The sequence below is a fragment of the Bacteroides sp. MSK.20.82 genome, from assembly GCF_019052485.1.
GTDB lineage: Bacteria > Bacteroidota > Bacteroidia > Bacteroidales > Bacteroidaceae > Bacteroides > Bacteroides thetaiotaomicron.
This window is the reverse complement of the sequence record NZ_JAHQUN010000010.1, coordinates 57,672-115,342: the sequence shown is the minus strand read 5'-3', so window position 1 is coordinate 115,342 and position 57,671 is coordinate 57,672. Positions and strand designations below refer to the sequence as shown.

Annotated in this window: 39 protein-coding genes and 1 pseudogene (2 of these 40 cut by a window edge); 15 read left to right on the top strand and 25 right to left on the bottom strand. The window is 45.9% G+C overall.

From position 1 onward, the window contains the following. Both KTR07_RS11635 and KTR07_RS11630 read right to left on the bottom strand, forming a co-directional pair. Positions 1 to 2,504: the 5' portion of a calcium-translocating P-type ATPase, PMCA-type gene (locus KTR07_RS11635; protein ID WP_062695751.1), read on the bottom strand. Its footprint begins 187 nt before the window's first position; only the first 2,504 of its 2,691 coding nucleotides appear in the window; it begins with the start codon at positions 2,502 to 2,504; its stop codon lies beyond the left edge, outside the window. Between the two features lie 86 nt (positions 2,505 to 2,590). Further along, positions 2,591 to 3,766, bottom strand: a complete 1,176-nt coding sequence (locus KTR07_RS11630) for a cell wall metabolism sensor histidine kinase WalK (RefSeq protein WP_011108344.1) — start codon at positions 3,764 to 3,766, stop codon at positions 2,591 to 2,593. Positions 3,767 to 3,987: 221 nt separating this feature from the next. Between KTR07_RS11630 and rd the strand changes: the two genes are divergently transcribed. Continuing rightward, the gene (gene rd / locus KTR07_RS11625; protein ID WP_008763586.1) at positions 3,988 to 4,152 is read left to right on the top strand and encodes a rubredoxin; all 165 of its coding nucleotides are present in this window, start codon (positions 3,988 to 3,990) and stop codon (positions 4,150 to 4,152) included. A 103-nt stretch (positions 4,153 to 4,255) separates the two neighbouring features. Here rd and KTR07_RS11620 read toward each other — a convergent pair whose 3' ends face one another. After that, entirely contained in the window at positions 4,256 to 4,738 is a 483-nt protein-coding gene (locus KTR07_RS11620; RefSeq protein ID WP_008765180.1) for an HU family DNA-binding protein, read from the bottom strand. Positions 4,739 to 5,074: 336 nt separating this feature from the next. Here KTR07_RS11620 and KTR07_RS11615 point away from each other — a divergent pair, with 336 nt between their 5' ends. Further along, a complete protein-coding gene (locus KTR07_RS11615) occupies positions 5,075 to 5,461 on the top strand; it encodes a hypothetical protein (RefSeq protein ID WP_008765179.1) in 387 nt (128 codons plus the stop codon). Between the two features lie 105 nt (positions 5,462 to 5,566). Here KTR07_RS11615 and KTR07_RS11610 read toward each other — a convergent pair whose 3' ends face one another. The 9 genes from KTR07_RS11610 to KTR07_RS11570 all read right to left on the bottom strand — a co-directional run bounded on the left by KTR07_RS11610 (position 5,567) and on the right by KTR07_RS11570 (position 18,114). Beyond that, on the bottom strand, positions 5,567 to 6,055 hold the full coding sequence (locus KTR07_RS11610) for a hypothetical protein (protein WP_008765178.1): 489 nt from the start codon (positions 6,053 to 6,055) through the stop codon (positions 5,567 to 5,569). Positions 6,056 to 6,110: 55 nt separating this feature from the next. Then, positions 6,111 to 6,446, bottom strand: coding sequence for a hypothetical protein (locus KTR07_RS11605; RefSeq protein WP_008765177.1), 336 nt, complete (start codon positions 6,444 to 6,446; stop codon positions 6,111 to 6,113). Between the two features lie 179 nt (positions 6,447 to 6,625). Beyond that, positions 6,626 to 7,234: a DsbA family protein gene (locus tag KTR07_RS11600; RefSeq protein WP_008765176.1), complete on the bottom strand. Its 609-nt coding sequence runs from the start codon at positions 7,232 to 7,234 to the stop codon at positions 6,626 to 6,628. A 226-nt stretch (positions 7,235 to 7,460) separates the two neighbouring features. After that, positions 7,461 to 8,363, bottom strand: coding sequence for a BT_3044 domain-containing protein (locus KTR07_RS11595; protein ID WP_008765175.1), 903 nt, complete (start codon positions 8,361 to 8,363; stop codon positions 7,461 to 7,463). A 20-nt stretch (positions 8,364 to 8,383) separates the two neighbouring features. Further along, positions 8,384 to 10,411 (bottom strand): RagB/SusD family nutrient uptake outer membrane protein, encoded by a 2,028-nt coding sequence (locus KTR07_RS11590; protein WP_008765174.1) that lies wholly within the window; start codon positions 10,409 to 10,411, stop codon positions 8,384 to 8,386. Between the two features lie 20 nt (positions 10,412 to 10,431). Continuing rightward, positions 10,432 to 13,560, bottom strand: coding sequence for a TonB-dependent receptor (locus KTR07_RS11585; protein ID WP_008765173.1), 3,129 nt, complete (start codon positions 13,558 to 13,560; stop codon positions 10,432 to 10,434). Between the two features lie 15 nt (positions 13,561 to 13,575). Continuing rightward, the gene (locus KTR07_RS11580) at positions 13,576 to 14,901 is read right to left on the bottom strand and encodes an IPT/TIG domain-containing protein (RefSeq protein ID WP_008765172.1); all 1,326 of its coding nucleotides are present in this window, start codon (positions 14,899 to 14,901) and stop codon (positions 13,576 to 13,578) included. An 83-nt stretch (positions 14,902 to 14,984) separates the two neighbouring features. Further along, positions 14,985 to 16,076, bottom strand: a complete 1,092-nt coding sequence (locus tag KTR07_RS11575) for an Sb-PDE family phosphodiesterase (protein WP_032840764.1) — start codon at positions 16,074 to 16,076, stop codon at positions 14,985 to 14,987. Between the two features lie 340 nt (positions 16,077 to 16,416). Further along, positions 16,417 to 18,114: a Na/Pi cotransporter family protein gene (locus KTR07_RS11570; RefSeq protein ID WP_008765170.1), complete on the bottom strand. Its 1,698-nt coding sequence runs from the start codon at positions 18,112 to 18,114 to the stop codon at positions 16,417 to 16,419. 87 nt (positions 18,115 to 18,201) lie between these two features. Here KTR07_RS11570 and KTR07_RS11565 point away from each other — a divergent pair, with 87 nt between their 5' ends. Together KTR07_RS11565 and KTR07_RS11560 are read left to right on the top strand one after the other, a co-directional pair. Beyond that, entirely contained in the window at positions 18,202 to 19,875 is a 1,674-nt protein-coding gene (locus KTR07_RS11565) for a nucleoside kinase (RefSeq protein ID WP_008763594.1), read from the top strand. Between the two features lie 201 nt (positions 19,876 to 20,076). Then, a complete protein-coding gene (locus tag KTR07_RS11560) occupies positions 20,077 to 20,475 on the top strand; it encodes a hypothetical protein (protein WP_008763595.1) in 399 nt (132 codons plus the stop codon). A 169-nt stretch (positions 20,476 to 20,644) separates the two neighbouring features. Here KTR07_RS11560 and KTR07_RS11555 read toward each other — a convergent pair whose 3' ends face one another. The 4 genes from KTR07_RS11555 to KTR07_RS11540 form a co-directional block, all read right to left on the bottom strand. Continuing rightward, positions 20,645 to 21,949, bottom strand: coding sequence for an acetylxylan esterase (locus KTR07_RS11555; RefSeq protein ID WP_032840778.1), 1,305 nt, complete (start codon positions 21,947 to 21,949; stop codon positions 20,645 to 20,647). Between the two features lie 136 nt (positions 21,950 to 22,085). Further along, the gene (locus KTR07_RS11550; protein WP_117981412.1) at positions 22,086 to 24,731 is read right to left on the bottom strand and encodes a glycoside hydrolase family 78 protein; all 2,646 of its coding nucleotides are present in this window, start codon (positions 24,729 to 24,731) and stop codon (positions 22,086 to 22,088) included. Between the two features lie 5 nt (positions 24,732 to 24,736). Next, positions 24,737 to 28,195, bottom strand: coding sequence for a glycoside hydrolase family 78 protein (locus KTR07_RS11545; protein ID WP_117981413.1), 3,459 nt, complete (start codon positions 28,193 to 28,195; stop codon positions 24,737 to 24,739). A 201-nt stretch (positions 28,196 to 28,396) separates the two neighbouring features. Then, positions 28,397 to 29,770: an aminopeptidase P family protein gene (locus KTR07_RS11540; protein ID WP_008765166.1), complete on the bottom strand. Its 1,374-nt coding sequence runs from the start codon at positions 29,768 to 29,770 to the stop codon at positions 28,397 to 28,399. Between the two features lie 138 nt (positions 29,771 to 29,908). On the opposite strand from KTR07_RS11540, the gene rpoN reads away from it, so the two are divergent. From rpoN to KTR07_RS11515, 5 genes are all read left to right on the top strand, one after another. Continuing rightward, entirely contained in the window at positions 29,909 to 31,393 is a 1,485-nt protein-coding gene (gene rpoN, locus KTR07_RS11535) for an RNA polymerase factor sigma-54 (RefSeq protein WP_008763601.1), read from the top strand. A 40-nt stretch (positions 31,394 to 31,433) separates the two neighbouring features. Beyond that, on the top strand, positions 31,434 to 32,105 hold the full coding sequence (locus tag KTR07_RS11530) for a hypothetical protein (RefSeq protein ID WP_008763602.1): 672 nt from the start codon (positions 31,434 to 31,436) through the stop codon (positions 32,103 to 32,105). A 30-nt stretch (positions 32,106 to 32,135) separates the two neighbouring features. Then, a complete protein-coding gene (gene gcvH / locus KTR07_RS11525) occupies positions 32,136 to 32,516 on the top strand; it encodes a glycine cleavage system protein GcvH (RefSeq protein WP_008765165.1) in 381 nt (126 codons plus the stop codon). Between the two features lie 87 nt (positions 32,517 to 32,603). After that, a complete protein-coding gene (purE, locus tag KTR07_RS11520; protein WP_048691998.1) occupies positions 32,604 to 33,113 on the top strand; it encodes a 5-(carboxyamino)imidazole ribonucleotide mutase in 510 nt (169 codons plus the stop codon). Between the two features lie 118 nt (positions 33,114 to 33,231). After that, positions 33,232 to 35,073, top strand: coding sequence for a 4-hydroxy-3-methylbut-2-en-1-yl diphosphate synthase (locus KTR07_RS11515; protein ID WP_117981414.1), 1,842 nt, complete (start codon positions 33,232 to 33,234; stop codon positions 35,071 to 35,073). Positions 35,074 to 35,704: 631 nt separating this feature from the next. On the opposite strand, the gene KTR07_RS11510 is transcribed toward KTR07_RS11515, so the two are convergent. Then, positions 35,705 to 36,397, bottom strand: coding sequence for a hypothetical protein (locus tag KTR07_RS11510; RefSeq protein WP_062695990.1), 693 nt, complete (start codon positions 36,395 to 36,397; stop codon positions 35,705 to 35,707). A gap of 506 nt (positions 36,398 to 36,903) precedes the next feature. Between KTR07_RS11510 and KTR07_RS28410 the strand changes: the two are divergent. Further along, positions 36,904 to 36,993 (top strand): annotated as a pseudogene (locus tag KTR07_RS28410) (N-acetyltransferase); the annotation flags it as partial. On the opposite strand, the gene KTR07_RS11505 reads toward KTR07_RS28410, so the two are convergent. Then, on the bottom strand, positions 36,990 to 38,429 hold the full coding sequence (locus tag KTR07_RS11505; protein ID WP_117981415.1) for a Fic family protein: 1,440 nt from the start codon (positions 38,427 to 38,429) through the stop codon (positions 36,990 to 36,992). The pseudogene KTR07_RS28410 and the gene KTR07_RS11505 overlap by 4 nt on opposite strands. A gap of 176 nt (positions 38,430 to 38,605) precedes the next feature. On the opposite strand from KTR07_RS11505, the gene KTR07_RS11500 reads away from it, so the two are divergent. Next, positions 38,606 to 40,558, top strand: coding sequence for a heavy metal translocating P-type ATPase (locus tag KTR07_RS11500; RefSeq protein WP_032850776.1), 1,953 nt, complete (start codon positions 38,606 to 38,608; stop codon positions 40,556 to 40,558). A 6-nt stretch (positions 40,559 to 40,564) separates the two neighbouring features. Next, a complete protein-coding gene (locus KTR07_RS11495; protein ID WP_008763608.1) occupies positions 40,565 to 40,984 on the top strand; it encodes a Fur family transcriptional regulator in 420 nt (139 codons plus the stop codon). 99 nt (positions 40,985 to 41,083) lie between these two features. On the opposite strand, the gene KTR07_RS11490 is transcribed toward KTR07_RS11495, so the two are convergent. The 7 genes from KTR07_RS11490 to KTR07_RS11460 all read right to left on the bottom strand — a co-directional run bounded on the left by KTR07_RS11490 (position 41,084) and on the right by KTR07_RS11460 (position 54,932). Next, entirely contained in the window at positions 41,084 to 42,085 is a 1,002-nt protein-coding gene (locus KTR07_RS11490; RefSeq protein ID WP_008763609.1) for a malate dehydrogenase, read from the bottom strand. A gap of 190 nt (positions 42,086 to 42,275) precedes the next feature. Beyond that, entirely contained in the window at positions 42,276 to 44,525 is a 2,250-nt protein-coding gene (bglX, locus tag KTR07_RS11485) for a beta-glucosidase BglX (RefSeq protein ID WP_055230009.1), read from the bottom strand. Between the two features lie 12 nt (positions 44,526 to 44,537). Further along, complete coding sequence (locus tag KTR07_RS11480; RefSeq protein ID WP_371737209.1) at positions 44,538 to 45,632, bottom strand: family 16 glycosylhydrolase; 1,095 nt, start codon at positions 45,630 to 45,632, stop codon at positions 44,538 to 44,540. Positions 45,633 to 45,653: 21 nt separating this feature from the next. Then, positions 45,654 to 47,033: a hypothetical protein gene (locus KTR07_RS11475; protein ID WP_117981418.1), complete on the bottom strand. Its 1,380-nt coding sequence runs from the start codon at positions 47,031 to 47,033 to the stop codon at positions 45,654 to 45,656. 20 nt (positions 47,034 to 47,053) lie between these two features. Beyond that, the gene (locus tag KTR07_RS11470; protein ID WP_055230006.1) at positions 47,054 to 48,601 is read right to left on the bottom strand and encodes a RagB/SusD family nutrient uptake outer membrane protein; all 1,548 of its coding nucleotides are present in this window, start codon (positions 48,599 to 48,601) and stop codon (positions 47,054 to 47,056) included. Between the two features lie 28 nt (positions 48,602 to 48,629). After that, on the bottom strand, positions 48,630 to 51,785 hold the full coding sequence (locus KTR07_RS11465; protein WP_061473120.1) for a TonB-dependent receptor: 3,156 nt from the start codon (positions 51,783 to 51,785) through the stop codon (positions 48,630 to 48,632). Positions 51,786 to 52,046: 261 nt separating this feature from the next. Then, positions 52,047 to 54,932: a triple tyrosine motif-containing protein gene (locus KTR07_RS11460; RefSeq protein WP_061473121.1), complete on the bottom strand. Its 2,886-nt coding sequence runs from the start codon at positions 54,930 to 54,932 to the stop codon at positions 52,047 to 52,049. Positions 54,933 to 55,097: 165 nt separating this feature from the next. Between KTR07_RS11460 and KTR07_RS11455 the strand changes: the two genes are divergently transcribed. The 3 genes from KTR07_RS11455 to KTR07_RS11445 all read left to right on the top strand — a co-directional run. Further along, a complete protein-coding gene (locus KTR07_RS11455) occupies positions 55,098 to 55,937 on the top strand; it encodes a S1 RNA-binding domain-containing protein (RefSeq protein ID WP_008765158.1) in 840 nt (279 codons plus the stop codon). A gap of 113 nt (positions 55,938 to 56,050) precedes the next feature. Continuing rightward, on the top strand, positions 56,051 to 56,731 hold the full coding sequence (locus tag KTR07_RS11450) for a DUF4476 domain-containing protein (RefSeq protein WP_022470787.1): 681 nt from the start codon (positions 56,051 to 56,053) through the stop codon (positions 56,729 to 56,731). Between the two features lie 32 nt (positions 56,732 to 56,763). After that, positions 56,764 to 57,671 carry the 5' portion of a DUF4476 domain-containing protein gene (locus tag KTR07_RS11445; protein ID WP_011108320.1) on the top strand. 109 nt of this gene lie beyond the right edge of the window, so the window shows 908 of its 1,017 coding nt (coding positions 1–908); its start codon is at positions 56,764 to 56,766; its stop codon lies off the right edge, out of view.

Here is a 57,671-nt window from a genome sequence, read left to right as displayed (position 1 = left end):
GATTTGGAAAGTCCCTTGAATGCCGAGTCGGTAGTGCCGAATACACGGGCATTGAACAGGTTCCAGAATTGCAGCATGACAAAGAAAGTGAAGAAAATGGTGAGGTTATGTACATCCATACCTTGTGCGCTGTGGTCGAAATAATAAATCATTCCGAGCAATACGGCGAGGAAGATCGTACCTACACCTAATATATTGTTACGCATCGCTTTGCTGATGATAAAGTCAGTGCTGCGGCGCGGCTTTTCCTGCATGACGGTTTCGCTGGGAGGGATGGAAGCGAGGGCCAAAGCGGCAAAAGTATCCATGATCAGGTTCACCCACAGCATTTGTGTCACTGTCAGCGGAAGTTCCGTTCCGATCATCGATCCCAATAACACGATCAGCAAGGCTACAAAGTTGATTGTCAGCTGGAATACGATGAAACGCTGGATATTCTTATAAAGAGAACGTCCCCACATGACAGCGGTGCCGATGCTGTTGAACGAGTCGTCGAGCAGCGTGATGTCACTGGCTTCTTTGGCTACGGACGTACCTGTACCCATTGACAAACCAACTTGGGCATGATTCAGGGCGGGTGCATCGTTCGTACCGTCTCCGGTTACGGCGACTACGGCTCCTTTTTGTTGAAGCAACTGCACAAGACGTTGTTTGTCCGTCGGGCGGGCGCGAGACATGATTTTGAGGTCCATCACACGGTCCAGCGCCTCTTCATCACTCAGTTCGGCAAAGGCAACACCGGTGATACGATTCCGGTCGGTATCTGTTTCCGGTTGCCACAGTCCGATCTGACGGGCAATTTCCGTCGCAGTTCCCGGTGTGTCACCGGTAACGATCTTGATACCGATACCAGCCGACTGGCATTTGGCCACGGCGGCGGGTACATCCGGACGAATCGGGTCTGAGATGGCTACGACTCCTAAGAAATTAAGGTCGTTGGCAGACACCAGTTCCGTACAGTCATTCGGTTCGTTTTCTCCTACTATTTTGAAGGCAAAGCCGAGTGTGCGCATTGCCATATTCTGATAATTCAGTAACTGAGCTTCTACTGTCGAACGATATTCGACGGCATCTACCCGTCGGCCGTCCAGCACGACTTCCTTACATTTGCCAAGCACGATTTCGGGTGCTCCTTTTATATAAAGTACTTTCTTTCCGATGATCGGAGACTCGACGAGAGTCGCCATAAATTTACGTTCGGTCGAGAAGGTGAGCTGGTCGAGGATGCGGGCGTGTTCACGGAGTTCGAGATAATTTCTTCCCTGACTGTTGAGCCATAATAACAGGGCGACTTCCGTAGGGTTACCGACACCTTTCGGTTTTTCGCCCGTTGCCGCTTCTTCGAGGAAAGCGGTTGAGTTGGCGCTGATCCCTTCTGCGACGAGAGCGCTGATATCATCATCGCCCAGGTTGCCGCCATTCTTGATTCCGTAGAAGTTGGGTTCGTGTACCTGCATCAGGTTTTGAGTCAGTGTACCCGTTTTGTCCGTACAGATCACGGTGATAGCTCCCATCGTTTCGCAGGCGTGCATCTTTCGTACCAGATTGTTGGTCGAGAGCATACGGCGCATATTCAAGGCCAGGCTGAGCGTTACGCTCATGGGCAACCCTTCGGGGACGGCTACTACAATCAAAGTAACAGCCATCATGAAATATTTGAGGGTCCGTTCGAAAACCGGAAGCCACTCGTGCCAGCCGTTCAGCGAACCGAAATCAAAGAACAACAGTACATCTTTTACAAAGAAGATAAGGAAGGCAAGTCCGGCAACGGTAAAACCGATTTTACCGATCAGGTTTGCGAGCTTGGTCAACTGTATATTCAGAGGGGTCGGTTCCAGATTTTCTTCGGTGCTTTGGCGTGCTACCTTGCCGATTTCTGTGGCATCTCCCACGTGCAGTACGCGCATGGTGCCGTGTCCGTCCACCACTGTCGTTCCGCGCATCACTAAGTTGGAGGCATAGGTTGCTTCTTCGTCAAAGTCCGCTTCGATTACAGTCTTGTTGATTACCGGTTCTCCGGTCAGGTTGGATTCGTTCACTTGCAGGGAGATCGCTTCCAGCAGTTGGCCGTCGGCAGGAATCTCTTCGCCTGTTTCCAGTATGATAATATCGTCTACAACGACGTCTTTACGTGGGATTTCCTGTACGTGTCCGTTGCGAATCACTTTTACGAGTGTTTCTTCATTGACGGCATTCAGTAAGTCGAATTTTTTATTGGCATCATATTCGAAAAAGAAGCCGATGCCTGTGGCCAACAAGATGGCTGCTATGATTCCGATAGTTTCGGCATATTCATTTTCGATGATGGAAATGATCAGTGAAAATACGGCGGCTACCAACAATACCCGCACAACCGGATCTTCAAACTTTTCGAGATAGAGCTTCCATAAGGAAGGACGCTTGGGGGGTGTTAACAGATTGACACCGTTCTTTTCTCTGCTTTGTAGGACTTCGTCATCCGTAAGGCCTACATGATAATAATCGTCTTTTTTTGTAGTACTCATGCAAATACATGCGTTTGATTAGGACCGCAAAAATACAACATAAAATTGTGATAAAATGTTTAATTAAAACTTTTTATGAAGTTACTTTATTCGGGACGTCCGCAAGTACGATAGGGAATGGTAAACCAGAACGTTGATCCCTTGCCTTCTACGGAGTCTGCGCCGATTTGCCCCTCCAATTTGTTTACGATGGTTTTAGAGATGGAAAGTCCCAGCCCCGTTCCTTTCTTGTCTTTGTTCAGTTTCACAAAGCGGCCGAAAACTTCCGGTAGTTTGTCGGCAGGGATTCCGGCTCCGGTGTCGGTGACATAAAAATAAAGTTCGGTATCTCTTGCCTCATAACCGATGCTGATCGTTCCCTCCTGCGTGAATTTAATGGCGTTGGTGGTAAAATTGGAGAGCACCTGCGCGACACGGTTCCGGTCGGTCTCTATGCTACAGGAGGGAAGGCTTGGTTCTGCTATTATTTGAATATTTCCTCCTGCATCGTTGACTTTCATTTGGAAAAGCTGTCGCAGGTCGGATAGTAACAGGTTGATATCTACCTTTGTATATACAAATTCCAGTGTGCCGGCTTCTATTTTCGACATATCCAGAATATCGTTTACCAGTTGCAGCAGCAGATCGGCATTCATTTTTATGATTTCCTGATATTGTGCCTTTTCTTCTTCCGTATTGGCGCTGGCAAGTATTTCTGCAAATCCCGTGATGGCGTTGAGAGGCGTGCGGATTTCGTGACTCATATTGGCGAGGAAGGTAGACTTCGAAAGGTCGGCATTTTCTGCTTTCTCCTTGGCAAGTGCCAGTTGCTTTTCTGCTTGTTTGAGTTGGGTGATATCGTGCACGGTGAGTACCATATTCTCTTCTTCGTTAAGGAGAAAATAGGAACCGGATATTACGGCGTCACATTCTACGGATTTCTTTTCGGAAGTAAGCACATTCAGAGTTGCATTAAGGTCTGTGAAGCCTCTTCTTTGTTCGAAAGCCTGACGGATGGCGCAACGTATGGGACAGGAACCGCAGTAAGCATGAGTACCGCAACCTCCTTCTGCCGATAATGCGTTGCGGCATTGCAATAAGTCGCCCACTCTCTTTTCTTCCAGACCTTTCTGAGTTCCGGTGAGTTGATAGTAGTTTGTTTTTAATACTTTGAAGTCATTATCTATTAATAAGATATAGGCATGGACATTTTTCAGAATGGCGCTGGCGATGTGGTTGGTATGTTCCAGTTTTCTGGACTCCCGGAATAGTCGCTTTTGCATCCGAAGACATTTTCTCCGTTCCAATAAGTAACTGAGGAGGAGAACTGCGCATAAAATTAGCAGAATAGAAAGCAATGCTATTAGCATGATGTAACTTGTTGGTTTTGTTCTACAAATATGTTGCAAAGATAACTTTTTTACTTGGGATAAGAAAGAAGTTTGAACAATTTGCATTTTATTTGCGTTATATTATTTAGTAAACCAATAAAAAAACGAACGTTATGAAAAAGTACATTTGCACAGTCTGTGAATACATTTACGACCCCGCACAAGGAGATCCCGAGAGCGGAATTGAACCGGGAACAGCATTTGAAGACATTCCGGATGATTGGACTTGTCCACTTTGCGGAGTCGGAAAAGAGGACTTTGAACCGTACGAAGGATAAAAAAATTAAGAGAGAGAAGAGATTATTAAAAAAATGACCGGAAAGCAGTGCTTCCGGTCATTTTTGCGTTTCAGCTCATGCAGAGCTTTTTTTGTTCCTGTTGTTATACTGTCGGGTCAGGTGCTTCCTCATCGCCGCCGTCACCACCGCCGTCGGGGTTGGGAGGAGTAGGAGTGTTTCCGTTGTCAACGATCTCGCTGCCGGTTACCAGTTTTTGAATACTTGCCTTTTTCAGCATATCCTTAAACTTGTATCTCGGAGTAAATACGATTTTCACCCGACGAATCGTGTCGGAATCCACTGCCGCTTCTGTCTCCTGGCTTTCGCTGCTGATGCCGGGACGGAATTGACCGAAATCACCCAGTTGTACGGAAATACCTTTGTTTAAGTTTATATTCAGCGTATCGATCAGTGCATCGAGTACAAACTTGACCGCTCCGCTGGGAACCATTCCCACTTTTGAAATCTCATCACACAAATCCTTGAAATTAACCGTATTGGTAATAAAATTCTGTGCTACATACTTTTCGGTTTTCTCTTTACCGAAACCAATCATTCTTTTTTTAACGACATACCTAAGTGCCATAATCTTTTTTGTTTTTTAATAGTTAGTAAATCTGTTTCTTTTGTTTTGTGATCACGATGCAAATGTATGTGTTTCCAAATGAACTGCCAAGCAAAAAACTCAAAGTGCGTTAATAAGTTTCTTCAACTAAAGAAATGGTCAGATGTTTTTTTGTTTTTCTCCTTTCATCTTTTTCCGATTGAAGATTGTCCTTTTCATATCATATCCATACCTTTGTAGATTCAAGAACCCAACGTGGCTCCGGTGACTCAGGAGCCGGGATGTCCGGAGAACGACCGGCTAGGCGATGGAAAGGGAATGAAGAATATGAATAAAGAATTAACGGATGTAGTATAAATGATGATTTCCTGTTTATTAAGAATACACAGTTTACGTTTTTTCGACGGAGGCTTGCATGAGGTTCCTGTGGAAGAAGTGATGACGGTTGCGCTTATTGCGATATTCATCTTTGTTCCGTGCCTGTGGCTTGTCCGGTATTTAAAAGATAAGAGGCTGGACTCGGACGAGAAAGACAAGTTTATACAAATACATATTATCTCGACCATTGTCCTGACTATTGCGGGCGGTGTTTTTGCACGGATGTCCGGACTTGTCAATAAATGGATAGACGAACAGCCGTTGATTATCGCTGTTTACATCGCTTTGGCGCTTAGTTCCTTCGGCATCATTGTCGGAAAAATGATCGACTTTTGGGTGTATTGTCTCCGAAAGAAGATGTTTTAAGTATCTGTATATAGATGCCTGTTGCCTCTGCCCGAAGAAGGTTGGAAACAGGCTTTGTCCGGTATTTATTGCTAAAGTATGGTTTTGAGGGTCGTTTCGATACCATCACAGGGCGACAATTGTCCCTATGATGGTAAGTGCCAAGTATGTACAGTTAATATAGAATGTTGCCATCAATATTCGGGGAATATATTCTGACTTTCTGAACAGGGATGAAGGTTCGTTGATTAATAAGGAGAGAAGGAGGAGTATGCTAAAAATGACCTGACACATCAGTAGCCATACGGGATATTCCGTAATGGAAGGTACAGCCCATGTTTGGAGCAGAGGAGTCATGTTTTGCAGAAGGAGATGGGCTGCAAAATAGCTCAAAAAGGAAACAGCTTCTTTTTTCTGCCGTAAGAGTGCATTTATGGTGTAAATCCCCATTCCTGCTTGCCCCAGCAATATAGAAATCTGGAAAAAATAGAATATCCAATATATTGCATTGGGGGTAATACCGTCGGTGGAAAAGTAATCATAGAAACAGAGTGAGGACACGCAGCTTATAGCAATCAGTCCTGCGCAGATAAATGAAATGATTCTTTTATTCATTGTTTTTATTTTAAAGCTAATGGGTTGTAGATAGCTGACCGTTAGGGCTGCTTATCTACTTGTTAGTAACTTTGTTTTGTTGTGAGTTATTGAGACGTTGAACTAACATTTCTCTGAACTCAACACTATTACATTCATTTATAAGTTCTTTGTATTTAATAAATTCTGTTTCCGGATACACAGACTCTATCAAATGTAACAATGTCCATTCTATCCCATATAAAGCAGTAGGTGGAAAGAGCTTGATTAAAATATGCGCTTCATCCAAAGTGATAGGCTTAGTTATCTTACCTAATAAGTCTGCATATTTATCAATCAATACATCTGTTGGTTCGTCTGTTTCATCGGGCATTGCACCCATTAAAGCTAATTGTTCAACTTCTTTTCTCATAATTCTATTGTTACTAACATTATACTAACAGCGGTCATTTAATATTCCGCTGTTATTTTCTCTAAGTGTACTGTTTAAAAGCCTTCCTATCCAATATACTTTTATAAATATTGGCTATCTATAAAACATATTCTCCTTATTCATCTAATGAGTTCAATTAGGGACATAAGCTATATGCATCAAATCATTTTCTTCGCATAAACCACCTGTTTTCCTGCTCCGTAGCGCATCAGTATCCCTTTTTCGATAAAAGCGTTCAGCTCTTTTAGTGCACGTTTTTTGTCGTGACCGGTCATATGGCAATAATCAGTGCGAGTCATGCAAGGATATTTTTCAAGGTGGGCGGTTATTAGTGCCAGACATTCCGCTTCGCTACGTCCGTTACCTTTGGGGCGGGTGAGGGATTCGGTACGTTCCAATCTCATGTCATACCCTACTTCCCGCTTGAATTGTTTGGTCGGTAGATAGTTGATGTTTTTTAGTTTGATTGATTGTGCACGCACATCTTTCTTGTGCATTACGGGTGGTCCTTGCAGCGATACGGAGAAATAGCCGATCTCGCCTAATTCTACAATCCAGCCGTTAGCCAGTAAATCTTTTAACTCATTTTGAAAAGACTGCATTGCTCCTGCCAGCAAACTACGGCTGATTCCCGTAAATTTGTGCACGCGGTCCAGAAATTCGTCCTGACCGATAGTCCCTTTGGGAACAATGCGGGGATGAAGGGGTTGTTTTTCTCCTGTCTGCTTGATATCGGGAGTCTCGTAAAGGTCATACTGTGCGCTCATAACTTAAGTTATTTTGTTGTGTTATTAATGTTTCCGTTCCTATAAACTAAGGAATCCGGCTTAAATATTAATTCGTTCTACTACAGTTCCCCGTGCGGACCACTATAGTGGGGCACAAGGGGAACTATAGTTCTTCTTTCGTGCCACTATAGTGGTACGAAAGAAGATTTGCATACAAAGTTATTAATATTAAAGAGAAAAGGGTTAACCTTATGAGGTTTTTGCGTTAATTATTTATTTCCAGCCGCAATTCCTCTTGCATCACCTTGCTTTTCCCATCCTTTGTATATCGGTACGACAGCAGAAATACATTATAAGTATGACCGAAAGATTCCTCTACCTTGAATGTATTGGGGTATTTGGAGTCACCGTCTATCTGAGTTACCTCAATATCCTTGTACGGCTTTATCGTGACATGATTGTTTTCCTCCACTTGCAGTATGATAGCGGTTTTGTTGATGTGATCCACATTGCTTTCAAAAGACTCCGTTCCGGCTATCATGCGTACGCTGTTGTGGGTGAGTGGAAACATCTTCTTGTTACCTGCGGTTGCCATCCCGTCTGCCAGACCGGTCATTGAATAGTAAACGTTTTCGCCCTGCGTTGCATAATCGTTCTTGATAAGTATTTGATATAGAATGGTGTTTTTGCTTTCATTAATCTCGACACCGGAGATATCCGTAGCTTTTAATCCTACGAAGTAGGTAGAATCCGGCGACAGTCCTTCGGGACGTATCTTGATCATGGTTCTGCCTGTCCGTTCGCCTGCATTGATCTGAATCTTGTAATCTACGATCTCGTATTTGTCACTGGACAGGAATTTGGCATAGCAGGCTTCATCGACGTCGTAAAGAGACCGATTGTAGAATTCCAGTGAAGTCAGGTCTTCTTCCAGCCCGATCACCATGTCTTGTTTCGGGGCATGGGTACCTCCGGTGCAGGCTGCGATATATCCTGTCGCCTCTTCTCCGGTAGGGGACAAGGTGACCACTTCTTCAAACGTGTTATAGTAGTCACTGCTGATCAGGGCCACTACATTCTTGTACATTTCTTTCTCAAACAGCGCATCGTCATTGCATGACGAAAGCGCTGTCATAAGTGCGAGTATCGTTATAAAATCTCGTTTCATTTTCTTTTTTGTTATTTAGATTAATAACCCGGATTCTGGTCGAGGGAAGGCAGTCTCCTCATTTCGTTGCGTGGTATGGGCACCCAGACAGACCTTTTGTCAACCACCCTCGTCAGGAATGAGGAAGAACTAGGGATGACACGCTGGTAGTAAGTCTCTTTGGTTGCGCCGTCGGGATTCATTCCACGGATAGGTTCCTGCTCTGTCTCTTCATAAATACCCCAGCGGCGGACATCATAGAAACGTCTGTTTTCCCATAAAAACTCTACCATACGTTCGCGTTCTATCTGTTTCTGTACTTCTGGCGTACTGTTGAGTTGATTGGCTGTCAGCCCCGGCAGTCCGGCTCTGTAGCGGACTTGATTGAATGCTTTTTTAATTTCCTCTTTATCTCTGCTCATGGTATAAGGCTGACCGTCCAGTTCTACGGTGTGGGGGCCGGTCAGGTTGTTGAGTGCCTCCGCATATGATAGCAGGATTTCCGCATAGCGGATGATGGGATAGGCTTTCTGGATATGGCGGGCTCCGGTGCCGGTCCAGGCATCCATCGGATTATTGTACTTTTTGATTACGTATCCGGTGATGGGATAGTTGGGCGAAGTGGCTGTAACACCGCCACGACCGTCTTCATCCTGATAGTAGTACTTGGCTGTGTGGTTGTTGAGAGTCGAACTGGACAATGCCTGCCATACTGCCTCATTGAATCCTACAGACGCGTAGAACCGCATTTCACGATTGGCGTACATCTTATATACACCGGCGTTGAGGGGATAGCCGGAAAAGTTGCGCGGTTCGGAAGTGAAGCCTGTCTCCGAGTAATATCCGTCGGCGGCGGCTTCTTCTTTCGTACGGCCGTCGTCCATCAGATAGGCGTCTACCACTTTCTGAGTGACGCAGAAACGTCCCCATCCACCCATCGAGGGAGGGAAAGAACCTTTGCTGATGGTTTCGTTGAGGTACGTCGTGTTTCTTCCCCATATCAATTCCGGATTGATGGAAGCTACGGCTTCGCCGGTAAAGATGTCCGAATAAGATTTGAAAGGGTCTATTCCGTCGGCTCCGTTCGGGTAGGCGTCATAGAAATTGGGGTCGGAAGTGACTCCGGCGGGAAGCTCCGGCGTGTTGTCGTCTTTTGCATACGTATAGAGCTTGTACGCTCCCATATCCATCACCCGTTTTGCGGCGGCGGCAGCTACTGCCCACCGGCTTTCGTCATATTGCTGGGAGACATAATGCACACCGTCGGTCTTGCGTTTCCAGTTGCCGAAATAGGAGCTGGCAACAGGCCCCCCGTTGAACAGCGGGCTGGCGTGTATCAGTCGCAGGCGGGCTACCAGGCCGAGTGCGGCTCCTTTGGTGGGGCGTCCGAAGTCCAGCGTGGAAACATCCTGAGGCGAGGGCAGCAGCCGTGCCGCTTTTTCGAACTCCTCACAAGTATAGTTCATTGTTTCGTCATAGGTGGCCCTGGGGCGGTCGTAGTATTCGATAGGTTCGTTGGTATTCACGACTTCGTCTCCCAGCAAGATTGCCGGACCGTAATCGACCAAAAGATTGTAGTAGGCGAAGGCACGGATAAAGCGTGTGTATCCTTCCAGTCTGAGCCGTTCCGAGTTTGTCAGGTCTTTCGGGCGGTCGAGGTTTTGCAGGATGCTGTTGCACTTACGGATGATTTTGTAGTATTTGCCCCATTGGTTCAGGTTGGGGGAGCCGTCTCCGAGGAAATCCTGTGTGATCTTTCCGTTGGCGAAATCCATGCCGTGATAGATATTGGCTGTTCCGCTTCCGGTCAGTCCGTTAAATCCTTCGTCGGTTGCCATCGGTCCCGGTGTGTACCCGTTACGGATGGTCTGTGCCTCATCCGGGAACATGGCTGCCGCTCCCCACATATACGCTTCCATATATCGGGCATTGGTGAAAACCGAGTCGATGTTGAATTCATCATCAAAGTAATTGTCTATGTTTAAGAAGTTGCTGCAGGACGTTACCAACATGACTGCCTGAACCAAGAAGAACGTTCTTGCTGTTTTTTTTATTAGGGATGTTTTCATTCTATCGGGTGATGTATTTATTAGAGATTGACATATAATTGCAGGGAATAGGTGGAAGGGATGGGATATACACGGCCGTTCCAGCGTGCCTGTTCCGGATCGAAGAGTTTCACTTTATCCCATACATAGAGGTTGTTACCTACGAATTGGATATCCAGTGAAGAAACACCTATGCGTCTCAGAAATGCTGCTGCAAGATGGTAATTCAGGGTGATTTCCTGCAGGCGTATGTAGCGTGAATCGCCCTGCCAAAAGGTGGATAACTGGCTGTTGTTGCTGTTATTTCCATATTGCAGGCGTGGGAAACGCGCGTCCTTGTTTTCGGCAAGGGATGGGTCGATCCCGTGTGCGATGGCATAATCTTTGGGAATCCATCGGTTGGCCGGATTGGCTGCCAGGGTGAGTACATTTCCGGTATTACCTTCGAAGAAAGGCATATATCCCATTCCGTTGAGGCGGGTTTCGTCGTTCACTGTCGTCTTTTGACCTACATAGAAAAAAGAGGTCTTGCCGGTTCCCTTGAACAATACACCCAGAGTCAGATTCTTGTAGCGGATTTCTGCCCCCAGGCCGTACATCAGCAGCGGATAAGTGCTGTGTGTCAACGGCACCATGTCCAGCTTGTCCACCATACCGTCTCCATTGATATCCTTATATTTGATGTCACCGGGCATTACTTCCCCGAAAGTCTGCTTGGGACCGTATTTGATGTCATCTTCGTCCTTAAACAGTCCGACTGCCTGATATCCGCGGATGGAATTGTACGGGAAATTATTGTATTCCAGGTAAGGGTACTCCAGATAAGCCTGCTCCCAGTTCTGTACTTTATTTTTGGAGTACGTGAAATTACCCCGTAAGGTGAAGCCGAAATCGGGAGTGAAATCCTGCGTGAAGCTGATGTTTCCGTCGGCACCGTAACTTTTCATTTTACCCACATTCGCGTATGGATTGGAGACCACTCCTACGAACTCGGGCACCTGTACCCGTTGCTGGAAAATACCGTTACGCTGATCATGGAAAATATCGACAACGAAATCGATCTTGTTATTAAACAACTTTCCTTCAATACCCACATTGGACTTGATGGCCTTTTCCCACGCCAGGTTATCGGCTCCGATACGTGTCTCGCCAATAATCTCGATGTCGGGAACGCCCCAAGCTGATCCGGTACCTTCGTTCACTTTAGTAAGGTAAGGGAAGCGGACGTCGGTAATCCGGTCGTTACCTACCGAACCATACGAAGCCCTTATTTTAAGATAGTCGAGCCAGGGGAGCGCCTCTTGTATAAATTTGTAGCCGGTAGGCACCCAGCCCAATGCGACGGACGGGAAGAAACCGTATTGTCTGCCGGGCTGGAAGTTTTCGGAACCGGTGTATCCGAAGTTGACGTCCAGCAGGTAAGTATCCTTGTAGCCATAAGTAAACCGGCTGGATACTCCCTGATAGCGCAAGGGAATGGCCGATAAGTTGCTTGTGGCGTCGTCCGTGTCTTTGGAATCGCTGATGTAATAATAGACCAGCGCGGATGTCCGGTGATCTGTACCGAAGAGCCGGTCATAATTGAGCGTAGCCTCAAAGTGGTATTTGCGGTACTGGCGGGTGGACTTGCTGTACGAGGCTTTTTTCTCCTGTACGGTTTCCTGCATGATGAGTGATCCGTCGCTTGCTCTGCCCAGTGCATTGTAGAGGGCCGGCTGCACGCTTCTCCGTTCATTGAAGTAGCTGTGGATATCGTACGCTCCCTGTACACGTAGTTTAAGCCCGTTGATCAATTCGGAAAAGTCCTGATTGATTGCCAAAGTCGATTTGCCCTTGTACACTTCGTTGGCAGCCTTTCCCGTATGGTTGATCATGACATAAGGCGATGACAGCTCTCCGGCACCGCGTCCGGGCAGCATACCATTGGAATATTGGGTGGGGATGGACAATGGAGTAAGCCGCGACTGTGCTCCCCATATATATTCGGTATTGGCTACGCCGGGTTGATTCAACTGGGAGAGGAATCCGTCCGAACCCAAATAAACTTTCGTTGATTTGGTCAGGTTCACGTCTAGATTGATACGGTAATTATAGGTGTTGTAGCTGACGTTCGAACTGTATATACTGTTCTTGTCTACCTTGTAGGCCGCACTTTCGTTTTTACCTCCCAGGCTCAGAAAATAACGTGCCACATCGCTTCCGCCACGTCCGCTTACATAATAAGTGTGCCGCCAGAATGTTTTGTTGAGTATCTCATCCTGCCAGTTTACGTTGGGATAGAGGTCGGGGTCGAGACCGTCGCGTATAATTCCCATTTCCGTATCGTCATACAAAGGTGTTTCGTTCCGTACTGCTCTGGCTTCGTTTGCTAACTGCGCATACTCATAAGCTCCCAGATATTTCGGCAGACGGTTGAGGACGGACAGCGTGGTGTTGAAACGTCCGGTAATCTGAATTTTGCCCGAAAGGCCTTTCTTGGTGTTGACCAATACGACTCCGTTGGCTCCCCTTACTCCGTACACGGCAGTTGCCGACGCGTCTTTCAGGATGGAGAAACTTTCGACATCGGCAGGGTCGATGGTGTTGAGGTCGCCTTCCAGACCGTCAATCAGTACAAGGGCACTGCTGTTGGCTCCGAACGTACCGATACCACGTACCCAGAAATCGGCGATATTCTGACCGGGCTCGCCACTGCTCTGCAAGGAAATGACACCGGCTGCCCTGCCTCCCAACAAGTTACTGATGGAAGGGGAGGGGGACTGGATATCTTTAGTGCTGACCGTCGTAATGGCACCTACCGAACTGATTTTCCGCTGAACGTTTCCCAGTGCGACGACAACCACTTCATCAAGGGAATTGTTGTCTTCAAGCAGTGTGACCGTTAAGTCGGTTTGGGGTTTGATGGCCACGTGCTCCGACGGTTTGAAGCCGATAAAAGAAAATATCATTTTGTCTCCATAAACCACTTTCAGCTTGAAATTACCGTCATTGTCGGTTGTGGTACCTTTGGAGGGCTTGTCTTTGATGTATACCGATACGCCGGGCATGGATAGCTTGTCCTTATCCACGACAGTTCCTGAAACGGTAAATTCCTGAACTTGCTGCGCGAAGGTTGTTGCCGAAAGCAATAAGCAGAACGACATTAAGTATAAAATCTGTTTGATTTTCATTGTGAGTTTACTTTGTTATTCGATAACCAATTTGCGAATGCGTGCATTACCCCAGTCTGCAATGTAAATGTCTCCCTGTTCATTGACAGCCACTCCCCAGGGATTCTTGAATAAGGACTCTACCGGTCCTCCGTCCTTGTATCCGGCGACGCCGGGCTGTCCGGCAACTGTCGTGACGATATTGTCGGCAGATATCATGCGGATGCAATGGTTGCCATAGTCGGCTACGAACATATTGCCGTCGTTGTCAAACTTGATATCCTTGGGATAATTGAAGAGGGCATCTTCAATCGGACCGTCACGGAAAGCGCTGCCGCCGGGAGCATTGAGACGCTTAAATCCGCCTGTTCCATCCGGATCGCGGAGGTCGAGCACCGAAATCCCTTGTCTGTATGCGGTAGGGGCGTTGGAGTGAAGCGTTATATACAGAAGCCAAGGCTTCGCAGGATTAATCGCCTGTCCGTATTGTGATCCGCTGGGACCTTGATGGATAATGTGTCCTTCGAATGTGTTGGGATCTATTTTAGCGATCTTTCCATCACGGTATCGTGTATATAGATAGCCGTCATAAGGGCAGAAGGTGACGAAATTCTTGTATCTGTCGGCATCTACGATTGAGTTCAGATCCGACTGTGAGTATTTTATGTTACGCTGGCGGGGATACCAGGCTTCACGCGGATCGAAGGTAAACGTCACTTCTTTGACCGACTCGTGTGCGGCGGTCAGCATTCCGGTGGCACGGTCCACCGTTAAGCCGTTGGCATATAAGATACGGTTGGCGGCATCTGCTTCAATGAGAGGAGTCACAATGTTCTGTTGTTCGTTTATCCGGGCGATTCCAAATGTACCGCCGTCACGCCATGACATGAAAAGATTGCCTTCGGCATCCAGATCAAGATATTTGCCATATACCTGAGCGGTGGAGAGTGTTCCGGCAAGGAAGCTCGTTTCACCGTTTCCGGTGACCGTGCTGACCAATGCCTGTGTATGATAAGCATATGTTTCTTCGTAAGCGACAGAATCGGTGTCGACCACTACGGAGATACGGGGATTATCGCCCGGAAGGCGCGGTACAATGGCATAAATACGGCTTCCGCTTGATGAAACGACGGAGGCCCTGGCATTGTTGAAATATACTTTGATTTTACTCACGTCGGTGCCGAAGTTTTTTCCGTCCAGAAGAATTTTGTCACGTGCTCCGCCTTCTTTGGGATAGAAGGAGGTCAGTACAATCGGTTGATCGGATTGGTGGGCTTTCTCGGTGGGCTCACTGTAGCTTTCGCAACTCGATAAATAGAAGAAAGCTACCAGCGAGCAGGCTAGGGATAAGTAACGATTCATAAAGTAATAATTTAAAATTAAACGATTATCCGCATGTAGTTCGTCGGATATCTTGATATTACATGGCTTTGATGGCTGGAACTTTATAGTTTGATGGTGTAATCCAAACCTTTATCGGGGGCTACGATGAAGTTGGTAACTTCAAAATTGCAGTCGCCTCCTTTGATACCGTTGTCAAACTTCACAGAGATTGTATGCTGCGTATGTGGTTTCAATGTCATTTCGCGGAAATAGACCAAAGAAGGATCATGTGCGGTCTTTTTCAGTTTCAGTACCAGATCGGTAGCGTTCATGACAGAAAATGTCACTTCTTTTTCGGTGCGTTTCACTTCTTTTATGTCTACGCATTTTTCAAAGAAGGGACGGAGGATTTCTTCACGCCCGATCACCAGTTCGCGGTAATAAACGGCGGTGCGGCGATTGTCGAGTGCTTCACGGATACCTTCCGGAGAACGTTCTTTGACAAAGACAAACGTCATCGTGCGGTGTTCGCCTTTTGAAAAATCATAGTCTGTCTGGATAGGCTGGTGGATATCGGAAGTTCCTATCATGGTCAGATTCTTGTCCAGACACCATTGAATGGCTTCGGGCATGAAAAGACCACCATTGGCTACTTCAATGCCGTGCATGCAGCCGTCATTGTAGAGTTGTGTATGCTCAGGCCACCACAGGGTGGAGTCCGGCTGCTGGCGTGCCCAGCCCGGATGATTCCAGAAGATAAAGGCTCCTTGTTTTTTTGCCTCATTGAAAGCGTCTTTATATGCCTTTTGTTCCAATGGATTGGAGTCGTTCAGGAAGATTGCATTAAAATGTCCCGGAGGCATGGAACGGGTGATTTCACTGCCTCTGATTAGAAGTATTCCTAACTTCTTCGCCTGCTTCTGAGACAGTTCATAAGAGCGGTTATGATCTGCTATAATGTCTTTTTTGTGTGGGCGGTACTCAATATGTTCTGTCAGAGAAATGGCATCCAGTCCTTCTCGATATGCTTCGTCTACACGTACGGTAGGCCATACCAGACCGTCCGAAAAAACACTGTGCATGTGAAAGTCACATTTTAAAGTAGTGTACCCGTTCAGATTGGGAACTTGAATCTCATTGCGGCGTTGCGCTTGTGCGCTCATTAAACACATTGCTGCCAGTGCAACTCCCATCAATACTTTTTTAATTTTCATTTCTTTTGCTTTAAATTAGAGATTTGGTTTTCTTTTGGAATGCCTCTGTCCGGTCATTGGAAAATGGTACTAAACATAGGCCCCTGTGTATTTTGGCGCAAATGTATATGCAAAAAAAAGACCTGCAATAGGCGCAGTAAAAGCTTAACGGGAACTTCACGGAAAAGAAATGTAATCGTTAACGTCTGTGAAAAATGTAATGCCTTTGTAAAGTGTGAGTGTCCTTGTAAACGGACATGAGTTGTTTTGTCTGTGTGGAAATAAAAAAGAAATGGATAGCCAATTTATGCGTTGCAGCATAAAATTGACTATCCATTTCTTTGATTGAGTTCCTCTTTATTTAAGAGGCTTTCTTCTCTTTTACATCACTGCTGGCTTCTACCACATTCACTACATAGTCGCCCAATTTCTCACATTCGGCGATAATATCCATATAATAGACTCCCATCTGATAATCATATTCCTTGTTGTTGACATCCAGAATATTCTGATTTTTCAGTTGGTTACGGTAGTTATTGATTTCGTTTTCGATGTTGAAAGACTTGTTGATATCAATGCTTTGGTGTTCCGGTTTCTCTACCACCACAATCATTTGTGCGAGGGCATCATCGGTCAGCTTCATCATGAAGTGGATGTGCTCGTATTGCTTTTCGGTAAAGTCCTGATTCGTCTGGCGTTTCCGGTTGATGGTGCGTGCCAGGTTGTAACAGCTGTCGCCGATACTTTCGATTTCCGTCACTTCGCGCAGCATGGCACGTATCTGCAACTTACTTTCAGAACTCAGACGCCCTTCGGATACCTGATTCAGATAATTGGCTATTTCAAGTTCCATGTTGTCGCTGATGTTCTCGTACTTTTCTACGCGGCTGAACAGCTTGTTAAAGTCATCGTCCTTTTCGGTGTGCATCAAGTCCTGCACCATTCCGAACATACGGTGGGTACGTTCTGCAAACAGGTGGATTTCCTTGCGTGCCTGCAGGATAGAAAGCTCCGCAGTAGAAAGCATACCGCCGGTGATAAACCGAAGGCGAGGTTCCTCGTCTTCCTCTTTCGGGTGGATTAATGCGCATACGGTGCGTTCGATCAGTTTCACTCCCCATATCAGGATACATACGTTACAGATATTAAAGATAGAGTGGAAAGCGGACAGTTTATAAGAAATGGCTACTTCCGGATTATTGCTCTGGAAGAAGGTATCCACTACCCAGTTGACCAGTTCCATGAAAGGATGGAAAATGATCAATACCCAGATCACACCGAACACATTAAAAACAAAATGGGCCAATGCTGCCCGCTTAGCCTGTGTGTTGGCTGTTAATGCGGCAAGATTGGCCGTGATGGTAGTTCCGATGTTTTCGCCCAGTACGAGCGCTGCTCCCAGTTCCAGACTGATCCAGCCGTTGGCGCACATAATTAATGTGATTGCCATCGTGGCGGCTGAGGCCTGTACGATCATAGTCAGTATGGTACCGATGAATAAGAACAGGAGAATGGAGAAGAATCCCATATCCGTGTAGTTCTGTACGAAGGCGAGCATTTCCGGATTGGCGTTCAGGTCGGGAGCATTTGCTTTCAGGTAAGAAAGTCCCATGAAGAGGAAGGAAAAACCGAAAATGAATTCACCGATGGACTTGCGGTTGCTCTTGCCGGAGAAGATGAGCGGAAGGGCGATGGCCAGAAGTGGAAGAGCGAAAGCGGCCATATCAACCTTAAATCCGAAAATTGAAATAATCCATGCCGTAACCGTCGTACCGATATTGGCACCCATGATGACACTGATGGACTCGGCCAGTGTAAGCAAACCGGCGTTGACGAAACTGACGACCATTACTGTTGTCGCCGAGGAGGACTGGATAAGGGCTGTGATCAACACTCCTGTTAATACCCCCGTTACCCGATTGGTGGTCATAGCTGTCAGGATACTTCGTAGCCTGTCACCTGCGACTTTTTGTAAGCCCTCGCTCATTATCTTCATGCCATAAAGGAAGAGCCCTAACGAGCCTATGAGCTTTAAAAAATCATAAAAAGAATATTCCATCTATAATAATTTTAGTGGTTGTTTGTTCTCTATCTGATTACTAAGTATATTTAGTCCCATGTTATTCACCTTATTAAAAAGACTACGATGAAACAGATGTTACAAATATGTTGCAAAAATAATAATATTTATAAAGAATTCCCTATCGGAAGCTCACTTTTGGATATTTATTACGGTTTTAATCTTAATTTTCCTTATCAGGTAGTCAGTGCCAAGGTGAATAACCGTTCCGAAGGTCTCAATTTCAAAGTATATAATAACAAGGATATAGAGTTTCTGGATGTACGCGATTCATCCGGTATGCGTACGTATGTGCGGTCACTCTGCTTTGTCTTGTTCAAGGCTGTCAGTGAGCTTTTTCCCGAAGGGAAGCTGTTTGTGGAACATCCGGTATCCAAAGGTTATTTTTGTAATCTGCGGATCGGTCGCCCTATTACATTGGAAGATGTGACGCGTATCAAACAGCGTATGCAGGAGATTATCGCAGAAAATATCTCTTATCACCGCATCGAATGCCATACGGCTGAGGCTGTACGGGTGTTCAGTGAACGCGGGATGAATGATAAGGTGAGGCTGCTCGAAACTTCCGGTTCACTATATACCTATTATTATACGCTGGGCGATACGGTCGATTATTATTATGGTAATCTGCTCCCCAGTACCGGATATATCAAGTTGTTCGACATCGTGAAATACTATGATGGCCTCTTGCTGCGCATTCCCAATAAAGAGAATCCGGATGTGCTGGAGGAAGTGGTGAAGCAGGAGAAGATGCTGGATGTATTTAAGGAGTATCTCAACTGGAGCTATATCATGGGACTTAATAACGCCGGCGACTTTAACCTCGCCTGCGAAGAAGGGCACGCTACGGATTTAATCAATGTAGCGGAAGCATTGCAGGAAAAGAAAATAGCCCAGATTGCCGATACGATCTTCCATCGTGGGGAAAACGGTGACCGGGTGAAACTGATTTTGATTTCCGGTCCGTCCTCTTCGGGAAAGACCACGTTCAGCAAACGTCTTTCCATCCAGTTGATGACGAACGGGCTCAAACCCTTCCCGATCTCCTTGGACAATTATTTCGTAGACCGTGAAGAGACACCTCTGGATGAAAACGGTAACTATGATTATGAGTCTCTGTATGCGCTCGATCTGGAATTGTTTAACCAGCAGTTACAGGCTTTGCTGCGCGGTGAGGAAGTGGAGCTTCCGCGTTTTAACTTCTCTCTGGGGAAGAAGGAATATAAAGGTGATAAACTGAAAATTGAGGATAATACGATTCTCATTCTGGAAGGTATTCATGCGTTGAATCCGGAACTGACACCGCATATCCCGGATGAAAAGAAGTTCAAAATTTATGTTTCGGCATTGACCACTATTTCTTTGGACGACCATAACTGGATTCCTACAACAGACAATCGTTTGCTTCGCCGCATTATCCGCGACTTTAATTATCGGGGATATTCGGCCCGCGAGACTATCTCCCGCTGGCCTAGTGTGCGTGCCGGCGAAGATAAATGGATATTCCCTTATCAGGAGAATGCGGATGTGATGTTCAATTCGGCGCTGTTGTTTGAATTTGCAGTGCTTCGCCTGCATGCGGAACCTATTTTGATGGGTGTTCCGCGCAATTGTCCGGAATATTGTGAGGCGTACCGGTTGCTGAAATTCATTAAATATTTCGTTCCGGTGCAAGATAAGGAAATTCCCCCGACGTCTTTACTCAGGGAGTTTTTGGGAGGAAGTAGCTTCAAATATTAGATAATAAATTTATTTAAGAGAATTATTTTGGAATTTATAGTTATTGTATAAATATAAGTTCGTAACTTCGCGCCGCAAAAAACAAGCGTGGCAATATGTTGTTGTATTCCAGGGAAAGGAAATAACTGTAAGATTAGACTTAAATAATGAACATTTGTACGTTCTTTCCGTTTATGTTATTACACAGCAAAAAAAGGGTATATGATATTTTATAACAATTTACTAGCGAAATGCTTTTTAGGGAAAAAGAAGCATTATTTTATGATAGGAGGGTTATTCTTTACTCGGTACAAGTATTTGGAAGTTTGGGAAGAAATGGAGTTAAGAATACATGCACGGCAATTCTGGGAGTGTTTTTTATTGACTTTAATCCCAGCATTGGGTTTGTCACTATGGTTTTCATGGTGGTGGATGGTGCTTCCGTTCATGACATATCACTTGCTTTACTGGTTTGAAAAAGCAATTAGTTCTCATTCGGTTTTTAACTGGGAGGCATTGACCTATTGTGGTGATGCCGTTTATATGAGAAAAAGAAAATCCTATGCCTGGATGAAATGGTATGGGAAGAAAACTTTTCCGAAATCGGAATGGGAAGATTAAAGGAATAGAGAGACGTTAAAACTCTCTTGCGGATTTATTCAGGCACGGCTTACACAGATTAATATGGTTTCGATTAAAACAGAACCATAAAAACTCTGTAAGCCGTGCCTGAATAATGATATGATAACAGTTATTTCTGCTTTCGGCGGTTTTTCCTTTTCTACTGCTTTTATTTCAGATGTTTCTTTATCCAAAGCAGATGTCCGTACTCTGTGTCACTGGAGGTCCAATGTTCATTAATAGGAGTGATCAATGCTTCTTTCGGGCAATTCAATACATTATATACAATGTAGCTGGTAGTCGGTGGACAAACGTCATCATTGAATCCCCATGTCATATAAGTATCCGCCCTGATTAATTGGGCAAAGTTCACCACATCATAATAAGCCATTGTTCTGATCTTTTCGGGAGTATCCATATCTACGGTATTTCGGAAGAAATGGGGGTAACCTCCGGCACGACCGGCTTTGTAACCTGCCATATCGCTTAGAGCTGGATGATTGGCTACGCAGGCCGTTACCCGCTGATCCAGTCCGGCGGTGACGAGTGCTAATGCTCCTCCCTGGCTGCCGCCTTGAACGATTACATTCTTTCCGTCCCATTCCGGTAGTGAGGTCAGTAGGTCGATGCTGCGGACACAGGCCAGATATACCCGTTTCATGTAATAGTTGTCGCGGCTGTCCAGACCGTTGGACAGGTAGCCATTTTCTCTGCCGTTGAAAGCGGCACTGATTTCTTTGAATTCTTCTTCGCTCATTTCCGGGTTCAGCCCGTGAATCTCTATTTCAAAACGGATGCAGCCTTGTTCGGCGTAATACTTATGTCGCAAAGGTTCCTTGATTGTTTTGATTCCTGCGCCCGGAGGACATAGTACGACAGGGTATTTGCCTTCTTTCTTCGGATAGAACAGGTAGCCGTAGATACTTTGTCCGCGTTGGTTCACCTGCAACTTGATAAGATAGCAGTCTATTTGGTCGGTCGAGTATTTCTTTACGTGCTCTTTGGTGTATGTCAGCGGAAATTTGGCCAGTTCCGCCTTTTCGTTCTCCCAGAATTGCTGAAAGTCGGCAGGCATGGTGGTATACGGACGGAGCTTTTCCGGCGAGAAACCCACTTTGACGTGATGGGAGTATTTCTTTCCGTCTACGGTGGTGGTCAGGCGGCAGTCTCGGAAGCCCGGTTTCTTCATGGTGCCTACGGGGATTGTTGCCTTTCCTTTTCTCATGATGACTGTTCCTTTGGTATCGGCAGGCATCATTTCTCCGCCTATTTCGAAATTAATCGCTATGCTATCTCCCGGAATGCCGTATTTGTAAAACTGTACTTCTACATTTGCCTGTTCTCCAGTTTTGTAAAGCCAGTCGGCATGATCGGGTACGGTTACCCAAAATACGTCACTCCGGTAGGGATTATTTTCGGCAACCGCGAGCAGCGTTGTCAGTAACAACGCTGCTGATACGTAAAATCTTCTCATATTCATTTTACTGTTCAATATAACTGTCATTCGTTTTCTCATTCTATTTTCCATCTGATCGGTTTGTTAATTACGCCGCAATATTAGGAAAGATTAGAAAAACAGAGGTCGATAAAATGTTCTATTAAGTGTAAATTTAGAGCAACTTCCACTCGAATGTATGTTTTCCGGCTTCTAACTCTATGACACGTTCTCCTTTCACAGTATCGGGCACGTATAAAGTGGCACTGCTGTTGGCAGGAATCGTCACGCTGTACACAACACTTTTTTTCTTACGTTCCCATTGGGACTGAATCTCTCCGTACGGAGAACGGTGTCTGGCCTCAAACTGCTTTAAATCACTGGGGAAGTTGGGGCGCAGGAGGATATGTTTAAAACCCGGCTGCTGTGGGTCGGGGAAGATACCGCCCAAGCCTTTATAGAACCATCCTCCGATTTCTCCGAACATCATGTGGTTGTCCGAAATGTCACGTGTAGCATTCAAATCCCAGTTTTCGAGCAGGGTGGTGGCTCCGTTGGCAATCCAGCAGCCCCATGACGGGTAGGTGTCTTGTGCAGCTACTTTATAAGCGGTTTCGGCTTCTCCGTTTTCACTCAAGGCGTTCAGTATGGCTTTGGCTCCCAATACACCCACATCCAGATGGAAACCGGCTTCTTCCACCTTCTTCGCCAGGTTGCGGGCTACTTTTGCTTTCATATCCTTGGGGACAATACCCCACATCAGCGGTACGCTCAGTTCCGTCTGAACGCCGCTGGCGTATATGCCGGTTTCCCTGTTCAGATATTTGTCATTGATCGCTTGCCTGATCTTTTCCGCAAGCGCCTGATAATGTTTGTAATCTTCCTGCTTGTTGAACAGCTTTGCGGCATTGGCCAGTATTTTAGTATCTACATAGAAGTATACCGATGAGGTCAGTTCTTTGGACGAATGCGATTTCACAGGAACCCAGTCTCCTCTTCCCCATGAAGTCAGTCCGCTTGGGCTGGTACGGTCTACGTAGTCTACATATCGTTTGATGTTTTCGTAGCAGTCGGCTAATAATTTGCTGTCTCCATAGAACAGATAAATATTCCAGGGAATAATGGCGATTGTACTCGTCCAGTCCAGACCGTTGTCCGTGCCGTATCCCCATCCTCCGGTCGGAATGATGTCGGGTAATACTCCGTTGGGTTGCTGTTCGTCACGGTGGTCGGCTAGCCATTTTTCGTAGACTGTGATACCGTCATAATTATATAGTGCTGTTTCTATCGCAAAATGTCCGTCTCCCGTCCATCCGTTTTTCTCCCGTTGGGGGCAATCGGTGGGATACCCCATCAGATTGGACAGATAGGCGTTGTTGGTAGCCCACCACAATCGGTTCACGAGTGGGTTTGACGTGTTTATCTCTCCTTTTTGCGGAACGTCGCTATGAACGAAATAAGCAGTCAGACTGTTTTGATCGAGTGCGACAGGCTTACTGCTTGTCACTTCTACGTATCTGAAGCCTTTGTAGTTGAACCGTGCCATAAACTCGTCTTCTCCCTTTCCGCTCAGGATGAGAATATCCATCTGGAATGGGTCTTTGTCATCTACCGGACGATGGTATACGTCAATGTTTGACATATTCACCCGTCCGTTGTCATAGATGCGTTCGCCGTGTTTGAGCCTTACTACCGTTCCTTCTTCTCCGGATACCTTGATGCGGGTCACTCCGGACATATTTCTGGCAAAGTCGAATACATACGTCGTGTCGTTCACTTTCTTAAGCGCTTTTGCCGGTATTGTTTCTACGATACGAATCGGTTGTACCTGCTGGGATACGACGTTTTGAGAAGGTACAGCTCTGTAACCTGCTTCCTTCCATTTCGAATCGTCAAAATCTGCCGTATTCCAGCCTTTCTGTTCCAGGCGGGCGTCATAATGTTCCGCTGTATAGATGCTGTTGAAGATCAAGGCGCCCGATGAAGTCTTCCAGTCTCTTTCGGAGCGGATTACTTCTGTAGTACCGTCTTCGTAGGTAATTCTCAGGTCCATGCAAAAAGCGGGGCGGTTACGCCACGGTGCGCGGTCAAAGTCCCAGACTGCTTTTGACTGATGGTTGTACCAGCCATTTCCCAGCAGTACGCCAATCGCGTTTTTACCTTTCTGAAGTTGGTTGGTCACATCATAAGTCACATAGAAATTCCGTCTGTCGAAACGGGTATACAGCGGGTCTAGCCGATGGTTTCCAATTTTCTCTCCGTTGATGTATAATTCGTATAAACCGGCGACGGCGATGTACGCTCTGGCGGATTTGACTTTCTTTTGAGTGTCGAATGTTTTTCTGAAATAGGGGGCGGGCTTATAGTTGATGTCTCTGTTGTCGCCAATCCATGCGCCCTGCCAGTTTTCCATTCCCATCATTCCGGTCTCGAAGCTGTTGATGTCCGAAGTAGCCTTTTTGCCGTCCTTATCCCATACATTCACTTTCCAGTAATATTTGGTAAAGGGTTGAAGATTCTTTTCCGGATAGGTGACAAGGATTTGATCCGATTCCTTTTTCCCCGAGTTCCAGATTTCCCCGTTTTCGTTGTTTGCTTTCAGTGAGTCTGTGCTGACTATTATCTGATAGGCAGTCTGCCGGGCTCCTTGTCGGGCATCGTCCAGCATCCACGACAATCTGGGATTGGCATTGTCGATACCCAGCGGATTGATCAGGTGGTCGCAATGAAGGTTCACGGGCTTGCATTCTTCTTGCTTTTGTGCAAGGGTCGGTTGCAGTGCACAACATGCAAGTGCAGTCACTAAATATATTTTTTTCATTCTGTCTATTTGTTTTCCTTTTTAACCACAAACTGATATGTACCGGACTGTAGTTCTAATACTGCCTTTCCATTCATGAAAGTAACCGAAGAAACTCCTTCCGCTTTCACGGCAGTTTTTCCGCTTTCTTCTACTACATAGTCGAGAGTAGGTAATAGTAAGTGAAGAGTGGCGGTGGTGTTGGCAGGTATCGTCACTTGGTAAGAAACTGTTCCGTCATTTTCTTTTTTCCAGCTGCTCTTTATATCTCCATAACAGGAAGGGAACGAAGCATTTACCCAGTCAATCCGTTCCTGACCGGCGGCAACTTCCGGACGGTTGTCTGGAACCGGCTGTAATACGATGTGCTTGAATCCCGGACGTGTTTCGTCGATATCTATACCGCCCATTGTGCGGTACATCCATTCGGAGACTGCTCCATACGAGTAATGATTGAACGAGTTCATCGATACGGGGCCAAAACCTTTCTCTTTGGTATACGAATCCCAGCGTTCCCAGATAGTGGTTGCTCCCTGGTCTATGCTATACAGCCAGGAAGGGTTGTTCCGTTGCAGCAGTAGATCGTAAGCCGTATTTGATTCTCCGAACTGGCTTAATGTCTGATTCAGGATGGCTGTACCCACGAATCCTGTGCTCAGACGGTTACCGTTGCCGGTAATCTTGCGGACCAGTGTTTCCACTCCTTTCTTCCGTGCTTCTTCTGTCGGGAATAAATCCAGTTTCAAGGCAAGCAGATAGGCCGTCTGGCTCTTTTGCTTCAAGTCTCCGTCTGCATCGACGTAGCGTGTCTGGAATTCTTTCTTGATTTCCTGTGCCAGCTTTCTGTAAGCCTTTGCTTTGGAAGCGTAGGCATCACAGTCGTCCGTTTTCAATGCTTCCGAAATTTTGGCCATCAATTGTGCCGTATATGCGTAGTAGCATACACTGACATAGCGGCGTTCGGTATCTTCGTACGATAGCCAGTCGCCATAATTTGTTCCGGCACCGTTATAGTTATAACCGTCTCCTTTTTGACGGGACAGGAACTCCATGTATTTCTCCATAGATGCATAATTGTCCTGCAATATCTTTTTGTTGTCGTACATCAGATAGATAGTCCAGGGAACGATGACACCGGCATCAGCCCAGGCTGCCTGTCCGTAGCCTACCCATGAGTGTGGAGCTACATCCGGATAGGCGCCGTCACTTCGCTGACCGTCACGCATATCTCTCATCCATTTTTCGAAGAAGGCGGATACATTCGCATTATAAGAAGCGGCACGGCAGAACACTTGCGTGTCTCCGGTCCAGCCCAGACGTTCGTCTCTTTGCGGGCAGTCGGTAGGGATGCTCAGATAGTTGCCTCTTTGTCCCCACATGACATTGCTGTATAACTGATTGATTGACCGGCTGCTGGTGACAAACGAAGCTCCCTCTTCGGTAGCGGAACCGACCACTTCCCCTATCAGGGAAAGTACCTCGATGTCTTCACTTGCCGTTATCTCACAATACTGAAAACCGAAGAAGGTCATGGACGGATGGAATGATTCGCCTTCCTTGCTTCCTTTCAGGATATACTTCAATGTTGCTTTTGCACTTCTGAGGTTGGCGGTATATATACTTCCGGCAGGGCCGTCGTCTCCGCGTGATTTATCTCCCGTGTCGTTCAGCATCTCGCCGAAACGGAGTTTCATCTCCGTTCCCGATGCACCTTTTACTTTGAACCGAACCCAGCCGACCATGTTCTGACCTAAGTTGTAGACGGCCGTTTCACCTTTCTTTAGCCGGATAGGAGCCGGTTTGTCCGTAATACTCACTACATTGATTTTACCGTCTTTTTCACCTTGGTAAACAGTAGTGGACAAAGGGATACGGCTCAGATGCGGACGTACCTGAACGGTGGGTCCGGCAAAGGCGATTAACTCTCCTTTGAAATGAGGGTTGACAGCCGTCTTGTTCCAGTTGGCAGTATTATATCCGGGCTTCGTCCATGCACTTTCTTTTCGGGCGTCATAAGTTTCTCCGTGGTAGATGTCTCCCATTCGTATGGCACCGTCCATGGATGACAGCCAGGAAAGGTCCGTTACTACCGTTTCCGAAGTGCCGTCCGTATATTTCAGTAATATCTTTGCGATGAATCCTACTTCGTGACTGCCATACTCTCCGTGGCAGACGTCACTGTTCCACCAGCCGGAGGATACCTGGGCGCCGACTGCGTTTTCTCCTTTCCGGAGCAAATCGGTGATGTCATACGTCTGATAGTGGGCTGTTTTGCTGAAATCCGTCCATTCCGGCTTCAATTCGTCATAGCGTATGCTGCCGTCTTCCATCTTGTTTCCTACCCGTTGTCCGTTGATAAACAAATCATAGACGCCTAGAGCCGAACTGTAGATGCGGGCGGATGCAATCTTCTTTTTTGCCTTGAATTCTTTACGGAACATGGGTACTCCGCTCATGTCAACCTGCAATACCCGATAATCGCCGGAACCGGAAACCATATTCAGTTTACGATTACCTCCCACAGATACGATTTCTCCGCCTTCAAAAGCGGACTGAGGTTTCTCGAAATCCTCTTTCAGAACGACTTTGGCTTCTTCCTTGTCGCCTTTCTGTTCGTACTCTGTCAGTACGATATTGTCAAACATGGCCGTTTCGTTGGTGTTATTCCCTCTGAATGCCCGGAAGCCGATATATCCATTTGATAGTTTGGAATCGGTGTCGGTATAGGTATCCACCAGTACCTTGTCAATATAAGTCTTGACCACTCCATCTTTTGCTTCGATTGCCAGATGGTGTTCTTTATTCAGCAAGTCGGATTTAGTGAAGAATTTGCCGATCGGAGTATCCGAACTTTGCAGGCGTCCCCTGTCATAAATATGTCTTCTGATCAAAGGCTCTTTTTCATTGTCCAGCGTATTGACAGACCACATGAATACGTTGGAAGCATCGCGTGCGCCGAAAAGAACGGATGCGTTGCCGGAAGTCAGTGTGACATCCATTTCCAGCAGCATTCGTGCCTTTGTCTGTTTCTTGTCTTCCGGATTGATTTTGGAATTCTTGTTTATTTGAGTTGCCTTGATCCATTGCGCTCCCGACCATCCGTCGGACAGCAGTCCTGTTTCGAAGAAAGCCTTTTCCGTCGAAGTCTCTTCTCCGGTTTTGTTGTTCCACACGGTTACTTTCCAATAATAGCGGGTGGAAGGGGTGAGAGCCGGTCCTGCATAACAGATGTGCAATGATTCGTCAGATGCCACCTTTCCGGAAGTCCAGACCGGATTTAGACAGGCTGCATCGGTCGCTACCGTGATTTGATAGGCTGTTTGTCTGACTCCTCTTTCCGCTGACTCTAGTTGCCAGCTGAATCGGGGAGCTGTTATGTCCAGCCCGATAGGATTGGTCAGATATTCAACCTGTAGTTTTTTGATTGCTGCATTCGTGGGCAGCAGAAAAAGAATAGATAAAAGTAACAAAGTAGTTCGTGCCATTAGTTTAAAGTATTAATAGTTTGTTATGATGGGGGATACTTGCAAATATAGTGCTTATTGTCTTGGATAGACATAAGAATTTTGACACTAATACTTAAAAATATGACCGTCCCCTTGAAATAATAAATGCCTATACTTGTTGTAGTACAGGCATTTATCGTTTTATGTGAATTCCGGTGCCATCTGTGAATAAAGCAGGGGTTATCTTAAAGCTTCCACTTCTTCGGGTGTCAGCGGAATTTTCTTGCCGAGTCGGCGGGCACCTGTCTCCGTGATGAGATAATCTTCTTCGTTGCGGATACCGCCGAAGTCTTTGTAAGTTTCCACTTTGTCGTAATTGATAAAATTGGTGAACTTCTTTTCTGCTTTCCACATATCAATCAGTTCGGGGATGAAGTAAATGCCCGGTTCTACGGTATGTACGAATCCCGGTTCCAGTGGAATGGCGAGGCGTTGCGACTTGCGTCCGAACTGCGTGCTCTTCGGCTGACCGTTGTATCCTACCCATATCTCACCCAGATTTTCCATATCGTGAACATCCAGTCCCATCATGTGTCCTAATCCGTGCGGATAGAACAGGGCATGCGCGCCTTCGCGGACAGCATCTTCCGTATTTCCTTTCATTAGTCCGAGAGTTTTCATGCCGTCTACCATGACGCGGGCGGACAATTCGTATACATCCATATAAGGAATGCCCGGACGAAGCGCCTTGACAGATTCCAGATGCATCGCATTCTGGATTTCGTAAACTTCGCGCTGGCGGGTTGTAAATTTCTTATCCGCAGGAATCGTGGACGACATATCGCCGGCATAACCCGACTCGACTTCCGCGCCTGCGTCAATCAGGAACAGATCGCCCGGTTTCACTTTATTCCCGTGATAATGGTTGTGCAGCGTCTGCCCGTTGATGGTGGCGATCGTTGCAAACGACAGTTCGCAGTTGTTGGACTCTGCCACGCGGTTCATTTCCGCTACTACTTCATATTCGTACATTCCCGGACGAAGCACCTTCATGGCGGTGATGTGCATATCGGCAGTCACGTCACAGGCTTTTTCTATTTCTACGATTTCTTCCGCCGACTTGTAGTTGCGCTGAGCTATGACGGCACGGATGAAAGGTACGGAACCTTCCTGACGTGCAGGCGGTATACCCAGCCAGTCCATCAGTTTCAGCTTATGTTCGGGGCGGTAGGGAGGAAGATAATGAATTGCTTTTCCACTCTGGACGCATTTGTGCAGATAGCCGACGATATCGGCGGAAGCCATCATTTCCCTGATGCCGACACGTTCGCATTTTTCGCGTAACGTAGGCTGTGAGCCCATCCATACGATGGCATCGATAGACAATTCGTCACCGAAAATAATTTCTTTGTCTTCGTCAATATCGATGATGGCCGAAAGTCCGGCACACGAAAGACCGAAATAATAAAGAAAAGTGGAGTCCTGACGATAACGGAACGTGTTATCCTCATAATTCAGCCCGCACTCGTCATTTCCCAGAAATAACAAAACTCCGGAGCCTAAATTCTTTTTCAGCAGGGCTCTGCGCTGCATATACGTCTCTTTGGCAAACATACTGTCCTAATTTTTAAGTTCGTGCAACAAAGATAAAGAATTTTGTGTTATAGGATTAAAAATAATCCCACTAATCTGTGTAATCTCTCGTTAAAAAGTTACTTTTGTAGCGAGAAACAGTAGAAAGCAAAAACGAATATGGCACAAGGTTCCCGTCAAATACAATCGCAGGCGCAACAGCAGATACAAACGCTCTCGCCACAGCAGATTCTGGTCGTGAAGTTGTTGGAGCTTCCCGCAGTCGAGCTGGAAGACCGTATCCATGCTGAACTATTGGAAAATCCGGCGCTTGAAGAAGGCAAAGAAGACGCTGCCACAGATGAATATGCCGATGGCGTCAGTCCGGAAGAAGGCATGGATAACGATGCCAATGATTATGATTCTTTAAGTGATTATCTCACCGAAGACGATATCCCCGACTATAAATTGCAGGAAAACAACCGCTCGCGGGACGAGCAGGCGGAAGATATTCCTTTCTCCGACGCCACCTCTTTTTATGAAATCCTGAAAGAACAACTCCGTGAACGTAACCTGACCGAACACCAGTGCGAACTGGTGGAATATCTGATCGGTTCGCTGGACGATGACGGACTGCTCCGTAAATCGCTGGAAAGTATCTGTGACGAACTGGCTATCTACGCCGGTATCGAATCTACGGAAGAAGAACTGGAAGAGGCTCTGTGCATCCTGCAGGATTTTGACCCGGCAGGTATCGGAGCACGCAACCTTCAGGAATGTCTGATGATACAGATTCTGCGCAAGAAGAGCGAAGAGAAGAAGCCGTCACCGATATTGAACCTGGAAGAGCGCATCATCAGTGACTGTTATGAAGAATTTACCCGGAAGCACTGGGAGAAAATCATTAAGAAACTGGATGTCAGAGAAGAGACTTTCAATGAGGCGATTGCCGAAATAACCAAGTTGAATCCCCGTCCGGGTGCTTCGCTCGGAGAAACCATCGGAAGAAACCTTCAGCAGATTGTTCCCGATTTTCTGGTGGATACCTACGATGACGGAACGATTAACGTAAGCCTGAATAACCGCAATGTTCCCGAACTCCGGATGAGCCGCGACTTTACCGAGATGGTGGAGGAGCATACCAAAAATAAGGCGAACCAGTCCAAAGAGTCGAAAGAAGCCATGATGTTCCTGAAACAGAAGATGGATGCGGCACAAGGATTTATCGATGCGGTGAAGCAGCGGCAGAATACATTGATGACTACCATGCAGGCGATTATCGACTTGCAGCGTCCTTTCTTCCTCGAAGGCGACGAGTCATTGCTGAAACCGATGATTCTCAAAGATGTGGCAGAACGTACCGGACTGGATATCTCTACGATTTCCCGTGTCAGTAACAGCAAATACGTACAGACCAACTTCGGCATCTATCCGCTTAAATTCTTCTTCAGCGATGGCTATACGACGGAAGACGGAGAGGAAATGTCCGTACGCGAGATACGTAAGATTCTGAAAGAATGCATTGACGGAGAAGACAAAAAGAAACCGCTGACAGATGACGAACTGGCGGATATCCTGAAGGAAAAAGGCTATCCTATCGCCCGCCGTACGGTGGCGAAATACCGTCAGCAGTTGAATATACCGGTGGCAAGACTGAGAAAGTGAGTTTAAAGTATTAACTATAAAGTATTAAGTATTAGTGCTGATGGATAAAGAAAAAGAGCATATCATAGCGGATAAAACAATGTTGCGGGTGGCACGGATCACCTCCATCGTGTTTACTCCATTTTCTATACCGTTTCTGGCGTTTCTGGTGTTATTCCTGTTTTCTTATCTCCGTATCATGCCGATACTTTATAAGGGAATTGTGTTGGGAATCGTTTACTGCTTCACCATACTGACGCCCACTATCACCATTTTCCTGTTCCGGAAGATCAACGGGTTTGCCCGTCAGGAACTGAGTGAGCGTAAGAAACGTTATGTACCTATCCTGCTGACTATCATTTCGTATGTGTTCTGCCTGCTGATGATGCGGAAACTGAATATTCCCTGGTATATGACCGGAATCATTTTTGTTTCCCTGGTGATATCGATCATCTGCATTCTGGTCAATCTGAAATGGAAACTGAGCGAACACATGGCGGGGATGGGCGGTATTATCGGGGGACTGGTTTCGTTCAGTGCGCTGTTCAGCTATAATCCGGTAGTGTGGTTGTGCCTGTTTATTCTGATTGCAGGCATATTGGGCTCGGCGCGGATTGTGCTGGGGCATCACACCTTGGGCGAGGTCCTTTCCGGTTTTGTAGTCGGGCTGGTCTGCTCTTTTTTGATACTCCATCCGGCGTACAACCTTATATTCAGAGTATTTTTATTTTAAAAACAATATAAATCCTAAAAACTAATTATTATGAACTTTCCACAGAACTTGAAGTACACGAATGAACACGAGTGGATTCGCGTAGAAGGAGACATCGCTTACGTAGGTATCACAGATTACGCACAGGAACAATTGGGCGATATTGTATTCGTTGATATTCCTACCGTAGGAGAAACGTTGGAAGCCGGAGAAACTTTCGGAACGATTGAAGTGGTAAAGACCATTTCCGATCTTTTCTTACCGTTGGCAGGCGAGATACTCGAACAGAACGAAGCTTTGGAAGAAAATCCGGAGCTGGTAAACAAAGACCCTTACGGCGAAGGCTGGCTGATCAAGATGAAGCCTGCTGATGCCAGTGCTGCGGAAGACCTGCTCGATGCCGAAGCATACAAGGCGGTAGTGAACGGCTGAATTTGAATAAACAGTACTTCTGCCTCTCCCCATAGGGGGAGGTGGTAGGTAAATGAATGTATGTAATAACTTTTAGATTAGATGAAAATGACTCCAATTGTAAGTATCATCATGGGTAGCACGTCCGACCTTCCTGTTATGGAGAAGGCTGCGCAACTGCTGAATGATATGCATGTACCGTTCGAAATGAACGCCCTTTCTGCTCACCGCACGCCGGAGGCTGTGGAAGAGTTTGCCCAAAATGCCCGTAGCCGTGGCATTAAAGTAATCATCGCTGCTGCCGGAATGGCTGCCGCCCTTCCGGGTGTCATCGCAGCCAACACAACGCTTCCGGTGATCGGAGTACCTGTAAAAGGCTCTGTGCTCGACGGTGTAGACGCTCTGTACTCCATCATTCAGATGCCTCCGGGCATTCCTGTGGCTACGGTTGCTATCAATGGAGCGATGAATGCGGCTATCCTTGCCATTCAGATGCTTGCATTGAGCGATGCCGCATTGGCTGAGGCTTTTGCTGCTTACAAAGAAGGACTGAAAAAGAAAATCGTAAAGGCAAACGAAGAACTGAAAGAAGTGAAGTTCGAATATAAAACTAATTAATTGACAATTGACAATTGACAATTGACAATGGGCTGGCGCTGTGGGTGCTTTGTTGAGCTTGTTGTTGATTCTCGATTCTCAATTGTCAATTGTCAACTGTCAATTGTCAATTGAAAAGATGGATTTATTCAATTACTTTCGAAGAGAAACATCCGAAGTAAATATTGGGGCTGTACCTTTGGGCGGCCCCAATCCTATTCGTATCCAGTCGATGACGAACACGTCCACTATGGATACAGAAGCTTGTGTGGAACAAGCCAAACGCATCGTCGATGCCGGCGGCGAGTATGTACGACTGACCACGCAGGGCGTCAAGGAAGCGGAAAATCTGATGAATATCAATATCGGGCTACGAAGTCAGGGATATATGGTTCCGTTGGTGGCCGATGTGCATTTTAATCCGAAAGTGGCCGATGTAGCAGCTCAATATGCAGAAAAGGTACGGATCAATCCGGGCAACTATGTAGATGCAGCGCGTACTTTTAAGAAACTGGAATATACCGACGAGGAGTATGCGCAGGAGATACAGAAGATTCACGACCGCTTTGTGCCGTTTCTGAATATCTGTAAGGAGAATCATACGGCTATCCGCATCGGAGTCAATCACGGTTCCCTATCCGACCGTATCATGTCCCGCTACGGAGACACTCCCGAAGGGATGGTGGAATCCTGCATGGAATTCCTGCGTATTTGTGTGGCGGAACATTTCACGGATGTGGTGATTTCGATCAAGGCTTCCAATACGGTGGTGATGGTGAAGACCGTCCGCTTGCTTGTTGCCGTGATGGAACAGGAGGGAATGTCATTTCCCCTGCATCTTGGAGTGACGGAGGCCGGAGACGGAGAAGACGGACGTATAAAATCTGCCTTGGGCATCGGTGCGCTGCTTTGTGACGGATTGGGAGATACGATTCGTGTGTCGCTTAGTGAGGCTCCCGAAGCGGAAATTCCCGTAGCGCGCAAGCTGGTGGATTATGTTCTGTTGAGGCAGGATCATCCCTATATCCCGGGTATGGAGGCACCGGAATTTAATTATCTTTCTCCTTCGCGCCGCAAGACGCGGGCAGTGCGGAATATCGGGGGCGAACATCTCCCTGTCGTTATTGCCGACCGCATGGATGGGAAGACGGAAGTCAATCCGCAGTTTACTCCGGATTATATCTATGCCGGAAGAACGTTGCCCGAACAGCGGGAAGAAGGAGTGGAATATATCCTTGATGCCGATGTATGGGAAGGGGAGGCCGGAACATGGCCTGCTTTCAATCATGCGCAGTTGCCGTTGATGGGCGAGTGCGGTGCAGAACTGAAATTCCTGTTTATGCCTTACATGGCGCAAACGGATGAAGTGATTGCCTGTCTTAAGGTGCATCCCGAAGTTGTGGTTATTTCTCAGAGCAATCATCCGAACCGCTTGGGCGAGCACCGTGCATTGGTGCATCAACTCATGACGGAAGGTCTGGAGAATCCGGTTGTTTTCTTCCAGCATTATGCGGAGGACGAGGCGGAAGATTTGCAGATTAAGTCCGCCGTTGATATGGGAGCATTGATTTTTGACGGTTTATGTGACGGGATTTTCCTGTTCAATCAAGGAAGTCTGAGTCATGCGGTAGTAGATGCTACTGCCTTCGGTATCTTGCAGGCAGGACGCACCCGTACTTCTAAAACGGAATATATTTCTTGTCCGGGCTGCGGTCGTACGCTTTATGATCTGGAAAAGACAATTGCGCGTATCAAGGCGGCTACCTCACATCTGAAAGGCTTGAAAATCGGCATCATGGGATGTATCGTCAACGGTCCCGGTGAGATGGCGGATGCCGACTACGGCTATGTAGGTGCCGGACGCGGAAAAATCAGCCTTTATAAAGGTAAAGTTTGTGTAGAGAAGAACATACCCGAAGAAGAGGCGGTGGAACGGTTGCTGGAATTTATCCGCAATGACCGGAAAGAACTGGAACTTTAATCAGTAATACTTTTAAATAGTTAAGACAGGAGTTGTTTTAAGTTTGCTTAAGGCAACTCCTGTCTTTTATTATAGTATACACAAACATTTATCCGTACAAGGGGAAGATAACCACCTGGGATTAATAGTAGGAGAACCGTTCATTAGGCTATTATGTAGGTTAGATTAATGTATTTCGTCAGTAAGAAGAAGTCATTTCACATACATGGGCCCATCAGTCCACGTACGTGGTCTATTGGGGTCATGTACGTGAACCGAACGGTCCACGTACGTGAAACGAATACATGAAACGTACTAAATATATTAGTCAAACCTTGTTAGCTTGTTAAGGTTACTATGCTATGGCTTAATGCAGGCGGCATAGATGAAGCTATATATGGCATAAACAACGCACATTCACGCTGAAAATGGAGTTTTTAACACATGCTGCCAATGCTTCTGAATAGTCTGTTTTATAGTTGTTAATCAGCGTGTTAATCCTGTTTCTTATTAAAAGCAGGTGATAATAGAAACCAGAAAAAGTTCTATTATCACCTTATTATCACCACCTATTATCACCATTACTGCCTTAATAATAAGGAACTTATCCTTTAAAAGTGACAAGTGACAATAACAAAGTGTTTTATTAACTCTAGTGAGAAACGGTTGGAAGCCTAAGGGCATTTTTCAACCATTGCATACAGCGCATGACGAAAGATTCGTGATGCAGGTTTTGGGTTTGTTCTTCTATCTGTATTTCCATCTTTCGCTGCAATTCTTCCAGCAATGCTTTTCTTGTTTTCCGTATTATTTCCTGTTCTTTTTCATGTGTTATTTCTTGTTCGTCCTTCGAATGCCTTTTCTGATTATCCCGAAGCATGTCAAGTTGGTCGTGCAATATTTTGTTTTTCAACTGCAACCTTTGGCATAATTCATCATAATCCCGTATTTTATGTTCTAATATATCCCGTTCCATTTTTAGCCGGAGATTGACAGACTCTTTGGCTGTAAACGCTCCGTTATTAATCTTGCGTCGCAATTCGCATACGATAGAACGGAATTCTATTGCTATTTCTTCCGGTGTTTGCTTGTGAAAGTCAGCCAGACGTTTTAGCTTGTGTCCTTTTACGATGGAGCAGAAGATGCTACGCTTTTTGTTATCCATAATTTGCAGTGCCAATGCTTTAACGACTATCGGGTAGAGGTTGAAACATTCGCTCTGCAAGCGGATGTAGAATTCTGCTTCTTCATATTTGAGCATCTCGTTCCTGATAGCTTTATCCATATTCCGGATGAGCTTTTCGTGATTGGTTCTTTTAAGTGCCAGTGTTTCTTCTAAATCCATATCGCTTTCGTTGTTTTGATTGTCTTCTAAAAACGACTGGGCGTCCATGCACTCTCCCTAAAAAAAGGATGTGGGGTTGGGGTAAAAAAGGAAAGGCACGGACGCTGTTGTCGTTTCACTATTCGACTGAGGTGTTGGCTAGACCCTTTAGTGATAGTGATTAACAACAGACATCCATGCCAATTTTATATATAGGGATGCTATATAACAATCAGCATGGAATATCTGTTGCATCACTTCTCACTAAATTCAAGTAGCCAACTTTCAGTGCGAAGAAGTAATACGTTTATATTCCAATATTTATAAAAAACATCTTTCCCCTACATTCACGTCACGCTGACGGGGAGAAAGGTGTATGCAAAGATAAGTGTTTATTCTGAAATCTCAACGAAAAGCGGGGATTTCTTCACATACGACTATCTCCATGCCACGATAGACGACCACTATTTTGTGGAGCGTCGTTGTGCCGATAGCTTTTTGTACTGTTTCGCTGGCGGCATAGCTGAATCGGATTCAAGCAAGTATCCTGCTTCGAGAAGGAAAAATTAAAGTTTGGCCGTTGGCTGGATGTGGTGGATTATGAGTTATTGATTTAGTTTTCTGGTGACTTATCATTCATTTTTTCTTCAAGTAGTTTGAGTAGTTCGTTGCAAGCAGTATCCATGTATTCTTTGCCTTCTTCTGCCAAAACATCCGGATTATAAGGCAGTTTCACAGAATTGGGAATGATATCACAGCTTACTTCACATCCATCTGACAAGTATTGAATATAAATACAGAATGGGAAATCAAAAGTATTATCGCCTGCATATCGGCAATGATTAAAATGAAAAGTTACTGCATCATATTTTAGCTTAAAGTAGTCAACCAGAGATTTCTTGGATAAACGTATGATATCCTCTACAAAGCCATACTCTTTTGACTTAGTATATAAAATGTGTGACTGGATAATTGGCTCATCAGGATTGGGTGTATTTATTTTTCTAGCCATGTTCCAAGTGGGAGTGTTGGTTATAAATGTTCTGTCAAATAGCTTTTGGAGTCCACTGATCTTTTGCTCCACATAAACGGCCAATTCAAAAAAAGCACTTCTTGCCTGTTCTACGGAACGGCTGCTTTTTTCGATAGCCTTATCTGAGTATCTACGCTGTAACATCGCTATTTTCTTTTCGAAATCACCTTCTTCCTCTATGCTTTCTCCCTTGGCGGCTTTGATTGCGAGTGTCAGACTGCGTATCAAGCAACTGCTCAAATAGTTGACGAATGGTAATATATCATTTAAAGTGGCATTAGCACCATCTGAAGGGGTTAATCCTGCTTCTACATCACATTGATGGAGGATGTTCAGATAGTTGGATTTATCTTCGGAGTGAATAACGATCATCGGATATCCATAACGGTGCAGCACAAAGTTTACTAATAAACGGGCAATGCGTCCGTTGCCATCTTCGAAGGGATGAATGCGGATATAACGGTAATGAAGCAACGCAGCCAATTCAACAGGAGTCAGTATTCCTTTGTCTGCTTCCAGGTTGTACCAGTCTACCAAACTCGTCATAAATGCCGGAGTTTCTTCGGGCGAAGCATAACTGAAAACTTCTCCTGTTGCGGTCAGTACGGAATTGGGGCGTGATTTATATTCGCCTACTTTTATCTGCATACGGATGTCTTGTCCGTCGGGTGTTTTGGCGTTCTTCCAATAGTCCTGCACAAGGATGGTACGGTTCAACTCGCGAATAAAACTTTCAGTCAGCGGACGTTCTTTGTCTTGCGCCTCTTGCTTTATCATTTCCAGTCCTACGTTGTGAGCTTTCATCTCTTCATAATCTTTCAAGCTGGCATTACCCGAAGTTTCACCGAACATTAATAATAGTTTTGTTTGTCCGTATGTCAGTGTATTTCCTTCCAAGTGGTTAGAGTTATAATTAAACTCTAACTTGAATTTATCATTCCAACGTTTCAGGTCCTCAGGCTTAAGAGGCTGAAGCGATTTCCATTCGCTATATAATTGTTTTATATTACTTATTCCCATTTATATATGTGGGGCTGTGCCCATTTTTTTGTTTAGATACAAAAATAGGAAACTTTCTTTATATGCCAATCCCTTGAACGATATTTATTTGGAGATTGGCTATGGCATCTTCTTTTGCAACTTTGTTGCACGAATCATTCGCTACCTTTGCAGCAGATAAAAAAGAAAGAATGATTATGGGACATTGTAGTTGTTGCGCACATACACACGAATGTGCACCCGAAAAACATATTGAAAAGAAAGAATCAATATTCGCTGAATATTGGAAAGTGGGACTTTCATTTATCCTGTTGATAAGTGGAATCATCATGAACGCTCTGGAGTTACCTTTCTTCCGTGAAGGATATTTCTCTCTGATATGGTATGTCGTGGCTTATCTTCCGGTCGGCCTGCCCGTTATGAAAGAGGCTTGGGAGAGTATGAAGGATAAGGACTATTTCAGTGAGTTTACGCTGATGTTTGTAGCTACGCTTGGAGCGTTTTATATCGGTGAATATCCGGAGGGAGTAGCGGTGATGTTGTTTTACTCCGTCGGAGAACTGTTTCAGGAAAAGGCTGTTGATAAGGCGAAGCGTAATATCGGAGCTCTGCTGGATGTCCGTCCGGAAGAAGCGGCAGTAGTCAGAGATGGACGTGTCATTATTGAGAATCCTCAAAACGTAAAAGTAGGAGAAACAATTGAAATAAAGACAGGAGGAAGAGTTCCTTTGGATGGAATGATGCTCAATGAGGTAGCTGCTTTCAATACGGCGGCATTGACAGGTGAGAGTGTGCCCCGAAGTATCCGGATGGGTGAGGAAGTACTTGCCGGAATGATTGTTACCGATAAAGTAATCCGTATCAAGGTGATCAGACCTTTTGATAAAAGTGCTCTTGCCCGTATTCTGGAACTTGTTCAGAATGCCTCCGAACGCAAAGCACCGGCAGAACTGTTTATCCGTAAATTTGCCCGTGTTTATACTCCGATTGTGATAGGGCTGGCGGTTCTGATTGTTTTACTGCCGTTTATTTATTCCTTGATCACTCCCCAGTTCTTATTTACTTTTAATGACTGGCTGTACAGGGCTTTGGTCTTTCTTGTGATTTCATGCCCGTGCGCTTTGGTGGTCAGTATTCCGTTAGGATACTTCGGAGGCATCGGGGCAGCTTCCCGGTTGGGAATTTTATTTAAAGGTGGAAATTATCTGGATGCTGTTACGAAGATTAATACAGTCGTGTTTGATAAGACGGGAACCCTTACTAAAGGTACGTTTGAAGTGCAGTCTTGTAACTGTGAATCCGGTGTATCCGAAGAAGAATTAATCCGGATGATAGCCTCGGTAGAAAGCAGCAGTACACATCCCATTGCTAAGGCTGTGGTGAATTATGCCGGACGGCGGGATATCGAGCTTTCCTCTGTAACCGACAGTAAGGAGTATGCAGGTCTCGGACTGGAAGCTGCCGTAAATGGAATTCAGGTTTTGGCAGGTAATGGGCGTTTGCTTTCAAAATTTCAGATAGAATATCCGCCCGAACTTCTTTCCATTACAGATACGATCGTTGTCTGTGCGATAGGAAACAAGTATGCCGGTTATCTGCTATTATCCGACAGTCTGAAAGAGGATGCAAAGATCGCCATTCAGAACCTAAAAGCATTGGGAATTCAAAACATTCAGATATTATCCGGTGATAAACAAAGTATTGTTAGTAACTTTGCAGAGAAGCTGGGTATTTCGGAAGCCTATGGTGATCTGCTCCCCGATGGGAAAGTGAAGCATTTGGAAGAATTGCGCCAACATACGGAGAACCAGGTTGCCTTTGTGGGCGACGGCATGAATGATGCTCCGGTACTGGCTTTAAGTAATGTAGGTATTGCCATGGGCGGACTAGGCAGTGATGCGGCTATTGAAACGGCTGATGTGGTGATACAGACCGACCAGCCTTCCAAAGTGGCTGAAGCGATAAAGGTAGGAAAACTGACGCGAAGGATTGTATGGCAGAATATTTCACTGGCGTTTGGTGTGAAACTGCTGGTACTGATTTTGGGAGCCGGTGGACTGGCTACACTTTGGGAAGCTGTTTTCGCCGATGTTGGTGTAGCACTGATTGCTATCATGAATGCCGTAAGGATACAGAAAATGATAAAATAAAAGAATATGGAAGAAAAAGTTTATCTGGATAAGTTGGCAAAAAGAGACATCAAGCCGACGGCTATCAGACTTCTCATATTGAAAAGTATGATGGAAGCGGGGCGTGCCGTGTCTCAGCTTGATCTTGAAACGTTGCTGGATACGGTTGATAAATCGACTATATCCCGTACAATCACGCTTTTTTTGTCTCATCATCTGATACATAGCATAGACGACGGAAGCGGTTCGTGGAAGTATGCCGTTTGCGATGATTCCTGCAACTGTGTCCTGAAAGACTTGCATTCACATTTTTATTGCGAGAAATGCCATCGGACATTTTGTTTGGAAAAGATTCATATTCCGGTTATCGACTTACCGAAAGGATTCACTTTGCATAGTGTGAATTATGTAGTAAAGGGAGTGTGTGCGGAGTGCTCAAAAGTGTAGGATTAATTGCAGACAAGCAGTAATGGTAAAAGAAAAACACCGGAACTCGAACGGAAAAATATCGTTGAGTTCCGGTGTTTATTATATTAATGATACTGGTTAGTCAATATTGGGATTCAGAGAATGCCAGTCTTTGATTGCCGGGATGATACCCATTTCAATCACTTCATCGCGAAGTTTGCACAGATGTTCGTAGCTCTTTTCCAGTTCTTCTTGTTCGGAAGGAGATCCGGCCACTTCTTTGTAAGTAACGCCATCTTTTGTAATGGAAGTTTCCATAGCCATCATGATGTGGTCGAACTTACCATTGGAAACATAAGTACCGGCAGGCCAGCGGAACGGTTGTCCACCCATTGCGGCAGCGATCATTTCGATAGAAAGATAAGCCGGGCTTTGGAAAGAAGAACGGCCACGAAGATCGATGATATGTTTGCCACCCTGTATGACACGTACTTTTAATGCTTCCCATTCTGTCAGCGGAAGACGGGTAGTTCCGATGAAATCAGTCAGCGGTTCACCTTTTACTTTGGTAGTTGAGGCGAATACGGCCATCTGTTCTCCATGTCCGCCATACGTACGGCAGTTTTGAATGTCGGAAGCGGGAATATGGAAATATTTCACCAGTTCATTCTGCAGACGGGTACTGTCCAGTGCTGCCAGTGTAGAAACCTGAGATGGTTTCAGACCAGAATATAGCAGTGTGATCAATCCTGTGATATCAGCAGGGTTAAAGATGACAACGATATGTTTTACATTCGGACAGTATTGGCGGACATCTTTACCGAACTGAGCGGCAATTTCAGCATTTCCTTTCAACAAGTCTTCACGGGTCATGCCTGCTTTGCGGGCTGCACCACCGGAAGATACGATATAAGAGGCTCCTGTCAATGCTTCTTTGATATCGGAAGTATAAGTCAGATTCACGCCTTCGAAACCGCAGTGATATAATTCTTCTGCCACGCCTTCCAGAGCGGGTGCGAAAGGATCATATAGACAAATATTCGGAGTGAGTTTCATCATCATAGCTGTTTGAGCCATATTGGAGCCGATCATTCCGGCTGCTCCTACAATCGTAAGTTTCTCGTTGGTTAAAAATTCCATAATTATATATGTTTAAAGATGAATAATCTGTTCTTGCTTATTACCGCTACAAAGATAACGACTTAATCGGATGATTGTTCATTGAAAATAGTTTTGTTTGATAACAAAAAGTTATATTTATTCAAAGAGCAAGAGGGCCAGTTACGTGAACTGAACCCTCTCTTCCTCTTTTTACCCCTCGTGTAAACAATTAGTCTACCACTTTAAAAAGATTCTTTTCTCCTGACTGGCTGTCCGGTGCTACCCAGAGGGCGAAATCTCCCGGTTCTACCGTCTTTACCATATCGATATTCCAGAAAGCGAGTTCACTGATGGGAAGTTCGAAAGATACAGTTTTCTTCTCACCCGGTTTTAAAGTGACACGGGTGAAGTGTTTCAGTTCTTTTACCGGACGGGTGACGGAGCCTATCATGTCTTGTACGTACAGTTGGGCGACTTCCGTTCCTTCGTACTTGCCTGTATTTTCCAGATCGAAGGTGACTGTCAATACGTCGTCTTTCTTCAAATTGTCGGAAGACAATTTCACATTACCGTACTGGAAGGTAGTGTAAGACAGACCGTAACCGAATGGAAACAAAGGATCGAAACCTGCATCCATATAGAATGAGGTACAGCCGAGTGAAGTCTGACCTGCTTCGAGGGCAATGTCGTCTATCAGTACTTCGCTTCTCGTAGCGGGACGTCCCGTATTATTGTGAGCATAATAAACAGGAACCTGACCGACCATTTTGGGGAATGTGACAGGTGTCTTCCCGCTCGGAACAGCCTTTCCAAAAAGCAGGTCTGCCAAAGCAGGACCGCCCATGGTGCCCGGATGGAATGAATAGAGCAGGGCTGAAGAAAGTTCCGTTTCCTTTCCGATAGTCAGCGGACGTCCTGCCATGACAATCGTTACCACTGGTTTACCGGTTTTGGCAAGGGCGGAGATCAGTTCGCTTTGCGCGCCTTGCAGGTTCAGGTCTGCCAGGCAGTGCGCCTCACCGGAAAGGATGGCTTCTTCACCTACAAAAGCGAGTATGACGTCGGCACGTGCAGCGGCAGCAGCGGCTTTAGCCACACCTGCTATGTTTTTGTCACGGCTGTATGTCAGCCCGGGTTCATAAATGATTTGCACTTTGTCGTCTGCCAGTTCTTTGATTGCGGTCAGCGGAGTCACTGTATGGGATTTTTCGCCATCAAATACCCAGGTGCCCAACTGGTCGTATGGTGCGTTTGCCATTGGACCTACTATGGCGATTGTTTTTACAGAAGATTGTAGCGGAAGCGTTTCATGATCGTTCTTCAATAAGATAGCAGACTCTGTGGCTGCCTGTTTGGCGGCTTCCAGATGAGAAGGAGCGTATAGGACATTGGCTTTCTCATCCACGTAAGGGTTTTCAAACAGTCCCAGACGATATTTGATTCGAAGAATATTACGCACGGCGTTATCTATCTCCGCTTCTTTGACTTTGCCTTCTTTTATCAGCCCCGGCAGCTCCTTGACAAATGTGTTGCCCACCATTTCCATATCTACTCCGGCATTCACCGCTTTCATCGCTACCTCTTTAGAGTCAGCGGCAAAGCCGTGAGCGATCATTTCGGTAGAAGAAGCCCAGTCGGTAACCACCAGTCCGTCAAATCCCCATTCGGAACGGAGTACATCTTTCAGAATGAACGAATTGCCTGTGGAGGGTACTCCGTCATTATCGTTGAAGGAGGTCATGAATGTTGCTGCCCCTGCTTTGGAAGCGGCTTCGAACGGTGGAAGGTAGACGTTGCGTAAACGACGTTCCGGAATGAAGGTCGAATTGTAATCCCTTCCGCCTTCTGCCGCACCGTAGCCTACAAAGTGTTTCGGGCAGGAAGCAATCGAGGTAGGACTGTTCAGGGAGTCGCCTTGAAAACCTTTCACCATGGCTACTCCCATAACAGTAGTCAGATAGGTGTCTTCACCGCATCCTTCCGCCATACGTCCCCAACGAGGATCACGGGCGATGTCGATCATGGGAGCGAATGTCCAGCGGATACCTACGGATGAGGCTTCGATGGCCGCTACGCGTGCGCCGTCTTCAGCCACTTGCGGGTTGAACGATGCCGCCTGCCCCAACGGGATAGGGAAGATGGTTTTGAAACCATGAATAACGTCACGTGCCATCAGCAAAGGGATGCTGAGGCGGGACTCCTCGATGGCAACGCGTTGCAGCGCATTGATGCGTACCGGGTCTGTTTCATTCAATATAGAGCCGGCACCGCCTTGTTTTATCAATCCGCTCATGTCTTCAATATTGCCGTAAGAGGTGATTTGGTTCATCTGTCCCAGTTTCTCTTCCAGTGTCATTTTGGACAACAGAGCTTCTACTTTCTTCTCTATCGCTGTGTCGCCTTTGTCATTCGTCACTTGCGTACAGGAAACGAATGGCAGGAGGAAAAGGCACGCGGAGAAAATCTTTATTACTTTCATACCTATCAAATATTATTTTTTTTGAAATACACGTACATAGTCGATCTCGTAAGTTGCGGGAAGGGCCGACTCATCCACCCCTTGTGCACCACCCCAGTCTCCGCCCCATGCGAGATTCAGCTTCAGATAGAAAGGGGCGTTGAATGGCCAGGTGTTCCTGTTGTTGGCCTTGTCATTGTCGAAGCGGAAAAGTTGCTTTCCGTCCACGAAGGTGCGGATGAAGTCTTCCGTCCACTCCAAAGCATAGACATGAAACTCGGTCTGTGCGGTAGGCAGGAATGTCTCGCCGGTCTTTTGCGTACCGATGGAGTGGTGGTAGGCTTTACAATGGATCGCTGAGGACACGTAGTTCGCATTATAGCCTACTTCCTCCATGATATCAATTTCTCCGTCGTCCGGCCAGGCCGTATAGTTCTTCGGCATCATCCAGAAGGCGGGCCATGTTCCTTTTCCCGTGGGCAGTTTCAGACGGGCTTCAAAATAACCGTATTTCCAGCTCTCTTTGGTGTTCATACGGATGGAATAGACCGTTTCGCCTATCTTCTTGGCGATAATGCTGAGGATGCCGTCTTTTATGGCAGCGAGTTGTTCGTTGCCTTGATTGCCGGCTACATAATGCTGCAATTCATTATTTCCCCATCCGTTTCCTCCTGTTTCATAATACCATTGGGCGAGATCGGGTTGAGTCCCTTTGTTGAACTCTTCGTTCCACACCAGTCTGTATCCTTCGGGCACGGTAATGTCCGGATCGGCCGACGGTTCCGGTCGGGCTGCCTGTGTCACAGGGATGGAAGTGCGTGCGGCTCCGGCTTTCACCACTACCTTTCCCTCGCGGGACTGGTAGGTGGTGTTTGCTTTAACCGTGACTTCAACTGTTCCCTGGCTGCCGTTATCAGTTATCTTGCAACTGATCCAATCTTTGCAGGCGTCGTCGCTGAAAGCGGTCCACTCCAGTCCCGAGTTTATTGTGGCGCTGGTGACGAGACCTTCGTGAGTGGCTGAAAGCTGGGCGGGCGATACGTCGATTACGGCAACTTCTGTTTCTTCATTGTCACTGCCACAGGACAGAACGCTTAATAAACAGACGAAGATTGAAAGTATTGTCATTGGTTTCATGCTTTTGTTTGATCAATCTTTATGCTTTTGCAAAATGATGTCTTTGATTATTACTTCCGTATTGGCAGGATTGCCTCCGAAGTCAAACACCAGTTTCGCCTGGGTGATGTCTACTCCCTTGGCATTGATAACTTTGGCGGTTACATCTTCTCCCGCAGTGAGTTTTACATCTTCTAGCAGGAAAACAAAGATATTGTCATTATCTCCGCCTCCTACCTGAACGAGTTTGATGGTGGCGGAACTGATGTCGTTAGATGCGTTCAGTATCACACGGAAGTCATAGTTCTCCTCTGCCGAGGCGGTAAGTGCGTCACTGATGAAAGTAACTTGGTTCTGCCACTTTTCATTGGTTGCCGTGGGGAAGTTGAGTGTGTACGTTGCCCCGTCGATATTGAGTGCCGGGTTGGCAATCGGATTCCAACCGGGAGCATAATAAAATTCATTGGTGAATGTAACGCTGTGCCACAGGTTGTCTTCACTGTCTACCGCACTCCATGTCGGTTCCGGAGTCTCTTCTTGTTCGGGTACTATGGTTCCGTCATCGTTGGCGTGATCTTTCAGTACGATGCTTTCTATTGTCATCACTGTTCCTGCTGCATTGCCTCCAAAGTCGAAGACGAGGTTCAGGTTAGCGATGTCAAGCCCCGGCATATTGCTTTTCCAGAAACAGACCGGCTCGTTGGCAACCAGTGGCGTTTTGCCTTCGAAATAGTAGATTTTATCTTCTGTGGCATCAACCAGCTTCACCGTCACATTCGGATGGTCGATTGTAGAAGTCAGGATGACGGAGAAATCGTAATTCTTTCCGGCATCGGTTGCGATGTTCGTCTTTATCGGCATTTGTGCCTGCCAGGTCTCACTGGTTGCTTCGGGCAGTGTTACTGTGTATGTACCGTTAACCAGTGAGTAGGCCGGGTCCGCAATCGGACTCCATCCCGGTGCATACCAGAATGTTGGTTCACTGATTGTGGCAGTCCGCCATATATTGAAATTGCTTTCTGGGTCGAAGCCACCGAAGCCCGTCATGATGGTTTTGTCGATATGGAAGTTTCGGGTGATTGCTCTGTCGCTTACTCCATTCGAGTTGGCTATTTTCACTTCTACACTGTAATCACCGGCCTTGCGGTAATATTTCGTCATGTTGAATGAAGAAGAATAGTTTTTGCCGTCAATAATCCATATCGGCATTACTCCCTTTTGTCCCTGAAAAGAGAAAGTCACATAATTGGTTTCCTTATTCACGTCGATGCGGATACAGTCTTCGTAGTCCGATACCACCGGAATGCCGGCTTCGTTGGGTGATGTGAAGCTTTCGGGCGAGCAGGCCGTGATGTTAAGAATAAGGGTGAGCATCAGCAATGCTCCGCTGATTTGTTTATATATTTTTTTCATAATTCCTCTTTTTAAGTACATTAATAATTGTTCTGAACTAAGGTACCTTTGGCTGCGTCGATTTCTTTCTGTGGGATAGGCAGATATTTCTTGCTTGACGACCAGCTGTTTGTACGATAACCATACGCATCGGGAACCAATACACTGGCAGCTTTGCCTGTACGGATTAAATCCCAGTAACGTTTGCCTTCGCCCACGAATTCAAGATGACGTTCTTCGATAATGTTGTCGAGTGTAGGTTCTATTTCGGTTACCAGTCCGGCACGTTTGTGCACGAGGTTCAGATACTTCTTGGCATCACCCTGACCGGCGCCGCGTGTGATCAGTTCGGCAGCATTGAGCAGTGTTTCCGAGTAACGGTAAATGCGTAGATTGTTGTTCCAGTTCAGCTCCGAACTTGACTTCTGGTCTTTGTTGTTGCCGGTGATGGCAGCATATTTTTCAAGGAAGAAGCCGGTGTCCTGATAGCGTGTGGTGTATGACAGTTTATCGCCTGGGTGTTCCGCATTGTGAGCGTCAAGCACGGCTTGTGCATTCCAGCAAGTGGCGTTGCGGCGGGTGTCGTTATTGGAATAGCGCTCGTAGGTTTCTTTACGTACCGGGCAGAATCCCCAGCCACGGTCGTGATTGTCTGTTCCATTAGGCCAGATATACGGACTGATGAGTGTCGGCAGGGCAGTTCCTCCGGCAACGAGGGGACTTCCCCAGTCGCGTACGGCATTATCGTCTTTGTAATTGATCTCGAAGATGGATTCGATACTCCATTCACCGGTTTCCTTGAAAATATCGGTGTAGTCCGGCATCAGGTCATATTGAGGGCTGCTGATGATTTCTTCCATGTATTTTAAAGCGGTGGAATAGCGTGAATCGTCATTCTGATACATCACGATTTCGGCATAAAGCATATATACCATTGCTAAGGTTACACGACCATAGTTTTCGGAATCTTCTCTCATCGGGAGTACGTTGAGCTGAATTACTTCTTCAAGACTGGTGACCATCTTTTCATATAGCTGGTCGGCAGTCAGTTGCTCTGCAACATACGGAGCGGTCAGGTTCTTGTCGAAATAAGGAACATTGCCCCAGAATTTCCACACCCAGTTGTAGTAGAATACGCGCAGGGCGATGACCTGAGCTTCGTAATAGGCGCGATTGGCGTCGGTTACATCGGTTGCCCAGTCCAGATAGGTTATTACGTCGTTGCAACGCTTCACACCGCTATATGCACATTTCCACAGACCGTAGATCATATTGGTGGGAATGGCTTCAAAGTTCATCATCAAGTGCCACGGCTGGTTGTCGGTTTTACTGTCACCACCCACCCAAAGGTCGTCTGCCATGATATCGCTCATCAGATTGACAGGATTATATTCGTCGAATGCCCAGTCCGGCCAGTGCAAAGGGTCATAAGCAGCTACTACGGCTTCTTGAATGTGTTCGTCAGTGGTGAAGTAAGTGTCTATTGTTTCGTCCGTAGGAGATGAAACTTCCAGAAAGGAGTCAGCGCATCCGGTGGTTAGAAGAACGGATGCCATCAGGCATACTGCTATGTATTTATATTTTTTCATAACGTTTTATGTTTTTAGAATGAAAGGATCAGAAAGAAAGACTTGCGCCGATTGTCCATACTCTGGCTTGCGGATATACACCGTAGTCAATGCCAAGTGAAGTTCCGCCGGAAGAGATTTCGGGGTCGAAGCCGTGATATTTGGTGAAAGTAAACAGGTTCTCGGCTGCCACGTAGAAGCGTAGTGAAGAGATGAATACTTTCTGGGTCAGTGCGGCAGGCAGAGTATATCCCAACTGGATATTCTTCAGGCGCAGATAGCTGCCATCGTAGACGTAAAGGTCGGATGATTGCCAGTTTACGTTGTCACCTTGTACGAAGCGGGGGATACGGTTGGAGGTACCTTCACCTGTCCAGCGGTTCAGCATCCATGAGGGCAGGTTGCTGGTGGCGATGTCCGTACGGCGGGTTGCGTCGTAGATATCGTTTCCGGCAGTGCCTTGCCACATCATGTTCAGGTCGAAGTTTTTCCAGCTCACACCCAGATTGAAGCCGAATGTCCAGTCGGGCATACCTTTACCTATATCTGTACGGTCGTTCGCATCAATGATTCCGTTGCCGTCTACATCTACGAAGCGGACATCGCCCGGTACGGCTGTCGGTTGCAGTAATTCTCCCTTGTCGTTTTTGTAAGCCTTTACTTCGTCTGTGTTCTGGAAGATACCAGCTGTCTTATATCCGTAGAAGAAAGGGAAAGGTTTGCCGTTTTCGGCGCGGCTGATATCACCCGTTCCCTGGAAGGAGTCTAGGTTTTCCCAACCGGATTCGTTACCATATTCTATCAGTTTGTTCTTTAGGTAACTGGCGTTGGCGCTGACACGGAAGTTCCAGTCGCTGACGCGGAACTTATAGGCTGCTTCCAGTTCGATACCGCTGTTTTCCATTTTACCCACATTACCGATAGGTTTAGCTTCACCTACATAGAAAGGGATATTCATTTCCATCAGCATGCCGTTGGTTTTCTTCTTGTAATAGTCTGCTGTAAAGGTCAGGGCATTGTTGAAGAAACCAAAGTCCAAACCAAAGTCGAGTTGTTCGGACTCTTCCCATTTCAGGTCGGGATTGGCCAGCCCGCTGGCTTTCACGCCGTTGATTACGTTTTCGGATGAACCGAAGATAGCATTATTGCCGGGAGAAGTCAATACGGTATATTTGAAGTTACCGATATTTTCGTTACCATTCTTACCCCATGAAAGGCGGATTTTGGTGGTAGTCAGCCAGTTCGGGCGTTTGTTCATGAACTTTTCGTTGGTGAGGTTCCATCCCAAAGAGAAGGAGGGGAATACGGCATAGTGATTGTTGGGGCCGAAGCGGGAAGAACCGTCACGGCGTACGGTCACCTGCAACATATAGCGTTCGTCATAATTGTAGCTTGCACGTGCGAAGATTGAAGCCAGTGTGGCATCTACCGAAGGAGCACCTGCGGCGTCACGATCTGCATTGGCTGCCAGTCCGGTACTTGCGTCGATATAAGGACGGCTGTAATTGGTGATGTTATTGCGTGAACCGTACAGATAGGAGCCTGAACTCTTTTTGGCGGATTGACCCAGCAATACGGAGAAAGAGTGCTTGTCGATGCTCTTGTCATACATCAGCACGTTTTCCAGCTGCCATACGGTTCCGTCTTCTTTTCTTGAATAAGCGGAAGACTGGGTAGAAGATTCACCGCTTCGCAGATAATAAAGAGGTCTGTAACTATCGTATCCCCAAAAAGAGAGGTCGGCACCATAGGAAGTCTTGAATTTCAGGTTGTCCCATAATTGCAATTCTGCAGAGAAGTTAGCGACGAATTTATGACTCCAGTGTTTGTCGCCCGGCAAAGAAAGTTTGGCAATCGGGTTGGACATTTCACCGAATTCGCCCGGGATGCTGAAAAGTTTTCCGTTGCGTGGGTCATATACAGGCGTGTACTCTGCCGTTGTACCGTATTTGTCGAACTGGGCTTTTATCGCTTCTTCTGTTTCGTCGTACACGTTCAGTATGGGAGACAGGGCGAGTGCCGATCCCAATGGTGTGCCCCAGGTAGAGTTATCATCAAAATTCGTACTTTTAATGCGGGCATAAGAGAGGTTGGAAGTCACCTTCAGGCTGTTTAGCCAGTTACGTTCTTTCGATTCGTCGAAGAGGGTGTACTGTGTATTGCTGCGCAGTGTCAGACGTTCGTAGTTGGAACGGTCGAAGTTACCTCCCACGATACCGTCTTGTGTGTAGAAGCCCAGAGAAAAGAGGTAATTTACTTTTTCGCTCGCACCACTCACACTCACTTGGTGGTTCATCATCGGAGCATTGTTGTTAAATACTTCGTCTTGCCAATTAGTGCCTTGACCGTAAGAGTATGGGTCACTGAATTTTGGGGCGATACCTGCATTGATCGCACCTTCATTGATCATGAGTGCGTATTCCGAAGCATTCAGTACGTCCCGTTTTTTCCAGGCACTCTGCCAGCCGTACGAAAAGTCGTAAGTTACTTTCGTTTTGCCGATCTTGCCGGTTTTGGTGGTAACAAGGATAACACCGTTGGCGGCACGTGCACCGTAGACAGCTCCGGAAGCGGCATCTTTCAATACTTCGATAGAAGCGATATCATTCGGATTCAGGTAGTCCAGCCCACCTTCAAGCGGCATACCGTCTACAATGTAAAGAGGATCGGCGGCTCCGTTCTCGGTACGAATGGTACCTACCCCACGTACGCGGATTTGTGCAGCGGCACCCGGCTGACCGGAAGAGGATGTAACGGTAACACCGGAAGCTAAACCTTTCAGAGCATTGTCCATACGTACCGGGGCTGTGGAGGCCAGATCATCAGCGGATACTTTGGCGATAGAGGCCGTCACAACGCTTTTCTTCTGGACGCCATAACCCACTACTACCACTTCGTCCAATGTCTCGGAGTCTTCCTGTAGGACAATTTTAATATCTTTATGCCCTTTTACCGCAATTTCCTGTGACTTGAATCCTATATAAGAGATGGAAAGAATAGCGTCGGCGGGTGCCGATAATGTGAAAGTACCGTTGAAATCGGTGATTGTACCTGTGGAAGTATTCCCTTTCACAACCACATTTACTCCGGGCAGAGGTTCGTTGTCCGTACCACTTACCACCGTACCTTTTATCTGTATATTCTGTGCATATACAGCAGCTAAGGTGAAGCTTAATAGAAATAAAACTGATAATAACTTTTTCATGAGTTTTACTAAATTAAGATTAACTATACTCTTTTTATGTTCGCAACCGAACGATGCAAACATAAGGCTAAATGGTATACGGCTTGATAAATTATGTTATTCATAAATACGTCAAACCGGGAAAAAAAATACGCTATCAATACGTCATATTATAGTAACGTATTGATAACTAGATAATAAAGGGTACGTTTGTTTGATACGTCACAACAACAGATTCAGAAAAATAATCAGTTTCCGAATCTGTCGGGGCGACTATTTGTGTCAGAGGTAGTTGCTTAAGTAATCTGTCAAACTGTCTTCCCGTTCCAGACCGAACTTCTTGCGCAGACGATACCGGATCGTCTCTACCCCCCGGACGGAGATATTCAGAAGCGGTGCTATCTCTTTGGTAGAAAGGTTCATTTTCAGATAGGCGCACATCATGCGTTCATTGTTGGAGAGATCGGGGTGTTTGGCATGAAGCCTTTTCATGAAATTATTATGGATCAGGTCGAACTGGTCTTCGATTCGCTTTAATACCTCGTCGCTCTGGATATTGGAATCAATTTTGCTGTTGATCAGTATGAGCTGCTGTTTGCTTTCACGGGAGCCTTCGCCTTTCAACATGGCGGATACTTTGGCTATTTCTGACTTAATCTCGGTCAGCATCTCGTTCTTGCGTACGAAGTTTATCATCAGGTTGGCCATTTCCTGACTTTTGTGTTGCAGGTCATGCTCCAGCTTTTCTTTTTCCAGTTGCATGATCTGTTTTTCGTTCCGGGCTTTTTCTTCTTCGTATTCCTTTTCCATCTCAAACAGTTCTTTGTCTTTTTCTACAATGGCTTGTTGCTTTTTACGCTTCACACGCATATCGTCCCATCGATAAACACCCCACATACCGAAGAGAGCCAGAACGATGTAGCAGATGTAAGCCATTACGCTGCGATACCATGGCGGGAGTATGCGGAATGATATTTCATCGGAAGAGGAAGTGCCGTCGGGGAAAAGGGCTTTGATTTCAAATATATATTCGCCTTCGGGCAGATTACTGTATTCCTTGGTGCGTGCAACGGTGAAGTCCGACCATTCTCCTTTGTTCAGACGATAACGAAAATGGGTGTCGTCACTCAGAATTAAAGAAGAAAGCTCATATTCGAAACGGATGGAATTCAGTGCATAGTCGATAGACAGTGCAGGTTTTCGCTTTAGGAAATTGGCCGTATATACCAGTGAGTCTTTGGGATAAGACAGATACATATTCTTTATATATAAGGAGTGACTGCGGTCTTGTTGCTCTCTGACAGCAGGAATGCTGAAAAGGGCGAAACCGTCTTCGTTAGGAATAACCAGCAATGAATCGGATAGGGGAATGATGGCCTCGAAGTTGAGCACCGACTCTATCTTGGGTTGTCGGATAGGATTGATGCTGGTATTAGCCCCTTTCTTATAAGTTCCCAGATTGGCGATACATATTTCATAAGGGCTTAAGCTGATGAGATGGTCATTATATTCCAACAGACGTGAATAGGTTGCCGTACCGTTCAGAAGATTGTTCATATCCGGGTAGGGTTCCATGATATCTTTATGGATGTTGTGTTTATAGATGCCGGACGGTGTGGCAAAGTAGATACGACCTTTAATTTTTGCGGGGTATATATGATTTTTTGAAGGAAAGCCGTCTTTGGTATCATAATCTTTCACGCTGGTGACCTTTGTCAGATTTTCGGATAACTTGATATGGGTAATATGGTCTGTGTTATACATCCAGATAGTTCTTGCATCCTCTTGTTCGAAGAGACGGCTGGAATCGTTCAATCCTTCGATTTTGCAGACGACACGCCACTCTCCATCTGTTTTTTCCACTAGATAAATGCCGTTGTATACACCAATGTACATCAGGCCTTTACGATTCATGACCTGCTGACAGCACCATGCGCCGGTGATGTCCGTCACTCGTTTCATTCCGTTGTCCTGAATCAGGAAAATTCCCCGGTCGTGCAGGCAGAAAAGTTCGTCTCCTATATGGCAGAGGTTCCAGACCTGGCCGCTTGACTGCGGAACGGGACGGATATCGGGCAGGTTACCGTTCGATTGCACCGGATAGGAAGTGTAGTATAAACCACGGTTAGTACCTAAATAAAGAGAACCGTCTTTTACTGCTGCCGTATATCCCGCTCCATAAGAGTAGGGGTATGAATATAGATTCGTAAAAGGAGAAGTGAGGCAGACATAGTCAATGCCACTATCCAGTCCTGCCCAAAGATTGCCGAAAGTATCAAAAGCAACGGAAAGAACTGTGTTATTGTGAAGTCCGTTATTCTCATTGAAATATTTGAGCTTCATGGTTTTGCAGTCAATCAGTATCAGGCCTTTATGAATAGTACCCAATGCAATCTGGTCATTTTTTGCCGCCACGCAGAATACTTCATTTTCGCGCATGAAGTCTTCGGCACCGGTAACGAATGGTTCCATTGTGCGTCCGTCACAGTAAAACAATCCATTATAGGCGGTTACCACAAGTACGCCACTTTTATAAGGTATAATGCCACGAATGCGTTTTGATGCCAGGTCTTCCGCACCCTGTAACGGGAAAGGGGTATTGCCTACCAGTACCCATACTCCCCGGTCGGTTCCGATATACAAGATCCCCTTTATCATGCTCGAACAGTCAATCTTGGCATCCGTCTCGATGGCGGTATACTTACCGTTCAGATATTTCACTATGCGGCTGTCTCCCTGAAAGTACATGATATTATCTGCTTCGTGAATGTTCCATACATTGCCAAGATAGCGGCAATCATCTTTCAGCGTATCCGACATACAGTAATATTTTAAACTGCCGTCCCTGCCCGGTTCATAATAGCCGAACTCATTGATTCCTCCTGCATAAATCCGGTTATGAGCGGTAGATACCAAAACAGAACGCACATCTGAAGTATTGTTCAGCGGGAAAACGTTCCACGCATTGCCGTCGAATTGTAACATACCGTTCTTATTGGCAAAAAATACCCATTTATCATCGTAAGGTGCTATCTTCCATGTCTGAGCGCCTTTGCCATAGAGATTCTTATCGAAGTTGATAATGAAACTGTTCCAATTGGCGAAGGTTTCAATAAAAGGTAAAAAGGAAAATAAGAGAAACAGATTGCGTATCAGGTGTTTTTTCATATGTATTAATCATTTTATTCTACAAAAATAATGTTTATTTTCAATGTAGCCTCTTAATGCTGATTTTTATGTGCCGATTTTTAATAATCCGTTCAACAATGTTTGGGTGAAATCTGTTGCTTTTCATTATCTTTGTCTTTCATAAAAACAATAATTTTAAAAAGTATGAGTATCGAATTAGGAAAATTCAACCAACTCGAAGTGGTAAAGGAAGTCGATTTCGGTTTGTATCTCGACGGAGGAGATGAAGGTGAAATCCTGCTGCCCACCCGTTATGTACCCGAAGACTGTAAGGTAGGGGATATGTTGAATGTATTTCTTTATCTGGATATTGACGAAAGACTGATTGCCACGACACTGACTCCGTTGGTGCAGGTAGGGCAGTTCGCCTGTCTCGAAGTCTCTTGGGTGAACCAGTTCGGGGCATTCCTCAACTGGGGATTGATGAAAGACTTATTTGTACCTTTCAGTGAGCAGAAGATGAAAATGCAGGTGGGAAGATCCTACGTGGTCCATGCTCATGTGGATGAGGAAAGTTATCGTATTGTAGCTTCGGCGAAGGTAGAACGCTACCTGTCGAAAGATATGCCCGATTATGCTCCGGGTGCGGAAGTGGATATTCTGATCTGGCAGAAGACGGACTTGGGTTTCAAAGCGATTATAGACAATAAGTATAGCGGATTGCTGTATGAAAATGAAATATTCCGTGCATTGGAGACCGGTATGCAGATGAAGGCGTTTGTGAAACAGGTACGCGAAGATGGTAAGGTGGACCTGATACTTCAGAAACCGGGATTTGAGAAAGTCGATGATTTCTCGAAGACACTGTTGGAGTATATTCGGGAACATGGCGGACGGATCAATCTGAACGATAAAAGTCCTGCGGAAGATATTTACGATACCTTTGGTGTCAGCAAGAAAACTTTTAAGAAAGGTGTAGGTGACTTGTATAAGAAACGATTGATTTCTTTGCATGAGAACGGCATCACTTTGGCAGAATCCTAAACAGAATAGGGAAATCCCTATGCAGGAATAGAGAGAATCATTGGGGTGGGGAGTTTTCTCACCCTATTTTTGTGATATCAGTTAAAGATAATAATTTTAAAAACAGATAAGCTATGCGTAAGATAATAATAAGTTTCTGTATTTTGCTCGCTGCCCTTTCTTTAAAAGCGCAGCCTGTCAGCGGAATCCGGATTGATGGCGGAGATACTCCGATTCTTGTTTATTTTGGCGGAAGGCAGATGTGTTATCCTACTACTACTTGTTTCGTTGCCAATCTGAAACCGGGAAATTATACCATTGAAGTGTACGCTTCCCGCCCGACTCGCCCGGGAGAACGTGTATGGAAAGGAGAACGGTTGTATAATGACCGCGTTTACTTTAACGGAAACGAAGTAAAAGATATCATTGTAGAAGAACGTGGAGATATCCGTCCGGGCAGACCCGGAAGACCGGGAAACGGTCAGGGTGGACACCGTCCGGACTATAACCGCTACGACAGAGTGATGAATGACCAACTTTTCAAGAAGTTCTTTGATAGTGTGAAGAATGAGCCTTTTGAAAAAGATCGTATGGGGTTGATTACAACTGCATTGGCGAACTCTGATTTTACATCGGAGCAGTGTCTTCAACTGGTGAAGTTCTATACCTTTGATAATGAACGGCTGAAGATTATGAAAATGATGTATCCCAATATTGTAGATAAAGAGGCTTTCTTTACAGTGATCGGTACTCTTACATTCTCCAGTAACAAGACCAAAATGAACGATTTCATCAAGGAATACGAAGGACGCTGATCATACATTAGTTCACTAAAAACGATACGGTTATGAAAAATATACATATAATCCTGTTTTTCACGTTGTGGGTAATACTCGGTAGCTGTTCTACTTATTACGTATCCAACAAGCAAGTGATGGAGGTTCAGCAGGGAATGTCCCGGCAGAATGTAGAAAAAATCTTGGGTAAACCGGATTACAGACGTTTTGACGGAGGTGGTGAGGAATGGGAGTACCACCGGATTTCTTCAGTGCTTTACGGCAACTCGATCAAGATTATTGTATATTTTGCAGATGGAAGAGTTACGGGTATGGATACCTTTAATGGTGATGAAATACTTCTTCCGCCGCCTCCGGTTGTGATGTCTCCTTCCGTTGTTGTAACCAATACGGATCCGGTTCGTCCGCCACGCTATGAAGAAAGTCCCCGTCGCAGAACACTTATGATGCGTGATGAGTTTGATCGTTTTCTTAGTGATTTCCGGATGGTGATCATGTCTGATGAGCAGATTAAATATATAGATGACGTTTTGTTGGATTGCAATTTTACTTCTGCCCAGTGCGGAAAGATCATTGATCAGATAAGTGGTTCGGATGCCCAGATGACTGTGATGAAACGTATGTATCCGCAAATTGTGGATAAAGAAAATTTTGCTTCGGTCGTCAATAAGCTCTTTTCGTCTTTTGACCGTGACAAGATGAAGGAATATATCCAGGCTTACCACGGTGACCAACGACCGGGAGACGTAGGATATGTACGGCCCAGAGCTATGAGTTCAGCCGATTTTGACCGTTTCTTCAATGAGTATAGAGGTAAATCTTTTGAGTCTGACCGTACCAGAATGCTGGATGAAGTTGTACCTCCTTCGGGATTCACTTGTGCCCAATGCCGTAAATTGGTGGATATGTGTACTTTTCAGACAGATAAAAAGAATATGATAAAGAAACTTTATCCGAA

What these genes read in the sequence shown, in the direction of transcription:
- KTR07_RS11630 (WP_011108344.1), bottom strand. Translation starts at nt 3,766, where the DNA reads ATGCAAAAGCGACTATTCCGGGAGTCCAGAAAACTGGAACATACCAAC.
- rd (WP_008763586.1), top strand. Translation starts at nt 3,988, where the DNA reads ATGAAAAAGTACATTTGCACAGTCTGTGAATACATTTACGACCCCGCA.
- KTR07_RS11620 (WP_008765180.1), bottom strand. Translation starts at nt 4,738, where the DNA reads ATGGCACTTAGGTATGTCGTTAAAAAAAGAATGATTGGTTTCGGTAAA.
- KTR07_RS11615 (WP_008765179.1), top strand. Translation starts at nt 5,075, where the DNA reads ATGATGATTTCCTGTTTATTAAGAATACACAGTTTACGTTTTTTCGAC.
- KTR07_RS11610 (WP_008765178.1), bottom strand. Translation starts at nt 6,055, where the DNA reads ATGAATAAAAGAATCATTTCATTTATCTGCGCAGGACTGATTGCTATA.
- KTR07_RS11605 (WP_008765177.1), bottom strand. Translation starts at nt 6,446, where the DNA reads ATGAGAAAAGAAGTTGAACAATTAGCTTTAATGGGTGCAATGCCCGAT.
- KTR07_RS11600 (WP_008765176.1), bottom strand. Translation starts at nt 7,234, where the DNA reads ATGAGCGCACAGTATGACCTTTACGAGACTCCCGATATCAAGCAGACA.
- KTR07_RS11595 (WP_008765175.1), bottom strand. Translation starts at nt 8,363, where the DNA reads ATGAAACGAGATTTTATAACGATACTCGCACTTATGACAGCGCTTTCG.
- KTR07_RS11590 (WP_008765174.1), bottom strand. Translation starts at nt 10,411, where the DNA reads ATGAAAACATCCCTAATAAAAAAAACAGCAAGAACGTTCTTCTTGGTT.
- KTR07_RS11585 (WP_008765173.1), bottom strand. Translation starts at nt 13,560, where the DNA reads ATGAAAATCAAACAGATTTTATACTTAATGTCGTTCTGCTTATTGCTT.
- KTR07_RS11580 (WP_008765172.1), bottom strand. Translation starts at nt 14,901, where the DNA reads ATGAATCGTTACTTATCCCTAGCCTGCTCGCTGGTAGCTTTCTTCTAT.
- KTR07_RS11575 (WP_032840764.1), bottom strand. Translation starts at nt 16,076, where the DNA reads ATGAAAATTAAAAAAGTATTGATGGGAGTTGCACTGGCAGCAATGTGT.
- KTR07_RS11570 (WP_008765170.1), bottom strand. Translation starts at nt 18,114, where the DNA reads ATGGAATATTCTTTTTATGATTTTTTAAAGCTCATAGGCTCGTTAGGG.
- KTR07_RS11565 (WP_008763594.1), top strand. Translation starts at nt 18,202, where the DNA reads ATGAAACAGATGTTACAAATATGTTGCAAAAATAATAATATTTATAAA.
- KTR07_RS11560 (WP_008763595.1), top strand. Translation starts at nt 20,077, where the DNA reads ATGATATTTTATAACAATTTACTAGCGAAATGCTTTTTAGGGAAAAAG.
- KTR07_RS11555 (WP_032840778.1), bottom strand. Translation starts at nt 21,949, where the DNA reads ATGAGAAGATTTTACGTATCAGCAGCGTTGTTACTGACAACGCTGCTC.
- KTR07_RS11550 (WP_117981412.1), bottom strand. Translation starts at nt 24,731, where the DNA reads ATGAAAAAAATATATTTAGTGACTGCACTTGCATGTTGTGCACTGCAA.
- KTR07_RS11545 (WP_117981413.1), bottom strand. Translation starts at nt 28,195, where the DNA reads ATGGCACGAACTACTTTGTTACTTTTATCTATTCTTTTTCTGCTGCCC.
- KTR07_RS11540 (WP_008765166.1), bottom strand. Translation starts at nt 29,770, where the DNA reads ATGTTTGCCAAAGAGACGTATATGCAGCGCAGAGCCCTGCTGAAAAAG.
- rpoN (WP_008763601.1), top strand. Translation starts at nt 29,909, where the DNA reads ATGGCACAAGGTTCCCGTCAAATACAATCGCAGGCGCAACAGCAGATA.
- KTR07_RS11530 (WP_008763602.1), top strand. Translation starts at nt 31,434, where the DNA reads ATGGATAAAGAAAAAGAGCATATCATAGCGGATAAAACAATGTTGCGG.
- gcvH (WP_008765165.1), top strand. Translation starts at nt 32,136, where the DNA reads ATGAACTTTCCACAGAACTTGAAGTACACGAATGAACACGAGTGGATT.
- purE (WP_048691998.1), top strand. Translation starts at nt 32,604, where the DNA reads ATGACTCCAATTGTAAGTATCATCATGGGTAGCACGTCCGACCTTCCT.
- KTR07_RS11515 (WP_117981414.1), top strand. Translation starts at nt 33,232, where the DNA reads ATGGATTTATTCAATTACTTTCGAAGAGAAACATCCGAAGTAAATATT.
- KTR07_RS11510 (WP_062695990.1), bottom strand. Translation starts at nt 36,397, where the DNA reads ATGGATTTAGAAGAAACACTGGCACTTAAAAGAACCAATCACGAAAAG.
- KTR07_RS11505 (WP_117981415.1), bottom strand. Translation starts at nt 38,429, where the DNA reads ATGGGAATAAGTAATATAAAACAATTATATAGCGAATGGAAATCGCTT.
- KTR07_RS11500 (WP_032850776.1), top strand. Translation starts at nt 38,606, where the DNA reads ATGGGACATTGTAGTTGTTGCGCACATACACACGAATGTGCACCCGAA.
- KTR07_RS11495 (WP_008763608.1), top strand. Translation starts at nt 40,565, where the DNA reads ATGGAAGAAAAAGTTTATCTGGATAAGTTGGCAAAAAGAGACATCAAG.
- KTR07_RS11490 (WP_008763609.1), bottom strand. Translation starts at nt 42,085, where the DNA reads ATGGAATTTTTAACCAACGAGAAACTTACGATTGTAGGAGCAGCCGGA.
- bglX (WP_055230009.1), bottom strand. Translation starts at nt 44,525, where the DNA reads ATGAAAGTAATAAAGATTTTCTCCGCGTGCCTTTTCCTCCTGCCATTC.
- KTR07_RS11480 (WP_371737209.1), bottom strand. Translation starts at nt 45,632, where the DNA reads ATGACAATACTTTCAATCTTCGTCTGTTTATTAAGCGTTCTGTCCTGT.
- KTR07_RS11475 (WP_117981418.1), bottom strand. Translation starts at nt 47,033, where the DNA reads ATGAAAAAAATATATAAACAAATCAGCGGAGCATTGCTGATGCTCACC.
- KTR07_RS11470 (WP_055230006.1), bottom strand. Translation starts at nt 48,601, where the DNA reads ATGAAAAAATATAAATACATAGCAGTATGCCTGATGGCATCCGTTCTT.
- KTR07_RS11465 (WP_061473120.1), bottom strand. Translation starts at nt 51,785, where the DNA reads ATGAAAAAGTTATTATCAGTTTTATTTCTATTAAGCTTCACCTTAGCT.
- KTR07_RS11460 (WP_061473121.1), bottom strand. Translation starts at nt 54,932, where the DNA reads ATGAAAAAACACCTGATACGCAATCTGTTTCTCTTATTTTCCTTTTTA.
- KTR07_RS11455 (WP_008765158.1), top strand. Translation starts at nt 55,098, where the DNA reads ATGAGTATCGAATTAGGAAAATTCAACCAACTCGAAGTGGTAAAGGAA.
- KTR07_RS11450 (WP_022470787.1), top strand. Translation starts at nt 56,051, where the DNA reads ATGCGTAAGATAATAATAAGTTTCTGTATTTTGCTCGCTGCCCTTTCT.